Source organism: Enterococcus sp. BWB1-3 (assembly GCF_016745275.1).
Taxonomy (GTDB): domain Bacteria; phylum Bacillota; class Bacilli; order Lactobacillales; family Enterococcaceae; genus Enterococcus_L.
The window spans coordinates 1-57,671 of record NZ_JADOEP010000016.1; the positions used below are offsets into that span (position 1 = coordinate 1).

At 37.5% G+C, this 57,671-nt stretch carries 50 protein-coding genes and 1 pseudogene (1 of these 51 running past the window's edge); 15 read left to right on the forward strand and 36 right to left on the reverse strand.

The genetic code is table 11. The features are described 5' to 3' along the window. Nucleotides 1-268: 268 nt before the first annotated feature. From IW492_RS11460 to IW492_RS11475, 4 genes are all read left to right on the forward strand, one after another. Nucleotides 269-544 carry a lactococcin 972 family bacteriocin gene (locus tag IW492_RS11460; RefSeq protein WP_202067770.1) on the forward strand — a complete coding sequence of 92 codons (276 nt, stop codon included), beginning with the start codon at nucleotides 269-271 and terminating at the stop codon, nucleotides 542-544. Nucleotides 545-642: 98 nt separating this feature from the next. Further along, nucleotides 643-2,814 (forward strand): hypothetical protein, encoded by a 2,172-nt coding sequence (locus IW492_RS11465; protein WP_202067771.1) that lies wholly within the window; start codon nucleotides 643-645, stop codon nucleotides 2,812-2,814. A gap of 2 nt (nucleotides 2,815-2,816) precedes the next feature. Further along, the gene (locus tag IW492_RS11470; protein WP_202067850.1) at nucleotides 2,817-3,452 is read left to right on the forward strand and encodes an ABC transporter ATP-binding protein; all 636 of its coding nucleotides are present in this window, start codon (nucleotides 2,817-2,819) and stop codon (nucleotides 3,450-3,452) included. A gap of 17 nt (nucleotides 3,453-3,469) precedes the next feature. Next, the gene (locus tag IW492_RS11475) at nucleotides 3,470-3,892 is read left to right on the forward strand and encodes a hypothetical protein (protein ID WP_202067772.1); all 423 of its coding nucleotides are present in this window, start codon (nucleotides 3,470-3,472) and stop codon (nucleotides 3,890-3,892) included. A gap of 1,194 nt (nucleotides 3,893-5,086) precedes the next feature. On the opposite strand, the gene IW492_RS11480 is transcribed toward IW492_RS11475, so the two are convergent. The 3 genes and pseudogenes from IW492_RS11480 to IW492_RS11490 all read right to left on the reverse strand — a co-directional run. Then, nucleotides 5,087-5,605: a hypothetical protein gene (locus tag IW492_RS11480; protein WP_202067773.1), complete on the reverse strand. Its 519-nt coding sequence runs from the start codon at nucleotides 5,603-5,605 to the stop codon at nucleotides 5,087-5,089. Nucleotides 5,606-5,813: 208 nt separating this feature from the next. Further along, nucleotides 5,814-6,404, reverse strand: coding sequence for a TetR/AcrR family transcriptional regulator (locus IW492_RS11485; RefSeq protein WP_202067774.1), 591 nt, complete (start codon nucleotides 6,402-6,404; stop codon nucleotides 5,814-5,816). A gap of 191 nt (nucleotides 6,405-6,595) precedes the next feature. After that, nucleotides 6,596-6,970 (reverse strand): annotated as a pseudogene (locus IW492_RS11490) (IS30 family transposase); the annotation flags it as partial. Between the two features lie 202 nt (nucleotides 6,971-7,172). Here IW492_RS11490 and IW492_RS11495 point away from each other — a divergent pair. Both IW492_RS11495 and IW492_RS11500 read left to right on the forward strand, forming a co-directional pair. Further along, nucleotides 7,173-7,328: a hypothetical protein gene (locus tag IW492_RS11495; protein ID WP_202067775.1), complete on the forward strand. Its 156-nt coding sequence runs from the start codon at nucleotides 7,173-7,175 to the stop codon at nucleotides 7,326-7,328. Nucleotides 7,329-8,289: 961 nt separating this feature from the next. Next, complete coding sequence (locus IW492_RS11500; protein ID WP_202067776.1) at nucleotides 8,290-9,738, forward strand: helix-turn-helix domain-containing protein; 1,449 nt, start codon at nucleotides 8,290-8,292, stop codon at nucleotides 9,736-9,738. A gap of 312 nt (nucleotides 9,739-10,050) precedes the next feature. On the opposite strand, the gene IW492_RS11505 is transcribed toward IW492_RS11500, so the two are convergent. After that, nucleotides 10,051-11,892 carry a beta-glucoside-specific PTS transporter subunit IIABC gene (locus IW492_RS11505; protein WP_202067777.1) on the reverse strand — a complete coding sequence of 614 codons (1,842 nt, stop codon included), beginning with the start codon at nucleotides 11,890-11,892 and terminating at the stop codon, nucleotides 10,051-10,053. An 11-nt stretch (nucleotides 11,893-11,903) separates the two neighbouring features. After that, complete coding sequence (locus IW492_RS11510; RefSeq protein WP_202067778.1) at nucleotides 11,904-12,989, reverse strand: DUF871 domain-containing protein; 1,086 nt, start codon at nucleotides 12,987-12,989, stop codon at nucleotides 11,904-11,906. Between the two features lie 1,419 nt (nucleotides 12,990-14,408). Between IW492_RS11510 and IW492_RS11515 the strand changes: the two genes are divergently transcribed. Then, entirely contained in the window at nucleotides 14,409-14,648 is a 240-nt protein-coding gene (locus IW492_RS11515; RefSeq protein WP_202067779.1) for a hypothetical protein, read from the forward strand. Between the two features lie 114 nt (nucleotides 14,649-14,762). Here IW492_RS11515 and lacD read toward each other — a convergent pair whose 3' ends face one another. Genes lacD through pfkB form a run of 4 tightly spaced genes read right to left on the reverse strand, consistent with a single transcriptional unit; the run spans nucleotide 14,763 to nucleotide 18,551 of the window. Further along, on the reverse strand, nucleotides 14,763-15,749 hold the full coding sequence (gene lacD, locus IW492_RS11520) for a tagatose-bisphosphate aldolase (protein ID WP_202067780.1): 987 nt from the start codon (nucleotides 15,747-15,749) through the stop codon (nucleotides 14,763-14,765). Between the two features lie 3 nt (nucleotides 15,750-15,752). Beyond that, nucleotides 15,753-16,202 (reverse strand): fructose PTS transporter subunit IIA, encoded by a 450-nt coding sequence (locus IW492_RS11525; RefSeq protein ID WP_202067781.1) that lies wholly within the window; start codon nucleotides 16,200-16,202, stop codon nucleotides 15,753-15,755. 15 nt (nucleotides 16,203-16,217) lie between these two features. Next, nucleotides 16,218-17,612 (reverse strand): PTS fructose transporter subunit IIC, encoded by a 1,395-nt coding sequence (locus IW492_RS11530; RefSeq protein ID WP_202067782.1) that lies wholly within the window; start codon nucleotides 17,610-17,612, stop codon nucleotides 16,218-16,220. A gap of 12 nt (nucleotides 17,613-17,624) precedes the next feature. Next, nucleotides 17,625-18,551: a 1-phosphofructokinase gene (pfkB, locus tag IW492_RS11535; RefSeq protein WP_202067783.1), complete on the reverse strand. Its 927-nt coding sequence runs from the start codon at nucleotides 18,549-18,551 to the stop codon at nucleotides 17,625-17,627. A gap of 259 nt (nucleotides 18,552-18,810) precedes the next feature. On the opposite strand from pfkB, the gene IW492_RS11540 reads away from it, so the two are divergent. Beyond that, nucleotides 18,811-19,578: a MurR/RpiR family transcriptional regulator gene (locus tag IW492_RS11540; protein WP_269160935.1), complete on the forward strand. Its 768-nt coding sequence runs from the start codon at nucleotides 18,811-18,813 to the stop codon at nucleotides 19,576-19,578. Nucleotides 19,579-20,316: 738 nt separating this feature from the next. Here IW492_RS11540 and IW492_RS11545 read toward each other — a convergent pair. Beyond that, nucleotides 20,317-20,748 (reverse strand): GNAT family N-acetyltransferase, encoded by a 432-nt coding sequence (locus IW492_RS11545; protein WP_202067785.1) that lies wholly within the window; start codon nucleotides 20,746-20,748, stop codon nucleotides 20,317-20,319. 408 nt (nucleotides 20,749-21,156) lie between these two features. Beyond that, nucleotides 21,157-21,510 carry a PTS glucitol/sorbitol transporter subunit IIA gene (locus IW492_RS11550; RefSeq protein ID WP_202067786.1) on the reverse strand — a complete coding sequence of 118 codons (354 nt, stop codon included), beginning with the start codon at nucleotides 21,508-21,510 and terminating at the stop codon, nucleotides 21,157-21,159. 313 nt (nucleotides 21,511-21,823) lie between these two features. Between IW492_RS11550 and IW492_RS11555 the strand changes: the two genes are divergently transcribed. Continuing rightward, nucleotides 21,824-23,248 (forward strand): MATE family efflux transporter, encoded by a 1,425-nt coding sequence (locus IW492_RS11555; RefSeq protein WP_202067787.1) that lies wholly within the window; start codon nucleotides 21,824-21,826, stop codon nucleotides 23,246-23,248. Between the two features lie 102 nt (nucleotides 23,249-23,350). Here the strand turns inward: IW492_RS11555 and IW492_RS11560 are convergent, their stop codons facing one another. After that, on the reverse strand, nucleotides 23,351-25,699 hold the full coding sequence (locus IW492_RS11560; RefSeq protein WP_202067851.1) for an ABC transporter ATP-binding protein/permease: 2,349 nt from the start codon (nucleotides 25,697-25,699) through the stop codon (nucleotides 23,351-23,353). A gap of 458 nt (nucleotides 25,700-26,157) precedes the next feature. On the opposite strand from IW492_RS11560, the gene IW492_RS11565 reads away from it, so the two are divergent. Both IW492_RS11565 and IW492_RS11570 read left to right on the forward strand, forming a co-directional pair. Next, nucleotides 26,158-26,838, forward strand: coding sequence for a response regulator transcription factor (locus IW492_RS11565; protein ID WP_202067788.1), 681 nt, complete (start codon nucleotides 26,158-26,160; stop codon nucleotides 26,836-26,838). Further along, entirely contained in the window at nucleotides 26,825-27,859 is a 1,035-nt protein-coding gene (locus IW492_RS11570) for a HAMP domain-containing sensor histidine kinase (protein WP_202067789.1), read from the forward strand. Before IW492_RS11565 ends, IW492_RS11570 begins: the two co-directional genes overlap by 14 nt. Before the next feature lie 368 nt (nucleotides 27,860-28,227). Here IW492_RS11570 and IW492_RS11575 read toward each other — a convergent pair whose 3' ends face one another. The 4 genes from IW492_RS11575 to IW492_RS11590 all read right to left on the reverse strand — a co-directional run bounded on the left by IW492_RS11575 (nucleotide 28,228) and on the right by IW492_RS11590 (nucleotide 31,235). Beyond that, entirely contained in the window at nucleotides 28,228-28,848 is a 621-nt protein-coding gene (locus IW492_RS11575; RefSeq protein WP_202067790.1) for a GyrI-like domain-containing protein, read from the reverse strand. Between the two features lie 419 nt (nucleotides 28,849-29,267). Next, complete coding sequence (locus tag IW492_RS11580) at nucleotides 29,268-29,831, reverse strand: DNA-3-methyladenine glycosylase I (RefSeq protein WP_202067791.1); 564 nt, start codon at nucleotides 29,829-29,831, stop codon at nucleotides 29,268-29,270. Nucleotides 29,832-29,911: 80 nt separating this feature from the next. After that, nucleotides 29,912-30,103 (reverse strand): hypothetical protein, encoded by a 192-nt coding sequence (locus IW492_RS11585; protein ID WP_202067792.1) that lies wholly within the window; start codon nucleotides 30,101-30,103, stop codon nucleotides 29,912-29,914. Between the two features lie 361 nt (nucleotides 30,104-30,464). Next, nucleotides 30,465-31,235: a peptidase C39 family protein gene (locus IW492_RS11590; protein ID WP_202067793.1), complete on the reverse strand. Its 771-nt coding sequence runs from the start codon at nucleotides 31,233-31,235 to the stop codon at nucleotides 30,465-30,467. 219 nt (nucleotides 31,236-31,454) lie between these two features. Here IW492_RS11590 and IW492_RS11595 point away from each other — a divergent pair, with 219 nt between their 5' ends. Then, nucleotides 31,455-31,820, forward strand: coding sequence for a hypothetical protein (locus IW492_RS11595; protein ID WP_236671894.1), 366 nt, complete (start codon nucleotides 31,455-31,457; stop codon nucleotides 31,818-31,820). A gap of 64 nt (nucleotides 31,821-31,884) precedes the next feature. Here IW492_RS11595 and thiT read toward each other — a convergent pair whose 3' ends face one another. Then, nucleotides 31,885-32,493, reverse strand: coding sequence for an energy-coupled thiamine transporter ThiT (thiT, locus tag IW492_RS11600; protein WP_202067794.1), 609 nt, complete (start codon nucleotides 32,491-32,493; stop codon nucleotides 31,885-31,887). A 350-nt stretch (nucleotides 32,494-32,843) separates the two neighbouring features. Between thiT and IW492_RS11605 the strand changes: the two genes are divergently transcribed. Both IW492_RS11605 and IW492_RS11610 read left to right on the forward strand, forming a co-directional pair. Further along, nucleotides 32,844-33,227, forward strand: coding sequence for an ACT domain-containing protein (locus IW492_RS11605; protein WP_202067795.1), 384 nt, complete (start codon nucleotides 32,844-32,846; stop codon nucleotides 33,225-33,227). 112 nt (nucleotides 33,228-33,339) lie between these two features. Next, nucleotides 33,340-33,732: a DUF1622 domain-containing protein gene (locus IW492_RS11610; RefSeq protein WP_229441447.1), complete on the forward strand. Its 393-nt coding sequence runs from the start codon at nucleotides 33,340-33,342 to the stop codon at nucleotides 33,730-33,732. Nucleotides 33,733-33,754: 22 nt separating this feature from the next. Here the strand turns inward: IW492_RS11610 and IW492_RS11615 are convergent, their stop codons facing one another. Next, nucleotides 33,755-34,537, reverse strand: coding sequence for a hypothetical protein (locus IW492_RS11615; protein ID WP_202067796.1), 783 nt, complete (start codon nucleotides 34,535-34,537; stop codon nucleotides 33,755-33,757). A 423-nt stretch (nucleotides 34,538-34,960) separates the two neighbouring features. Here IW492_RS11615 and IW492_RS11620 point away from each other — a divergent pair, with 423 nt between their 5' ends. Then, entirely contained in the window at nucleotides 34,961-35,710 is a 750-nt protein-coding gene (locus tag IW492_RS11620; RefSeq protein WP_202067797.1) for a class A sortase, read from the forward strand. Nucleotides 35,711-35,792: 82 nt separating this feature from the next. On the opposite strand, the gene IW492_RS11625 is transcribed toward IW492_RS11620, so the two are convergent. The 18 genes from IW492_RS11625 to IW492_RS11710 all read right to left on the reverse strand — a co-directional run. Next, entirely contained in the window at nucleotides 35,793-36,017 is a 225-nt protein-coding gene (locus IW492_RS11625) for a hypothetical protein (RefSeq protein ID WP_202067798.1), read from the reverse strand. A gap of 135 nt (nucleotides 36,018-36,152) precedes the next feature. After that, nucleotides 36,153-36,623, reverse strand: coding sequence for a low molecular weight protein-tyrosine-phosphatase (locus IW492_RS11630; protein WP_202067799.1), 471 nt, complete (start codon nucleotides 36,621-36,623; stop codon nucleotides 36,153-36,155). A gap of 393 nt (nucleotides 36,624-37,016) precedes the next feature. Then, nucleotides 37,017-37,595: a TetR/AcrR family transcriptional regulator gene (locus IW492_RS11635; protein WP_202067800.1), complete on the reverse strand. Its 579-nt coding sequence runs from the start codon at nucleotides 37,593-37,595 to the stop codon at nucleotides 37,017-37,019. A gap of 725 nt (nucleotides 37,596-38,320) precedes the next feature. Beyond that, nucleotides 38,321-38,527: a hypothetical protein gene (locus IW492_RS11640; protein ID WP_202067801.1), complete on the reverse strand. Its 207-nt coding sequence runs from the start codon at nucleotides 38,525-38,527 to the stop codon at nucleotides 38,321-38,323. Nucleotides 38,528-38,735: 208 nt separating this feature from the next. Beyond that, nucleotides 38,736-39,653 (reverse strand): helix-turn-helix domain-containing protein, encoded by a 918-nt coding sequence (locus IW492_RS11645; RefSeq protein WP_202067802.1) that lies wholly within the window; start codon nucleotides 39,651-39,653, stop codon nucleotides 38,736-38,738. Between the two features lie 210 nt (nucleotides 39,654-39,863). Beyond that, nucleotides 39,864-40,874, reverse strand: a complete 1,011-nt coding sequence (gene ruvB / locus IW492_RS11650) for a Holliday junction branch migration DNA helicase RuvB (protein ID WP_202067803.1) — start codon at nucleotides 40,872-40,874, stop codon at nucleotides 39,864-39,866. A 14-nt stretch (nucleotides 40,875-40,888) separates the two neighbouring features. Continuing rightward, nucleotides 40,889-41,497, reverse strand: coding sequence for a Holliday junction branch migration protein RuvA (gene ruvA, locus IW492_RS11655; protein WP_202067804.1), 609 nt, complete (start codon nucleotides 41,495-41,497; stop codon nucleotides 40,889-40,891). A gap of 439 nt (nucleotides 41,498-41,936) precedes the next feature. Then, complete coding sequence (locus IW492_RS11660; RefSeq protein ID WP_202067805.1) at nucleotides 41,937-43,613, reverse strand: peptide ABC transporter substrate-binding protein; 1,677 nt, start codon at nucleotides 43,611-43,613, stop codon at nucleotides 41,937-41,939. Nucleotides 43,614-43,820: 207 nt separating this feature from the next. After that, on the reverse strand, nucleotides 43,821-44,255 hold the full coding sequence (msrB, locus tag IW492_RS11665; protein WP_202067806.1) for a peptide-methionine (R)-S-oxide reductase MsrB: 435 nt from the start codon (nucleotides 44,253-44,255) through the stop codon (nucleotides 43,821-43,823). 304 nt (nucleotides 44,256-44,559) lie between these two features. After that, nucleotides 44,560-45,129 carry a Maf family protein gene (locus IW492_RS11670; protein WP_202067807.1) on the reverse strand — a complete coding sequence of 190 codons (570 nt, stop codon included), beginning with the start codon at nucleotides 45,127-45,129 and terminating at the stop codon, nucleotides 44,560-44,562. Between the two features lie 19 nt (nucleotides 45,130-45,148). Further along, nucleotides 45,149-47,251, reverse strand: a complete 2,103-nt coding sequence (mutL, locus tag IW492_RS11675) for a DNA mismatch repair endonuclease MutL (RefSeq protein ID WP_202067808.1) — start codon at nucleotides 47,249-47,251, stop codon at nucleotides 45,149-45,151. A gap of 29 nt (nucleotides 47,252-47,280) precedes the next feature. Then, nucleotides 47,281-49,848, reverse strand: coding sequence for a DNA mismatch repair protein MutS (gene mutS, locus IW492_RS11680; protein ID WP_202067809.1), 2,568 nt, complete (start codon nucleotides 49,846-49,848; stop codon nucleotides 47,281-47,283). Between the two features lie 5 nt (nucleotides 49,849-49,853). Then, complete coding sequence (locus IW492_RS11685) at nucleotides 49,854-50,222, reverse strand: YlbF family regulator (RefSeq protein ID WP_202067810.1); 369 nt, start codon at nucleotides 50,220-50,222, stop codon at nucleotides 49,854-49,856. A gap of 306 nt (nucleotides 50,223-50,528) precedes the next feature. Continuing rightward, the gene (locus tag IW492_RS11690) at nucleotides 50,529-51,326 is read right to left on the reverse strand and encodes a TIGR00282 family metallophosphoesterase (RefSeq protein WP_202067811.1); all 798 of its coding nucleotides are present in this window, start codon (nucleotides 51,324-51,326) and stop codon (nucleotides 50,529-50,531) included. A 445-nt stretch (nucleotides 51,327-51,771) separates the two neighbouring features. Then, complete coding sequence (locus IW492_RS11695; RefSeq protein WP_202067812.1) at nucleotides 51,772-53,451, reverse strand: peptide ABC transporter substrate-binding protein; 1,680 nt, start codon at nucleotides 53,449-53,451, stop codon at nucleotides 51,772-51,774. A 334-nt stretch (nucleotides 53,452-53,785) separates the two neighbouring features. Continuing rightward, nucleotides 53,786-55,342, reverse strand: coding sequence for a ribonuclease Y (rny, locus tag IW492_RS11700; protein ID WP_202067813.1), 1,557 nt, complete (start codon nucleotides 55,340-55,342; stop codon nucleotides 53,786-53,788). Between the two features lie 668 nt (nucleotides 55,343-56,010). After that, the gene (gene recA / locus IW492_RS11705; RefSeq protein ID WP_202067814.1) at nucleotides 56,011-57,060 is read right to left on the reverse strand and encodes a recombinase RecA; all 1,050 of its coding nucleotides are present in this window, start codon (nucleotides 57,058-57,060) and stop codon (nucleotides 56,011-56,013) included. A 104-nt stretch (nucleotides 57,061-57,164) separates the two neighbouring features. Further along, nucleotides 57,165-57,671, reverse strand: partial view of a competence/damage-inducible protein A gene (locus IW492_RS11710; RefSeq protein WP_202067815.1) — the 3' portion only. Its footprint extends 741 nt past the window's final position; 507 of the gene's 1,248 nt are visible here — the last part of the coding sequence; its start codon lies beyond the right edge, outside the window; the stop codon is at nucleotides 57,165-57,167.

Below are 57,671 nucleotides of genomic sequence, written 5' to 3' on the forward strand. Positions count from 1 at the left end.
AACCCCCAGACAACAATTTGAACAAGAAGCTTTTATAGTTGTGAGTTGATTTGACAGTGAGCCTCTTGGAATGTGGCTTAAGTCTGGGAAGTCTGGCGGATACCAGACTGTCCTGATCAGACTGCCACACACCAACTCACAATCAAATCAACAACGGAACGTAGAGATAACAGACATTTTTCACTTATTTCGAAAAGTGGCTAACTTGTTCTTGAAATTTGGGTTAAATATATTTCAAACAACATTAAATGTGTGGAGGAGGATATTTATGAAAAAAATAGTTATTTATACATTATCTTTAATTGTTTTGGCTACTGGTGGTATCGCTGTCTCAGCAGCAACGGAATACCCTGATGGTGGTACATGGAATTATGGTGTCGGTGTCACAGGTTCATATTCTGATTATTTCCATGGTACTAAACGCCACAGCGCTACTGTAAAAAAAGGTTCAGAGGAATCTTATCAAGCTCAAGGGGCTGGCGTGTGGGCTAAGGCTCGTCTTGGCGCATATTCAGGATGTAATTTCTATTATAATTATTGGTAGAATGGCTTTGAGAGAGTAGACATATTCTCTCAACTATAATAGGAACGGGGCGTATGTATTTTACGTTCCGTTTTTCTTTAAAATTAGGGGGAACTACTTTGAAAAAAGCAATGATCTTATTCCTATCTATAATAACCATTTTAATAAGTATTGCATTTGCACTAAATAAAAAATCAGAAGAAGGTAAATATTATGATAATATTGAGTTAACTAGTAATTCCACTCATTTTTTCATAAAAGATTCGGATATATCAATTGACGATCAGTTATCAGAGTTTTCTTCTTTATCAAAAAAATACAACGCTACATTTATTCGTTCTGATATTTTAACAGAAAATGGAAAAACATATATTTATAAATCAGGTATATATTCCACTCATTATTTTGATCAATTGGGTATCAAACTAGCAAGTGGAAAAATCCCTGCTTCTAATAATGAGTTTCTTGCAAATTATAATACTGAAGATAACAATCAAAGTGGCCGTATTTCGAATATGTTTTCCGATAAGAAGTTAATTTTTGGAACATTGCAGGATTTTTATGATAAAAATAAAATGAGTGTAAATGGTAGCTATACACTTATATCAGAATCAAAAGATTCAGATGATATTTTAAATCAGATTTCTACAGTCTTTAAAATTCCTAAAGATGAACTGTTAAAAGCTACTTATGAGCAAGCATATGGTCAAGGAACGATATACTTGTTAGTGTTAGTGCTATCAATCATTATCATGGCAATATTCTGCCTGATGAGTGCATTTTATCCAATTGCTAAATTAAAAGAAATCGGTGTGATGAAGTTGCTTGGCTTTAAAGATATAGATATTTGGCTAAAGCTTAATAAAGTTATATTATTAGTCCCTGCTCTTTTCTATATATGTACACTTCCTATTCAATCCTTTATTATTTCAGATAGCAATCTATCTTATTTCTTGGAATTAACGTTAGTTGAATTAGTTGTTTTTGTATTAGCTTGGATATTTTCTTTAGTAATGTTAATCATTATTAGACGCTATAATCTCTCGGATATTTTAAAAAATTTCTTTAATTTAAAATTTTCACTTTATTTCAGTTATCTATTGAAGTTCTTCGTTTTCGTTGCCGTTGTTGCCGTTATTCCTTTGTTAGTAACAGAATTAAATACTCTACAAAAGGACTTAAAAGCAAAAGATTTATATGAACAGCAGAAACATTATCTTACACTATCAAAGTTTAACTACGTTGATGATGAATTCCAAGAGTCTCTCCAAGGGAAAGGAAAATTAGATTCTAAATTAATTAATCTGTATAAAGAGTTAGATACTTCAGCTGACATTCAATATGTTTCTGTAAGTAATATAAATGGTACCGTATTTAACGGAGCTAAAATAAATACAAGTAAATTTAAAGATATAAAATTTGATAATTCGGATGATTATCTAATTATGAGTGCTAATGAGAACTATCTGAAAAGAATTCAATTCAACTTACCAACACCTTTATCAAAAATATATTCTGAAACAGAAATGACTTATCTAGTTCCTGAATATTTGAAAAAAGATTTTGAAAAAACAGAATTTTTTATAAGAATTCAACTCGCATCTCTTCTATCGGATAACTCGTTTGAAAATATTGAAGATATCCCAATTAGGTTTATCTTTTATCCAAACAATGAAAACGAAATATTTTCTGAAAATATAGAAATGATAGGAAATAATAAGACATTTATAAAAAATCCAATTATTTTTTGCATAAATAACAACACAATAAACACAAGTAGCATGTTCCTAAAAAATAGTCCATTAAGTAATCCACTTAGAATTGAGAATACTAAAGAAAATAAACTTGCTATAAGTGAAGCAATAATAAATAACAACCTTGATAATAATTCTATACAATTTGAAAATATTCTTTCCACAGGCTTTGCACAAGAATTGCTTATTTCACAATCTAGTGTAGGGATTTGGATTACTATCCTATGTCTAACGATTTCAGTTAGCGTATTAGCTTCTTATTACATTATATTGATTATTTTGGCTTCCAAGAGAAAAGAAATGATTATATCAAGACTTTTAGGCTATACTTTCTATGATAGGTATCGCAATGAAATTTTTTATTTCTTTTCCATCTATATTTTTGGACTGATAGAAATAGTCATTTTGAATAAGCAACTACTATCAATGTTAGCTTACTTGTTACTAGTATCAATAGATATTTTTATTATTTTCTTAATGGTTACTCGATATGAAAAAGGAACACTTAGTGCAGGTTTGAAGGGGGACGTAAGATGAGTATTATTAATATCAAAAACTTCAATAAAAGTTTCGGGGATAAAGTCGTTTTTAAAGATTTTAATTTAGAAATCAACGATGGCGATATGGTTGCAATAACCGGCCCTAGTGGGTGCGGAAAAACAACTTTGCTTAATACCATTGGCTTGATTGAGCCCATTGAACAAGGTGAATATCATATTTTTCAGAAAGCAGCACCAAAAATAAATTCGAAGCAATCCAATAAAATGATTAGAGAAAACATTTCATATTTGTTCCAAAATTTCGCATTAGTCGACAATTTTACTATAAAAGAAAATTTACTGATGGCGTTAAGATATGTGAAACAAACAAAAAAAGAAAAAGAAGAGTTAATAGATAATGCACTACGAATGGTTGGATTAGAAAATTATCAAAAATTAAAAGTATTTGAAATTTCAGGTGGAGAACAACAGCGAGTTGCTATTGCTCGTTGCCTATTAAAACCAAGTAAATTAATTCTCGCGGATGAACCAACTGGATCACTGGATACTAAAAATAGAGATGAAATTTTAGCAATCTTGAACCAGTTAAACAAAAATGGGCAAACTATTATCATAGTAACACATGATAACAAAGTAGCAGAGAGTTGTCATCATACTATTAGGCTCGGTATATAAAAAGGAAGGAGCTACAAATGAAATTACAAAATAGAACACTTAAGAAACTATTGATTTTGATTCTTTTGGTAGTTGGTGTTATTTCTTCCTTTTTTTATGTAACATCACGATTTGATTCGCTAAATAGATTTAATCCTCTAGTAAAAATGCAAATTGGATACGCAATTGTACCTGAAAAGGTGACATACAATGGTGGAAAAGAATACGCTGATGATGGAAAGCGTCAAATACCAGATGATTATAAGAATATTGAAGTAATAAATTTAACTACTATGAAAATTGAAAAATTAACATTTAAAGGTGGGCAAGCTCCAGAAGATCATAATTATGTTAAGGTTCATTATAAAGGAAGCTATGTATACAAAATAACATTTATAATAGATGATTCAGTTCCTAGTGCTGTGATGAAAGTAATGAGAAAAAATAAAACTGCTGAATAATAAAACGGCTCTATACTTTATGATGTTGGTGAGAAATCACTGGCATCTTTTTTAGTAAAAATATATGGAAAAGGCACCCTACAATCCTTTAAAATAAAGTCGTCAAAAACCACTTTAAAGGAAAATGCACGATGTCCTATTCAGATTCTATCAAAGATATGCTCGATACTCTAGACTTAACTCTTCATTTCGAAGAAAATTGTTTTTCTAAAGAACTAATCAAGGAACAGGTGTGTATGTTTTTTTCTGGTGTCCTCGATGACGCCCCTCGCAATTATCCGCATTGCTTATGTTCTATGGCTTCTGTGATTATCCGCTGGAGATTTACATCAAAACCTGCACTCATTCTAATGAATAAAGTATCCGAGTTTCAAACGTACGTGAACAATTCGAACAGAAGAAACGGCAATGACAGAGATTGCGCGACAGAAAAATGTCTCGGTTTCTTCAGTTTATCGCGTAATGAAACAATTCTATGAACTGAAAAAGATGAGGCAGCTCACCTTGTCCTAATTTTATGCTAATATCAGTTAGACTATCGAACAAGAAGTTTAACTAGTGGTGAATTTATTAGATAGTGAGTCTCCTATAACGTGACTTCACGTCCGGGAAGCCTGGCAAATGCCAAGGTAACTTTTTGAAAACATACTATTAATATTGCCTGTAACTCTTGAGATGTCAACATTTCAAGGAGGGTCATAATTAGTTGATAAACGGCAAGAATTTAATTGACTATAGAATGTATAGCTCCTACTTTATAATTCCTGATACATTTTTATACACCGGAATCCCATTTTGCCCATTATCTAGTATCAGCATTATATATTGTGTGATTAGGCAAGCTCTTGGATATCTTACCATTTAGTACTCTGGATCAAAAAAAGTTCTATTTTTTACCTCGCCCTTATGATAGTTCAAACCCCAAAATCGATCCAGAGCCATGGTTTGATGAACAGGAGTATATAATCAGGATTTACAATTACTAAAGTACCGCTTCTGATTTTAAAGTAACATTGTCTAGAATGGTCATCACTAATACGGCAAAAGAGAAAGAACTTGCAGGCAAGCACCTCTATATTTGAAGTACGAGATTACTCAAAAAGGCAACTGCCCTCATGCTTATAAACGTGGTTACGCAAAGAACCAAATTTGTGTAAATGTATTCTTCCGAAATAATTCAATGGTGCAGAACCCTTATAAATCAATCGTATTCATCAAATCAATTAATTTATTTTGTGAAGCATCTAATTTATCTGCTAAATTCGTATTCACTTGATTATAGGCCTCTTTATCTGCAGCCTCTGCTAACTTGTTAAAATAATCTGCTTGAATTTCATTATATTCTTTCAACGCAGCCTGTAGTTCAGTAAGCTCTTTTACTTTTTCTTCATCTGCGTCCAATTGAAGCTCATCCATTTTTTTAGCTTCCGCTTCCCAAGCTTTGTACTCGTCAGAATTAATAACATCCTTGGCATGCTGACTTACCACTTCAAAATCATCCGATTGCCCTTCTGACTGCTTCATCATCAATGCCTGTTGCTTCTCGAAATATACCTCAGTAAGTGCAACAAAATCTTCTACTGATGCTTCTTTTGTTTCACCACTACCTGCCGTGCTGCTTTCATCTTTACTCACATCATTACTTGCTCCGCAACCTACCATTCCGATAGTCAACAGTGTTAACAAAAATCCTACAAATAATTTTTTCTTCACTTTAATTTCCCCTTTTTCATCAGATTAATTCATTATCTATTATGAAGATGCTATTCACAGGCCAGATTAACCTTGATAAATAACAACTATTTTATAGATTAATGATACTTTATTAGCAGGTGAAATTCATTTACACTTAACACTCATTTGTCTATTGTTATCAAGAAACACTATGATTAATTCTCTCAAATTAGTGAGTATCCTAAATCTATTTTGAATTTTTGTACAAGCTATTTAAAGAATCACTCAACATTTTTAGGATGCTCTCCGAAATGAATGTTACAGATTGTTGGAATCCTTCTTGAAACCACTTCTCTATAATTATGGCTACTCCTTTTGTCATATATGAAGCGTAGTAATCCAAATCTCGCTTAGAAAATTTTACATAAAAAATAGTCGGTAACACTCGGATAAAATGATCAAAATACACAGCATACAGTTCATCCATTAACTCCACATCGCTATTTTTATTCATCAACATTTCTATTGCCTCTTTCCGTTCATAAAAATAACCAGTGATTTCTAATACATTAGGCAATAAGCGCTCAGTTATTTCTGACTTTGATTCCATATCTATCGTCAGTAAAAAAGTAGCATTCTTCTTTTGAATTTGTTTAAATCCTTCGATAATTTCTTCTAATAACGATTCAATCACTTCATATTTGTTTGCGTAATAATTATAGAATGTAATCCGACTAATAAAAGCTCGCTTAGCAATCTCTGTCGTACTGATCTTATCAATCTGCTTTTCTTTTACCAGTTCTATGACCGCATTTTGTATAACCCGTTTCATTTGCATGTTAGCATTCCTTTTCTACCATCTTTGAGATTTTAGTATACCGATAAATAATTCATGGGACAAGGTAAAATTAATACCTCCTCTCATCACATAATCTTGCCTCTAACGCATCTAGAGGTTGACATAAGTTTTGTATTTCTAGCTTATTTCCAGTCATAATTCTAAACGGCTTTGAATTTTTATTTAATTTGTTAAATTAAGCTGGATAATTGTTTCTCATTTACGTAACTCAAAAATACTTCTAATGGTGTTCGGTAATTTAAGGATTTTCTTGGTATGTGATTTCATTTGGAAACAACAGCCGCAACAAAAGCTTGGTCAACTTGATTGAAATCCATCGTTTTAGGTAACCCATCTTTACATAGCAGTCCATTAGAATGCTCGTTTAGCCTACGTTGTGACAGTGTCCCAGAGTCTGCAAAATAAATAGAAATATCGTTGGAATTACTTATGCTTTTCCAGTTTGAGAATTCCTTTCCACAGTCAAAGGTAATGGATTTAAACAAGTTTCGAGGACTATTTTGTAGCCATTCAGTTGTCGTTTTTTCAATATTTGTCAACTTTTTTTCTAAAAACCATAAGAACAAGAAGAATTGACTTTCGCTTGCAGTTTACATCGTATATGCATTTCAGATATTGAACGGGAAAAAGAAACATTTCAATCGACAACATAAAAAAAATTGCTTACACTTTAGATATAGAAACATATGAATTATTGATAAAAATAATTAACTACAAAAAATGAAAATAATGACAGGAGAGATTTTTATGTCAGAACAAGATTTTTTTAATTATTTAACACTTGCTTTAAAAAACTTAGGAAGTGCTAAAGCTTTAGCTTTTAATATTGAAAATGAAATAAAGCGATTACTGAAGATCTATTCTACTGATGAAGTAATTAACAAATTACAAAATAAAAAATAATCACATCAAAAAATTGTCAGTCTATTAATAGCTTTATTAACAGCTACTATTATAATTCTAATAAATTTCATATACTAAAAAGGTCATTCAATTAAGGTGACCTTTTTCAAACATTAGCTATACAAACTTCAAATATAGAAAATAGTAATAATGTATAGACAACTAATAATTGGAAGTAAAGCATAAATTTTTTATTTAAACTGTTTATGCGTATTCTCACAATACTTACAAGAAAGGTAGCTATTAATCCAGCCGGTCAAATTAACAATAATATAAAACAAAACCGTTAACAATATATTACTTTGGCCTTTAAAAACAGTGAGTACAAACAAAAAACTAACACTTAAGTTGATAAGAAAATAATTATTGTTCTTAAGTAATCCCAAACTATTCATTCTTCTAGGACAATAGTGATGCTAAGTAGTGTGCTATAAAAACTAATAATGAAACAACAAAAGCAGCAGTGCCCGTGACTCCCGATAGCCACGCAACTACAGAATACGAACCTGAATGTATTACCCCAACAGCTATCATAACAGTTCTGCATGAAAGTCTAGCTCTCGGATTCGGAGTTGGTAATTGCTGTAAAACATCTTCTTTTATTTGACTAATAACTTCGTTATCTCCAACTAAATATTATTACAAGGTGAACTTGCAAAATACATGAATTTTATCACTGAGGTTGAATCCTTTGCTCATTCGGTTATTTCAAAAAAACATACTCTGAAAAAATCATTGAACTCAAAAATTCCAATAAGAGTATTTTTGAATTACGTATATAAAGATGTTTGCTCAACTTAATTTGACAAATAAAATGTTATGCAGCTGGTAAGGGCACAAAAAGTTTACCTTCAATTAACAATATTTTTTTGTTATCAGATAGTGTGATATAATCTCTCTATCTATTTGAATTTACTCAATTAGAGTACTAACAATAAAGTAAAAAAAAGAAGTGATGACCTTGAGACAGCTACTGTCTAACCATGATTTAAAATTATTAACCTTATTAGAAAAATTGAATAAAAATCGCGGTAAGAATTCGTTGAAGAAACTCAGCAGCTCTCTAACAATTCCTATCCGCACTATCTCAACATATATTCAAGAATTTAATGGGTATAATCTCCCCATATACATTTCTTCTGATAACCGAGGAGTACGCCTAATAATTCCAAAAGAACATTCTTTTCGATATATCTACAGCGTAATTTTTAAAAATAGTTTAGAATTATCTGTACTTCAACAAATATTTTTAGCTGAAAACATGTCTCTGGATGAATTAGCTGAAAAGAATTTTGTCAGCACTTCGACAGTTAAACGAGCTATTTCAAGAATCAAACCTGTTTTAAAGAAGGAAGGTATTATCATTTCCGGATCTAATCTCTCAATTACAGGAGACGAAGAGAAGATTAGACAATTTTTAAATTATTTTTATGATGAAAAATATTTTAATCTGGAATTTTTGACTAAGGAACAAGAACACTACTTACATATATTAGTTCATGACTTATTTCATCAAAGAGGGATAAAAATTTATAAAAATCAAGTGAACAAATATATTCGCTGGATATATCTCAATTCCATACGTATTAAATACAATCATCGAATTTCTCTTAAAAATTATCGCTTCAGCTCAAGTAAACTATTGTCGGATGAAGTATTTGTAAACAGCTTCCACTCTCTATTTGGTATTCCGCTAACCTTAGAAATAATCAATGACATGTTTTATCAACTAAATAATTATTACTATTACCATTCCTATAATCAGATAGAAAAAATGTTAGCGCAATCAAGCGAATTAAAACACCAAGTACAAACGATTAAAACAAATTTACATAATATATCAATTGATTTAAGAATTGATTTACCAGACTCTACCAAACAAATGTTAACACTGGATTTCATGAATATCTTGCAATTTAGAAACTCACGAACCTTCATTCTCTATAATCGCAGAGAGATTTTTCTAGAGCATTTATCAACTAAGTACCCTCATATAAAAGATTATCTTTCTTCTTATGTCGTCAATCTTATGGCTCCTGATGCATCACAATCTGAAGTCAATGAATTAATCTACATCCTAATTACCCATTGGTATGAGCTCTACAATCGTCTCCATAAAATTGAACACTGTATCGATATTTACATTTTTGTTGATACTGACTTAGAACATGCATTGTTCATAAAAAAAGAATTAGAAAATCATTGTCGCTACAATATTAAATGCCATTTAATGATGGATGATGAGCCAATTACCATCCCTGATACAGCAATTTTAGTTACCTCTGTAGCTGCTACACCAAAAACTATAAAAAATGTTATTTGTTTTTCTGATTATTTTAGTGATCGCAATTGGTACGACTTAAACAATCAGATAAGAAAAATCACTATGGAAAAAGAGACTGGGGCATAAGCGCTCAGTTTCAAACACCAAATAGATATCATGCATCATCTACTCTGACAATAAGAAGGAATTCACGAAAATAACAAGTAGTGACTTAATCTTAATAGAGAGTGATAGGTTATTTCATAATAAAATGAGAATGGGACTGAGAAATTATTTCTAATTTCATCAGTCCCATTTATCATAGAGCACTTACGTACCAATAACAGCAGGAAACAAAAGAGCTTTTTGCTTCTGTTCCACCATTTATTCGGATTTTCCAAATAGTATTGGTCTGGAAATTATTTATACCCCAAACCCTTTTCAGGATTAACTACTTTCTTAGTTCTCCAGTAATTTTTGACCAGCTAGAACCTCTCCGTTAACAACAATTTCAATATTGTGATAGTCTGTAGAATTAGTTATCACTATTGGTGTAACTGTACTTTTTTTATGTGCTTTGATAAACTGTTCATCAAATAAAAGTAATTCTTGTCCAAGCACTACCTTGTCGCCCTGTTTAACCAAGGGTGTAAACCCTTCACCATTTAATTCAACCGTATCCATTCCAATATGAATTAAAATTTCGGCTCCTTCTTCTGAGACAATACCAATAGCATGATTTGTAGGAAATAGAAGAGTTACTGTACCGCTTACCGGTGCTATTACTCTTCCTTCACTCGGCAAAATGGCTACCCCTCGTCCCATAGAACCAGAAGAAAATACAGGGTCATCTACCTTTTCTAAAGAGAGCAGTTTACCACTCATTGGAGAAAAAACAGTAATTTTTTCGCTAACCACTGACGGCTTTTCTTCATTGGCAGCTATCTCTTTCTTAATACGTTTATCCTCTTGACCTTCATCGAAGCCTAAAATAAATGCTAATATAGCAGCTATTACGAAGGCAGCTGATAAACCAATGATACCCATCATAGCACTTGATTCAATACCGTCTCGTCCAATCATATTTGGTATAGCAAGAATACTAGCATTGAATGCAAATGATTTAACTCCAAAAAATGCAATGACTCCCCCTCCAATTGCTCCACCAATTGAAGCAGCAATGAACGGTTTTTTCAACGGTAATGTGACACCATATACCGCAGGCTCCGTAATCCCAAACAAAGCAGTTAATGAGCTTGATGCAGCAAGACTTCTCATGTTTTTATCTTTTGATTTTAAGAAGACACCGAACGCTGCACCTGATTGGGCAATTACTCCGGCAATTGACATTGGCAATAAACTATCATAGCCTAATGTTGAAAAATTAAGCAGCGTTAATGGAACAAAGCCCCAATGCATACCGAATACAACTAATATTTGCCAGAAGCCTCCCAATATTCCCCCAGTAATTAACGGACTAAATTCATAAAGACCATTTACCCCCTTACTTAAAATAGAACCAATTACTGTGCCTAAAGGACCAATTAATATATACGTAAGCGGAACCATAATTATTAGCGTCAATAACGTAACACCAAAAATTAAAAATTTCGGTACTATTTTTTTAAAGAGCCCTTCTACATAACGCTGAACAAGAACTGCTAAAATAATTGGAAAAACCGTTGACGTATAGCCTGCGCCATAAATAACCGGTAAGCTTATAAAAGTAAGATCGGCAGTATTTTCAATTGGGTAAACCATAGCCATAGCTAACGCCATTGCTATATACTGATTTGTTTTAAACTTTTTAGCGGCTGTAAAAGCAATTGCAATAGGTAGGAAACGAAAGAAAGCATCCCCAGTAGCGTTTAATAATGTATAAGTTCCTGTTTCAGCAAATTCAGGTGATAAAAACACCGCCAGACTTAATAATCCTTTTAATACCCCAGTACCAGCTAATACTGTTAAAAAGGGAGTAAAAATAGAAGAAACAATATCAATAAATTTGGCAACCAGCCCTTGTTTCTCACCGGTTGTCTCATCGCCTGCAACATTCCCGCCCATCACATCTAATAAACTTTCATAAACAGTACTTACCTCATTCCCGATTACAACCTGATATTGTCCGCCGCTTCGAACAATTTGAATTATTTCAGACATTTTTTTTAATTCTGAAGTAGAGGCCACATCTTCATTTTTCAAACGAAAGCGTAGTCTTGTCGCACAATGAAAGACGTCATTAATATTCTCTTTTCCTCCAACTCCTTCTAAAATTTTTTGAGCTAATTCTTTATTATTCATGACTGTTCTCCTTACTGTACTAATTTAAATTTTGACCAGGCTTTTAATTTGGGCAGCAAGTCTAACGATTCCTCTGTCAAATGACCAACTAGGTTACATCTTTGCTTATTATTAGGAATATCTTGTAAAACAATATGCAGTTCCGCTTTGTATTGTCCAAAATTATTATTTCCAATCACAATATCACCTCTTTTTAACGGCGGACAATTTGTTGCGGCAATTGATTCTTCCCTATATTTAAAACGCGGCAAACTTGAACGCAATAAAAATGCTGAACGATCCCCACGATAACTATGTTTTTCCTCCAACACTATTTTCTTTTCAATTGGCTGAATATTATTTTCCAGTACTACTTGCAATTGAGGATGTGTGGCAAAATATACTTCCGAAACCTCTGCAAGCTCTTGTTCACTCGCATACGCATCGCCAATGATGATTGTATCAATCGCTTCATCTAATACATAATATTGAGCTTGATTTCTGATCGTCTGATTTCGGTGTTGTTCCAATGTACATAACCCGTCTTGTAAAGGCCATGGTCCTAGTATTGCATTCTTACTTGTGATAAAAGCAGCTGTTTCAAGACTATAGTTTTTAAATTGTTGACAACAGGCTTTATAGAATCCTTCATCCAACCCTGAATATTCCATTGGATAAAAATTGTGCGAACCAACTAAATTCTTCTTATTTGGTGAAAATGACATAATATTGTCAATATATTTTGTGCCAATACTCATATTTACTTCAATTTTTAAATTATATGCATTGCGCGTCATTTCTGCTTCTTCTCTTCCTGTAAACCCCATATCTAAACGAATACCATACGCCCCTAGCTCTGAGAAGAAGGACAAATCTTCATAGCTTACTCCAATTTGGCTAAAAATTTTAGGATTAATATCAACCATAACCTCCATACCTAAATTGCTAGCATATTGAACTGTTTCCTTAAAGTTATTAATTACTTGCTCTTCATCTCCTGCTAATTCCAACAAGCTAGTAAAAATCCTGCGATAACCTAACTGGTACGCCAAATCAATATATGCCTGATCCTTTTCTTGGGTTGTTTTTTCTGGATAAATTGAAATACCTAATGTCAATAGACTCCCTACTTTCTAATTATTATTATCTTACATAACAATAATCTATGAAAAAAAAACATTCTTCAAGCTCAAAAAGTGCATTGCACCATGTTATTTATGATCGTCTCGTTTTATAAATTAGATATACAATCTACTTGTAAATAATCAGAAATAAAAAATATCAACGATTCCACCGTCGCAGAAATTAGAATACTCACTGAATTCATCCTAGTCGTTATCAACATAAAGACATTCACAAGCTTACTACTGAACTATTTACCTTTGGATTTCTTCATTGCATTTCCTCCTAAAATTTGTTGTTTCACCATAAAAAAATCACCCATGAATAGATTCCCATGAGTGATTTTAGTTCCCGTTTATTTTAACGTATCATTACTTCCCAGCACTCTGACCAAATTATAATTTATATTAAAAGATAGCCTGTAAATGATAGTCAATGATAGAGAATTTTAACTTGTATGCTTCAATGATAAGAACGAGCAGCTTCGTATCTGCCAGTCCTATTTGTGTAAGAATCTCTAATGAGACGGTATGTGTCCGACGATCAGATTAGTTAACAACTCATTCCTGTATAAAGATCTTGCTCCTACGCTTCTTCGAATACTCGTCGCATGGTCGGCCCCTGTCTTATGCTTATGTAAGATCTTGCTCCTATCTACTTCGAAGGATCGTTGCCTATCCAGTTTTATCCACTCTGTAAAATGGTATTCTTATTTTTATTGAAGTAAAAATATTTATCACAAATTCCATTTTAGAGGATACATCTATCAGTTTTATCGCACTTGAAAATGACAGGGTTATCGACCTCTGTTTTGGAATAAAAAAGTCTTGGATCAAAAGATTTGAATACTACATTTATGAGTAGTGTATTTCTACAGAATGATAGGGAGCTGGTTTAGGAAGTACCTTTTTGAATGCTGGTGAAAAGCTTCTTGGAATATGTAGTCTGATATTGAATACAAAAAAAGTCCCTGCCAAGCCTTCTATCTTAAAAATGATTTCAAGAAGCTCTCAAGTTTAACGGATATGATTCATTCCCCAGAAGCTAATATTTTAATAAATCACTTGAGGAAATAGGAGTTTATTATCAATATTCAACGAATAACTGATAGAAGCTTCCCACATTTAACAAAATAATAACGATGATTTTGAAATTCATCGTTGATTTGTTTCCTTTTTTACTTTTAGGGGAGGAATCACTGTATTGGGAAATAGTCTAGTAATGAACCTTGCTCGAATGTTTATCCATGACGCTCATTTTTCCAGTTACTTTATAAACAACTCATTCTATTATTTAAATCAAGCTTAAAATAAAATCACATTCTAACATCTTCGACCTTTCTCCGCCAATTTTCTGATACTTTTGAGCTGACGTGGTAAAATGAAGACACAAGATATGTATAGGAGGAATTTATCATGGAAGAAACAATCTTTTTTAATTTGGGAAACGCTATCGCTTCAAGCAAAGATGAAAAGGAACTAATTAGAACGGCACAGATTGAACATGATAATCGAAAAATGAAAGGTCGTCTTGTTATTGTTGAAGATCCTGAGAACGGTGAACAGCTGCTCTTTGATTTTTCTGATGCAGAAAATAATCCGGATAGTGGAAAAAAATTTATTATTAAACAATCACTGGAAAACGAAAAGCAATAACAGACTTATCCCCATAACCAGGTACATAAAAGAAAAGGCGGTCCTGCTATGAATGTGGAGTATCTGAAAAAAGCTTGCTCTCACTTTCCTGTCTGTCCTTCTCAAGCACTCTTCTTATTCACACGCCAATTTATCAAACCACGAAGAGGCTGTTTCTGCCAAGACTTCATTCAGCTCTTCAATATTTTGCCGACCTTCCTTTTTCAACCATGCAATTGTCTCTGCTTCATCGGCTGTTGCAAACTGCTCCACACCTTTTGCCCAGGTTGCCCGACCGCAAAGAACTCCATTAAACATTGAACCAGCTTCTTTTGCAAAGCGCAGAGTTTCCTGGAATAGCTGTGAGCTGACCCCGGCACTTAGAAAAATAAACGGCAGGTCTGTTGCTTTGCTTTGTTCTTTAAAGTATCCCATTGCTTCTTCTTTTGTGTAACAGCTTTCTGTTCCATAACCTTCCACAAAATTCATATTCACAGGGACCTCCACTTTCAAAACATCCACATTATAGCGTGGATCAGAAAATTCTTTCATCATTTGAATAACCTTCTTAGGCTTAACCTTTGCGTATGTCAAACTGCTGCTGTCTGAAATTGTCGAATCATACGAAACTAACTCCAGGAAAAACGGTAGCCCTTCCGCAACACATTCTGAGCCAATCCGCTCCATGTACGCATGCTTTTGTTTATTAATTTCTTCTGGTTCATCAATGTCATAATACAGTAAGAACTTGCAGGCATCCGCTCCGGCTTCCTTCATTCGTTTCACAGACCAGACATTCAGACTGTCAGGTAAACGTCCCGGAACAGTCGTATCATAGCCGGTTTTCTCATAGGCCAGCAGCAAGCCGCTGTTTTCAGCACGAGCCTGTGCTGCCGGCAAGCCGTATTCAGGATCTAAAAGTATAGATGTTGCAAATGGTGTCAGTTCTTTTGAGACTAATTCTTTAAACACTTCAATATCCTGCCGGCCTGCTTCTTTTCCCAGTGCCTGAAACATTTTCTTCAATGCACCGCGCTGATCAATTGCCAACGCGCCAATAACACCCTGACCATTTCCTGTGTTCTTTAATTTTTCATATTTTTCCTGACTAATTGTTCTCATGCTCTACTCTCCATCCAAATAATTCGTTAATAGTTCGTTTAAGTCTTCCGGCGTTTTTGCAGCTTTAAAGGCTTCTTTAAACTCCTGCTTCATCAGCATCCGTGCAATTTTTGATAATAACTGCAAGTGAGTGGTGCCCGCTTCTCCATCAGGAATAAACAGTGCAATCGCATAAAATATCAGCTCTCCATCCAAACTATCCCAATAGATTCCTTCTGTAAAGGTTGTAATTATGACACTCGGCTTTGTAATTGCTGCACTTTTTGCATGAGGAATAGCAAAACCGTCCATCATTCCGGTTGTTCCCTCTGACTCCCTTATCTTTAATGCTTCCAGAACAGCGGCTGAAGAATCGGTAATCGCCAATTCTTCTGTTTTATCCGCTAAAAATTGAAAGACTTCTTCTTGATCTGCAAACGTTCTTTCCAAGAATATATGATCTTTACTAATCATTGCTTATTTCGCCCCCTAGGCTGCTGCTTTTTCAACTCTGCGTTTTTGAATCATTCCTAAAATGACTCCGCCGACAATCGAACCAATCAAGATAGCCACTACCCATAGCAGTCCATGAGTAACTACCGGCAGAACAAGAAATCCGCCATGCGGTGCAGGAACCTGTACTTTGAACATATAGGTCAGCACCGCTGCAATCGAAGAACCCAGCATCATTGTAGGTAAAACACGCAGAGGATCTTTTGCAGCAAAAGGAATCGCTCCTTCTGTGATATGTGTGCTTCCCAGAATAATATTTACCAGTCCGGCATTGCGGTCACTGCTGTCAAAGTACTTTCTAAACAGAATCACAGCAACACCCGTAATCAGCGGTGGTGCAATACACGCAGCTGATACCCCTGCCATAAATGTGGTATTTCCTTCTGCCAGCAGGGCTGTTCCTGTCACATAAGCTGCTTTATTTACTGGACCACCCATATCAAAGGCACTCATACAGCCGACAATAATACCTAGAATCAGCGGGTTTGAATCTTGGAAGCCTGACAGAAAATCCATCATTGCCTGGTTGACTGCCGACATCGGTTCAGAAACCAGCGTCATAATTATCCCGGTGATAAATACGCCCAAAACCGGATATAAGAAAATTGCTTTTAGTCCATCCAGTGATTTTGGCAATGAGCTGAATAATTTCATCAGTCCTAATACAATATATCCTGCTAGAAATCCAGAGATGATTCCACCCAGAAATCCGGTTCCGCCATTTGATGCAACTAAACCGCCGACAAAACCAACAACCAGTCCGGGTCTCTTAGCAATCCCTTCAGCAATAAAGGCAGACAAAATCGGAACCATCATCCCCATTGCCAGGCCACCGACATTCATCAGCTGAGCAGCAAATTCATTGTACTGGTCACTACTTGGATCAGCTGAGTAAATCCCAAACAAGAAAGAAATGGCTACAAGCACACCGCCGCTGACAACAAACGGCAGCATATGTGAAACTCCGTTCATCAGATTTTTGTAAATATTGTGCCCAATCCCGCTGGATGTTTTCTCATTACCTGTTGCCGCCTCAACATTCTCACCTTTTCGAATAGAGCCTTCTCCTGCCAAAGCATCTTTAATGAGCTGATCTGCATCTTTAATTCCTTTACTTACAGAGACTTCGATGACACGTTTTCCTGCAAAGCGCTCTGCCTGTACATCTTTATCTGCTGCAATAATTACTGCATCTGCATCGGCAATTTCCTTATTTGTCAGTGTATTTTCAATTCCCACCTGTCCATGTGTTTCCACTTTAATTGAAACACCGTGATTTTTTGCCGCCTGTTCCAAAGCCTCCTGTGCCATATACGTGTGCGCAATTCCCGTCGGACATCCTGTTGCAGCAATAATTTGGTACTTCGTCATGTTGTTTCCTCCTTATAATCGTTGAATATCTATTTGCCGACTTAGTTCTTCTACATCTGAAAAATCTGTTAGTCCTTTGCGAAAAGCAGTAGAGCTTGCCGCAGCCAAACTGTACTTCAAATTATCTTCCGATTGTTTCCCCTGCAATTGATTGCCAACAAAACTGCCCAGCAAAGTATCCCCGGCACAAGCTGTATTTACAACCTCTCCTTTTGGAGCATTTCCATATAGTACACTATCAGCTGTAATGTACAAGCCGCCTTCTCCTCCCAGCGAAACCAGCACATGCTCAGCACCCTGTCTGACTAACTCCTGTCCGTACACAATACATTCCTGAACAGAAAGTGCCTCTTTACCAAACCATTCTGCCAGCTCATCCTCATTCGGCTTCAACAAAAATGGTTTGTATTTCAAACAATCCAGCACTTCCTTGTAGCTTGTGTCAAGAATCAAATGAACTTGATTCCGTTCAGCAATTTCACTGATTTGTTCAAAAATCTGCGGTGTCACTCCTTGAGGCAAGCTGCCGGAAATACATAAATAACTGCCCTCGGGGATATCGCTGATTTGTTGCAGTAATTGGCTGATTTGGTCCTGAGAAATAACCGGACCTTTATTCACCAGTTTATACTCGCTTTTCGGGTGATTTACTTGAGTAAATACGTTGATACGTGTCATTCCATTTACATGAATAAAGTCTGTCTGAATCTTTTTATCCACTAAAAATTCGTCAATATAACTGCCGGTAAAGCCTCCGCTAAATCCAAGTGCTGTACTCGTTACTCCTAACTGTTTCAAAATCAAAGAAACATTTACGCCCTTACCATTTGCCTGTATGTCATCATCAATACTGCGATTTACAGTATTCGGCTTTAATTCATCTGTTTCAATAAAAAGATCAATTGCAAGATTCATCGTGCAGGTGTAAATTGCTGCCATTCCATCACCTACCTCCTATTCTTTTTCTGTCTTTATTATGCAACAGAAATTCCTGTAAATGTTTTCTAAAGAAAGACCTGACGGTGAAAACTTTTACAAAATAAAAAAAGAAGGTACAATACCTGTGTAAAGAAACCAGCTGCTCCTTGATTTACGATGCATAAAGATCTGAATAGCGAACAAAAGAAAATAAATACTCACCGCAGATATAAAATGACCTGCAGCAAAGTTGTCCTAAATTTATTTTTATTTAAAGGAGCTGAATCCCATGAGCAGTCAGTTAAGTGAAGCAGAGAAATATCTCTGGCAGTTTATTCAGGAAAATATTGAAGAAATCCCGCACTATTCCATTGTTAAATTGAGCGAAGAAGCGAATGTTTCAACTGCAACAATTGTCAGAACCATGAAGAAAAAAGGCTATGAAGGGTTTACCTCTTTCAAACATTCTCTAAAGGATCAAACCAATACAACCATCAACTTTTCCGTAGTTGAAAAGGTTGACAATGAAATCAAAAAAGCAATTTTGAAAAATGAACAAGAGGTGATTCGCTCCATTAATATGATTGACAGCGGTGTTATCGAGGATGCTGTACAGAAGATATATTCAGCCAAACGCATTGTGATTTTTGCCAGAGGCTTTTCTGAATTGATTGCAGAAGAGATGATGGTGAAGTTTCAATTGGCTGGAAAATACTCACAAATGCACACAGATCCAAACATCATAAAAAGCATCAGCAAAACTCTGACTCACGATGATTTTGCCATTTTTGTTTCACTAAACGGCGAAACCGCTGAGCTGGTGGTTGCTGCTCAAAACTGCTATGACAAAGAAATCAGTACTCTGACCATTTCCGCCAACCGTACCAGCACACTGGTTGATCTTTCGGAGCTCGCATTCATCGGCTTTAAATCAGAGGGTTCTTACTTTCCTGATTATGAAGTTCGTTCCCGGCTGCCTTTGTCTGTCATTGCCCGAATTTTACTGGATGCCTATGCCATTCGCAGTCATAATCGGTCAATGGATTAAATAGAAAAGCAAATTAGACTACGCAGCAGCACCTCCTGGCTTAGAGGTGTTCTGCCTAGTCCTTTTTTATGCTTCCTAACTGCATCTTTTCTTTCGATCAAATGAGTAGAGAGAATTCCATGAATACGCAGACACGCTCACTTATACTGTTCCCAATTTATTCTTTGTCCTAACAACCAGCTAATAATTTCCAATGAGCTTCCAGCAGCTAAATCAGCCAGTAACAGCCTCTTATTCTCATCTTCTTCGATCTTTTATATGATAAAGAAAATGGAGAATGAGGTAATCCATTGAAAATATGGATGAGACCGGACAGATTGATGAAGGTCACATTGAGATGGAGATCAGATTTTCCCTTGATCGGCTGATTCCTGAACACAGATAAATTTCTTCCTATATTCTTCCTTCCTATAAAGCTCTATCTACACTTTACGAAGGAACCTACGATGGACTGACAACACCCTTTTTGAAAATATTTGAAGAAAATAGACAGTTTGGCAGGAAATTCTTGAGCTGTAGTTATGAATATATCTCAGTGATGAAGAAATTAACTTATCAAGACAGGAAACCATCATTGAAATACCTTACTGATAGCAAAAAGAGCCGATGAGTGAACATCTGTGTAACTTGATTCACTCATCAACTCTTTCCTATTTATATTTTCGATTTATAGAAGAGCTCGTAGTTCTTCTCTTCCCAACAGGCTTGATTGTCTCACTCATTATTCGAATTTTCTGTCTATTTTTGCCATTTCATATGATATTCCCATTCACCTGTAGCTTTATCCACTTCCTCAGAAGCTACAAAGAAATTTTCACGTTTATAAAATGCAACAGCCTTTGTATTTTTGGAATAGACTGCTAATTCCAGTTGCTGGTACTCGCGCTTGATTTCTTCCAGCAGCGATTTGCCGATTCCCTGCCCTCGATAGTCGGGGCATACAAAAATACCAGCAATATAGTCACCCTGCAGCCCTGCAAATGCAACAATCTGATCTTGTATTCTATAAACATAGATTCCTGCTTCTTCCAGTTGCGACTTTACCATTTCCAAATTAGACTGCCAGTAAGCTTCTGGAATAAAAGGATGCGCTTCCAAGTTTACTGATAACCATATAGCTGACAGCTCTTTCAATTCCTCTTTCGAAGGCTTGACCAATTCCTCAATCATATGTGTACTCCTTATTCATTTTTTATTCGTATCCCGCCGATTGTCTCAGGCTTGAACATAACAAACCTGCTGCTTCACACCATCTCTTATTGCCTTATTTCACCTATTTTAACAAAGTTTATGGAATAACAACAGTTTCACTTTGTTTTGTGCTGATTTAATCATGCTGTACGAATTTAAAGAGGTAGTAATAAAAGAAAATTGAAAAAACAGGCAAAGCCTATATAAAATTACTTACATAGCGCTGTCCCTACGATTCTAACGATTCTCAAGACAAAATATTACACCATATCCGTTTTTCTGCATCTACAGTTCCTGCACAGCTCCAATCCTCGAAATACACATTTATTCGGTTTTTAGGGGATATGACATAATTTGGTCTCCCTCTTTTGCTGCTCAGCGATTCTCTCATTTTATTTCTATCGTATCACCGATTGCAAGCTTCGGAAAATTCCCCGGGCTGACAATAATGGCCCCCGGTAATACTTCATTAACGCCTTCTCTAAAGTAGATAGACACATGTCCCAATTCATTAAAATTGTCATTAGCTGCCGATCCTACCTCAATGATTTCGTATTGCTGTGTGCCAAAGCGCACTTTCTTACCTATTTCAAGAACATTTTTTTCTTCTTCAGAAGCTTCATGGATGATACAAATAGAGCGTAATTCTGAAGTGGCTTGTGGTCCAAACAAGATCACCAGTTGTTCTTCTTCAAACGCGGAAACCAGCTCCCCTATTTCAGTTATTGTTGTCTTATACATAATTTTCCCTCCCGATTCTCAACATTTCAGTTTAGTCTGCACTAAGCATTTAATCTATTATAACAAAAATAAACGCCATTAAGAATTCGCTTACAAAAACTTCAAGAAACTTTTTATCTGTTCAACAACTCTAACTATAGCATTCTAAAAAAGTGATGAATCACACATTTCGTCTGATTCTGTTGTCAGAAAACTAGACTACATTAAAAAAAGGAAAAAAACTAATTTATTTTCAAAAAAAGGATAGACTTTTTCAGAAAAATGAGTATCATAGTCTAAAGTAAAAACTATTGATCTGAAAAGAAGGAGAACCATGAGAGAATTAACAGAAGACAAACCACTAAAACTGATTTTTCTATTTACTATCCCATTACTGATAGGAAATATTTTCCAGCAGTTTTATAGTATGGCAGATATGATTATTGTTGGTCAGACACTTGGAAAAAATGCATTAGCCGCAGTTGGTGCTACAGGCAGTATTATCTTTTTAATTATCGGTTTCGCTCAAGGACTCACTTCCGGTCTATCCATTATTACTGCTCAGCGTTTCGGAGCCAGAGATTATCGGGGAGTTAAAAAAAGCTTTGCTGCAAGTATTTTCATCAGTTTTGTTGTAACCGTTATTTTAACCATTATAAGTTTGCTCTTTATTCGACCTTTATTGTTGGTAATGCAGACGCCAGCAGAAATTATGGCTGATGCTCAAACTTTTATTTCAATTATTTTAATTGGGATTTTTTCTGCAATGGCATTTAATTTATTATCCAATGTCATTCGAGCATTAGGTGACAGCCGTACACCTCTAATCTTTCTTGTTGTTGCCAGTGTTGTCAATGTTGTTCTTGATCTGGTTCTCATCATCAATTTTAACATGGGTGTTGCGGGAGCCGGGGTGGCAACAGTAATCGCACAGATGGTTGCCAGCCTTCTCTGCCTGATTTATATCCAAAAAAGAATACCTAATCTTCAAGTACGCAAAAAAGATTTTTCTTTCGAAAAAAAAGAGATTCGCGAGCATTTAAATGCAGCGTTGCCCATGGCCTTTCAAACATCCATTATTGCGATCGGCGCGATTGTTCTGCAGGGTGCCATAAATAGTCTGGGAACAGATGTCGTGGCTGCTCAGGCAGCAGCCGGAAAAATTGATCAGTTTGCTATTCAGCCGATGATGTCATTTGGTATTACAATGGCTACCTTCACTGCTCAAAATTATGGAGCAAAAAAATATGGACGTATTTTAGAGGGCGCTAAAAGTGCGTTGCTGCTCAGTTTGGGGTTCAGTCTTGCCGCAGGAGCAATCGTTATTCTGTTTGGCAGACAGCTGGTGACTCTATTCGTAAGCGCCGGCGAGACAGAGGTGATCCGCCTGTCTCAAATTTACTTTAACATTAACGGAAGTCTTTACTGGGTACTGGCTATCCTGTTGATTGTACGTTATACATTACAGGGCCTCGGGAAATCAGTAATTCCAACAATTGCCGGGATTATGGAACTGGTCATGCGCTCATTCGCCGCAATTGTATTAACTGCTTCCTTCGGCTTCATAGGTGCTGTTTCAGCTGCGCCGCTGGCTTGGATCGGTTCAACTGTAGTTTTGATCTATTCCTTTACCGGCGCAGTCAAAAAGCTAAAACATTTGGAAACACACGAAGAACAGAGGACTCTTTCTCTTGAAAACAGATACATTGAGGTGGGGACAAACACTCATGAAGGCTGTCATCCTCACCAAACAGAATGAAAATAAAAGAGTATCAGCCGCAATTGCATAACGGCCGATACTTTTTTACGTAAAAACCCCGCTCTTCTTTTCCTGTTTGTAAGAAGAGCGGGGTTCACTTTATTATTCAGTTCTTAATGCTTCTACCGGATCTTTCTTTGCCGCCCATTTCGCAGGCAGTGCGCCGCCCAATAGCGTCAGTACAACACTGATCGTAATCAGAGCCAATGCGTGAATCGGATTCAACTGTGCTACATTGCTTAAGCCGGTCATATCTTTCAAAATGATATTTGTTGGAAGCGTCAACAGGTAGGCAATCCCAATTCCCAGAAGTCCTGAACACATACCAATAATCAGCGTTTCAGCATTAAACACGCGAGTGATATCCTTCTTACGGGCACCCAATGCACGCAAAACACCAATTTCTTTTGTTCTTTCCAACACAGAAATATATGTGATAATTCCTACCATAATTAGAGAAACCACTAGTGAAATTGATGCAAAAGCAACCAGAACAATGGTAATACCGTCCATAATCCCACCTGTCATATCTGTCATAGTTTGAGCTAGATCAGTATAAACAATTTTATCAGCTGTTTCTTTTCCATCGTTGTATTCATCTAAATACGTAACAATCTTCTCCTTCGATTCAAAGCTTGTCGGATAGATAAAAATCATTTGAGGCATACTGTCTCCGCCAATATAAGAAAGAACAGATTGTTTTGTAGTATCATCCAGTTTTTCCATCGTCATCACATTCACATCAGAATCTTTTTGTGCTTTGACAATGTCAGAACCCTGTTCCAGATCAATAATTTCCTCTACCAGCTTGTCACTGTATGCAATCCCGCTGCTTAGAGTAGCCACTTGAGTGTCTTCCTTTTGACGAATAATTCCGCTGATTTTCAATGTTCTCGCTGCTTTGCCGATCATTTCATCGTAGTCATTATTAGGAACAAAATTCCCAAATTCTGTTTCTGAATAGTAATCATCATTGCCAATTATTTTTAATTCTGTTCCGACAATTTCATCAAAGTCTATACCATCTTTGTCAGCAATATCAAAACCAAGATTTTTCAAAATGCTTTGATCGACACGATTCTTATTATCGATTACCAGTACAAGTTCGTCTGTACTTTCAGGATAACTTCCAGATAAAACATCATAATTCTTTTTCAAGTATTCATTGATTGACCCGCTTGTTGAAACAGGATAAGAAGACAGCCCGGCATTGCTCATACTTGAGAGCCCTCCTGCCATCGCTCCGCTGCTGCTGGAAGAATCTGCATTAAAGTTAACCAGCTGGACTTTGCCGTCAACATCTCTTAACAGGTTCATTCCGACAACTCTGGTATAGCCGATACCGCTTGCCAGATCTTTATCAATTTTATTCAAATAATCAATATAGTCCTGAGTAATATTATTCGTATGGCGAATATTTGATTCCTCTGGATTATAGAGCACTACTTCATCCGTGTCAGCATATTCTTTGCTGCGGGTCGGAGAATTGCTCCGCATCTCCTTTAACGCTTCTTCATCCATATTCATCGCTTGTTTGGATACAATGATAGGATATTCCGACAATGCATCGTTCTGGAATAAGTCAATTTGCTTTTGGAATCCATTCGACAGACTCAAAATTAAAGCAATCCCAATAATCCCGATACTTGCAGCAAATGCTGTCAGTCCTGTCCGCCATTTTTTTGTTGCGATATTCTTGCCGGAAAGCTTCAGTGCAGTCCAGTAGCTCATACTGGTCTTTTTCAGCTGATAATTGTGATCTTCTTCATACTCCTCATAGGGATTAGAATCATTGACCACATGCCCGTCACGGAAATTAATAATCCGATCTGCATATTCCTCAGCCAATTCCGGATTATGAGTCACCATAATAACCAGCTTATCATCCGCAATTTCTTTCACCAAATCCATAATTTGAGTACTTGTCTCTGTATCCAGAGCCCCTGTTGGTTCATCCGCCAAAATAATATCAGGATCATTGGCTAATGCTCTGGCAATTGCCACACGCTGCATCTGACCTCCGGATAACTGATTCGGTTTTTTATGCGTATGCTCTTTCAAGCCTACCTTTTCCAGAACTTCCAAGGCACGCTTTTTCTTTTCAGAAGCAGAAACCCCACTCAACGTCATCCCCATTTCCACATTATCCAAAATACTTAAATGTGTAATCAGATTATAGCTTTGAAAAATGAAACCGACACTGTTATTACGGTAGGCATCCCACTCCCCCTGCTTAAAGTTTTTGGTAGATTTCCCATTAATGATTAAATCTCCGCTGTCATATTGATCCAGCCCGCCAATAATATTCAGTAAAGTTGTTTTACCTGATCCGCTCTGACCAAGGATGGCAACAAATTCATTTTCACGGAAATTAATATTGACACCATTCAGCGCTACTTGGGTGAACTCACCTGTTGTATAACTCTTTTTTATATCTTTTACCTGAAGCATCTTTTTCTCCCCTTCTTCATTTAACCAAACAGTATCATTAAAAATAAAATCAATTTGGTTCATTTAATTATTCATTGTCAGATTATCACTCGAATATGTACTGAATATGAACGAAATGATAACAAAATACAGAAAACGATTTCAGTTATTTTTCTTATACATTTCTTAAGAATTAATCGGGATTTTTGGCAGTTATAACGTTTCTACTACACTAAACGGTTCATTAACAGGCTAGTTATCAAGAATTGTTTGTGGTCGCAATAACAGGCTGCTTCTTGATACAAACAGATAAATGAAAAGACAGCTATCAATGCTTTCAACCGATCAACAGTTTCTGCCGGAGAGTCGCTGCGATTTAGTAAAGAGAACCTGTTTTTATAATTTTGACAACTCCATTCACATTCTCTTCAACAGGTTTTTAGTTTATAATATAGTGAATAAAAGAATGGAGGAAAGACATGATTACGGTTCTTGTTGCAGAAGATGATAAAAATATTCGAGCATTAATGGCTGCAGTATTAAAACAGGATGGCTATCAGGTGTTGGAAGCAGGAAATGGAAAAGAAGCTCTGATTCTATTGGAAGAACAGCTGATCGATCTGCTTGTTGTTGATATTATGATGCCTGAGCTGGATGGCTATCAGGTCGTTTCAGCCATTCGAAAAGAAAATACTCGGCTGCCGATCATCATGGTTACTGCAAAAGAAGCTGCAGAGGATAAAAAATATGGTTTTCTCACCGGTGTTGACGACTATCTGGTTAAGCCCATTGATTTTGATGAATTCCTGCTTAGAATTAAAGCACTTCTTCGCAGAGCCCAGATTAATTTGGAAGGCCGCCTGACAGTCGGACATACATTGCTGGATCTCAACAGTTTCTGTGTTTATCAGGGAGCAGAGTGTACAGAGCTTCCCAAAAAAGAATTTTTACTTTTGTATAAGCTGCTTTCTTTTCAAAATAAAATTTTTACACGTGATCAGCTTTTGGATGACATTTGGGGTATCGATTCACTCACAGATGAACGGACTGTAGATGTACATATTAAACGTCTAAGAGAAAAATTTTCCGGCTCTAAAGATTTTTCCATTACGACGATTCGAGGTCTCGGATATAAAGGAGTTGCCAATGAGACAAGATAGACGGTCCATCTATGTTCATTTTTCACTAATTATCGCTTGTATTTTACTGGTTTCATCGATCATATCAGGAATCCTTTTATTTTTTCTTTTAAAACTGGGACTGATCAGTACCTTATTCGGTTATCCGCTGATTCGACTGATTATTACACTGCTTTCCTGCACAGTCGTTGGAACGATTATCGCAGCAGGTTTCAGTAAACGAATTTTACGCCCTTTAAATCAGGTGGTTGAAGGGACACGGGAAATCGCGGGCGGCAACTTTGATGTACAAATTGAGTCAACTAAAATGAATAACGATCTGGAAGATCTGATACAAAACTTCAATTTGATGGCCCGTGAACTAAAAAATGTAGAGCTGGTCCATAAAGATTTTATTAATGACTTTTCCCATGAAATGAAAACACCGCTGGTTTCAATCAACGGGTTTGCCAAACAGCTGCAGAATCCGGATATATCAGAAGTTGACAGAGTCCGATATTTAAAGATCATTACAGAGGAAACTGAGAGACTCAGTTCCCTTTCTTCAAATATTCTTTTACTTTCAAAGGTGGAGAATCAGGAAAGCATCACGTTAAAAAGGACACCCTACTCCTTAGACGAACAGCTTCGTCAGGCTCTGATCTTACTGCAAAAGGACTGGGAAACAAAAGACCTTGCAATTAATCTGACCCTGCAGCCGGTTACTGTTACTGCTGATTCAGATTTGCTTATGCAGGTCTGGCTGAATATTTTGGGAAATGCGATAAATTTTACAGATATTGGAGATACCATAGAAATAAACTGTTATACGTTGGGCAAAGAAGTCAAAGTGACTATTAAAGATACCGGTGCTGGTATGTCAGACAAGGTACGTCGACATATTTTCAATAAATTTTACCAGGGAGACAGTTCTCATCAATCCCAGGGAAACGGACTGGGACTGCCCATCGCAAAAAGAATCGTGACTTTACATAATGGAAAAATTATTGTTAAATCCAAAATAAGCGAAGGCTCTACGTTTATAATTATCCTGCCGCAATAGCTGAGCAGTCAATTGCAGCAGTCATAGAGATCAAACAGTTTATTACTATGAATATAAAAACGATTTATTTTTATACGCAGGTTCTATGACCTAATGATTTCGCAGAAGCAAATGTCTTCATGCGACGAGTAACCGCAGAAGCAGAGGTCTTCATGCGACGAGTAACCGCAGGAGCAGATAAGCAGAACGATCTAGTTTGTCCCTCAAGATCAACTTAGAGAAGAACCTCAATAAGCGATCGATCTACAAGCTCTTCTGTCCTCTTTAGTATGACAGGGAAATAGCGTGTGGGTCGATCGTTTTTTCTTTTCATTCTGTTTGGTGTGGGCGATAGCCCTCATGAGTGTTTGTCCCGACCTCTTCTCTTTTTACTTCAAAAAATACCTCAATACTGTCTTCATCTTTTCCGGATCACTTTTTCTTGGATCTGATAAGTAAATTTCCTTATGCGCCATTGTTCGTCGAACTAATCCATTTTCTTCACAGTATTTCTTCATCACATCAAATGTCATATGCTCATCATCGTACGGTCCTATATGGAGCATTTGGAGACTCCTGCCGTCAGTCAGCTCTTCAAACAATATTTTACTGTTACTGCTGTTGGGTTTCTTTTGACTTACTTTGTCAATATTTGCTAAAGCAATTTCTTTTGTAACAAATTCAGGCTGTCGGATCATCAGTTTATAGATCAAATCAGCTTTTTCAAAACTGCCGTCCGGTCGAATATCCTCTACCTCCAAAGTCCAGATTCCTTCCAAAGGATAGACAGTATATTCAAAAAATCCATCAGGAACAGGTCCGTTTTTATGCATCATCCGAATCCCATAGGACATTCCATAAAGTACTGCTGTATCTTCTGCAAACTGCTCCTTGTTCGGATCTCCTTTGCCTGAAATTGTATAGAACTTTTGCGCTGGTATATTCAGTTCCATTGGTTGCTTCTTGGGCAAATACTGTTCCTTTTCCTTTTTTCGCCATTCATATTTCATTACCAATTCCCCCGTCCCTGTTTCTTTAATTACTCAATCAATTCCTTGCATAAGCTCAGTATAAACCATGACGTTGAGGAGAGAGTCAACAGATTTATCACTAAAAATTCGATAACTTAAAAGTTTCCGGACAAAACAGTTATTGCTAAAAATCCTTCCAGCCATTACTCTTTATCTGGATCGCGCCTTCTCAAGAAACCGTTTAATACCGGAAGCAACCAAAATAATAACAATACTTCAATAACAATACTATATCCATAGATTAAAGATACCCGTAGTGTCTTCTTTGATTAAAATCGTCTGATCCAAAGCTGCATCACTACCGTACTGTTCCGCTCTGATCAACAGAACATGTTTGCTTTCAGTCCAAACATCACTTTCTTAATATATAACCAGATTTACTGCGAAAGAAATAAAAACTATTTTTCTATTCTTCTAAAACAATGAACCAAATGGTCATCTACCAGCCCCATAGCCTGCATAAATGCATAGATAGTTGTTGTGCCTAAAAACTTAAACCCTCTTCTTTTTAGATCCTTGCTGATTTGATCTGACAGTTCTGTGGAAGCCGGCACCTCTTTCACAGACGACCAGTGATTTACAAGCGGCTTATAGTCAACAAACGCCCAAATATACTGATCAAAGCTCCCAAATTCTTTTTGAATCTCCATAAATTGTACAGCATTGGTAACAGCTGCTGCAACTTTCAGTTTATTCCGGATAATACCTGGATTCTGCAAAAGCTTCTCTTTTTTATCCTCTGTATACTCAGCAATTTTTTTATAGTCAAACTGATCATAAGCTTCAGTTAATGTTTCTCTTTTCTTTAGAATTGTTGACCAGCTGAGACCTGCCTGCATACTTTCCAAAAGCAAATATTCAAATAACTTCTGATCGTCATGAACAGGCTGTCCCCACTCTTCATCATGGTAAACCTTATCCAGTTCATTGCTGTTAGCCCAGTCACATCTTACTCGTTCCATCTTTTTACCCCTCATAATATATTTTAATCAGCATACCACAAGAACGAATGTTCGTAAACTGCATATTAGACCTAAATCCATTACTGCTGAAGCCTCTTATCTTTAGAGTCAAACATGAAAAATTGAGCGCTTTGTCGCAAGTTAGTCGCATTCCAAGGCAGATGTTCAGTAATACTGAGTCCGACAATCTCTTTCTCATCAGAAATACCTCCAAAGATTTGACCAATGCTCTTAAAAGAAAACTCCCCTATGCCAGAATCAAAGCTTTTCAAAAGCGGTTCTCCGGGATAAATAGACCGAAAGCTTTCTGGCAATAATACATCTAAATCAAAATAGATTGCTTCGTACCTACAGAAACTGTTCCAAATTGCAGCAGCAATAGGCTAAGTATTTTTCTCCTATCAACTGCTCCTTTTCTTTTACTTGATATTTTTAACTTAAATCATCTGTCTGTTTCATCGAATTCTTCTGGAAGCCCATCTTTTCATTGTATAAATAAATGATAGTCCTGACAATAAACTAATCCGCCTTATTTCCTGAAATCCTTTAACTAAATCTGCATCTAAAAAAACAGAGTCAAGTGAAGCTCTGCTTCAGCAAAGAGCCCTCGAATCTGTCAGTCCGTTAATTCTTCTATTTATAGATCGCCCAGTAATTCATGGCATCTGTTTCCAGCTGTTCAGGAGTATAGGCCATTCTCGAATGCCCTTTTTCTTCGTTGTCGTTCGGATCATTCAGCCAGAATTTACCATCTGAATAACCAGTTAAAACCATGATATGACCCGTTTGAGTAAATGCCCCTGGCTTTACAGAAATAATAACCGGATGGCCTTGTATCAGCTGCTCTTCCACTGCACTCAGACTCGGCAAGTTCTCATAGGCATATCCTTTTACTGCAGCAAACTCTGCAAAAATTCCCCAGCTTGTTCCCTGTCCTTCAATAAAATAATCATTTTTAGACCAGTCAAGAATTTCCTGAGGCAGAACTTCCGCATTGTCCAGATAGGACGCAACCATTGCCAGTGAAACAATCGCACAGCCATTTTTTTCCAGCGTATTATTTTCTCCCGTACCGTAAGGAATTGTCTTCCAGTAATCCTCTGTCTGCAATAACAGTGGAACATTTATCCGTCCATTAAATTTATCCTGCTGAATCTCCTGAGTTACCTGCTCTGCATAACTCAATTGTACTTCTTCTGTTTCAGAAGTTACAATTTTCCCAACATTCTCTGACGTTTTATTTGTAGAATCTTCTCCTAATACAGCCTCTTTTTCCTTTTTAAATAAATTGGAAAAACCAGCTTCCATAGGTGCTATTTTCCCTAATAGTGCTCCTCCTAAAGCAGCGGCTGCCAACAATCCAATAATCCATTTCTTCAGTTTCAGTCTCTGCTTTTGTGCCAATACTATCACTCTTTCTTTTCTTCAATACCAGTTCCATTTACAACAATACTAATTAATTATATACTCTAATCTTACTCAAACAAATAAAAAAAGCAACCTCATTTTGATTAAAAATGGGAACATATCTTCTTGAATTTTGACTAAAAATTAGGTAGAATGATAATAACTACGATAAATAATGATTATTCGGATTGTCTTAATATTGAAGGGGGTAGAAAATTGGATAACGATCATAAATCAACGATGAAAAGTATTTCCAGACTGATCACACAATCTTCCCATAGTTTCTTCTCTGCCTTTTTAGATGACAGTAAGGTTAAAAATGAAAAATCAAAAGCGCGGGAAGAAATTTTAAAAGAATTGCAGTTAGCCGCAGCACAGAAGAGTCTTGTTGTCTTGCAAATCAAAGAAAGCCCGACAGATCAAAAATTTGAAGCTGCCTCCGGTTGGATTGTTTCTAAAAATATTACTGACTCCATTATGCTTCGTTCTCAGGAGGACACTCAGCAAATTCGCATGATTCCTGTTGACCATATTAAACGAATCAGCAGATTGGGAATATCCGATAAACGCCAAATAAAATAAATTATTATAACTATCAAAGCCGAATATCTCGCTGTTTTACAGCAGGATATTCGGCTTTTTTGATTTATTTATTTTTGGCTGAATTGTTGATATAATGAGCCATTTTTGGAATAAACAGCTTCGGTGCCACTTTGACTATAATAACTAAAACTACACTGACCAGTACTGTATTTGCAATGGCACTGCCTCCATTAAACAGCAATGAATACCAGTATGGGCTCATCCCTTCCGGAGCATAGACTCCCCAAACAAAGACCCCCGCCCAGTAGTGCCAAAACCAGCGGGAGACGACTGCAGTTAAGCTCCCAATTAAAATATAACTGACCGCCTTATTCGACTGACTGTCAGATATTGCTTTTTGAATTTTGGAAGAAAACAAGCCGCCCATTCCCCCAAAAGCAAACGCAAATGGGTACTCAAAAATAATCTGCGGAACCGAAATGAAGTTTTTCATGGCAGAGCCCAGAACAATACTGAGCAGCCCCCAGATGAACCCAGCTGTAATCCCCGGCAAAGCCCCTCTACGATACGAATAAAGCACCAGAGGAATCATCCCCAGAGATAAATCAAATGCTGCATTGGCTGATTCCAGCGGAATAAAAGATAAAGCCATTGCCATAGCAGCAATCACAGTCCCTTCAATCCAAACTCGTAAATCCATTTTTTTTGACATAAAAAATCCTCCTTGTTTTAGAACAAACCAATCAACAAAGGAGGAGTAATTATCTATCTACTCCATCACAACTTCCTACGCACGTACTAACGCAACAGGTTCAAGGGTTTAGAGTAATCTCATTCTCAGCTACGAAGCTCCCCTATGTGATGGTGTTCTATTAAATTTTGATGTCCTTACAAGACAGGCTTAGTTTAGCACAAAGAAAATAGGTTGTAAATAACTCTGTTTTCTGTTCTCCCGATTTCATCTGTGATAGACTAAACTATAGAAAGAAAAGAGCGAACCCTTCCAATAAACAGCACAGTCGCAATGATTGAATGGTTCACTATAAATAAGGAGTAGAATCAATGGATTTAAAACTTCATGATACGGTAGATTACTCCGTCATAAAATTTCCGGCTGACCACCTGATACCAAAAGAATTCAGTCAGCTGACCGGCTTCAAAAGCATCACCTATACTGCCGATGAGTGCTCAGTCATTGTTCCAACCAATTCAATAGATACCAGACGAGCCATTGCTGCTGACTCAAACTGGTTTATCATTCAGATTGTCGGTGAACTTGACTTTACTTTGATCGGCATCCTGACGCAGCTGGCAAATCCTCTGGCTGAAAATGGCATCTCTATCTTTACCTTGTCTACATACAATACAGATTATCTGTTAATTAAAAATGCAGACAAAGAGAACACGTTGACTGTATTAAAACAAGCCGGGCATTTTTTTATCTAAATTCATTTTACACATTACCTTGCCAATTCAGCAAAAATATTACCCTATGAAATTTTTGCCATAATCAAAAAAATGTAAGCTTGGTGAGTGAACGGCTGAAAAGGAGTAAACTATGACACATTTAGCTGAAAACATGATGGATGGACTGATTCCTTTTTTTGAAGTCTTTGTGCTTTGCCTGAATATTCTGTCCATTATTGTATTGATCTGGGGCGTGGCACTAGCAGCAGCAGATTTTTTCAAGAGTGAGTTTCAAAAGCAGGATCGTCTGATGATTACAACAAACAACAATTTAATCAAGAATTTTTTAGGCAGCTATATTCTGCTAAGTCTGGAAATTTTAATTGCTGCAGATATTATTGAGTCTATTATCAAGCCTACATTCCAGGATCTTTTCAAACTGGCTTCCCTTGTTGTCATCCGTACGGTCATTTCCTATTTCCTGCATAAAGAAATAGAAGATGCCATAAAAGATGATCAAATAAAAAAAGATGAGACAGGCTGATAATATGCCTCTTCTCATCTTTTTATGCATGCTTCGGCAGCTGTATATTGAAGCTTTCTTCATTATTCTCAAAATGCCATGTACGCTTCCCTGAATTATAGATCAGTGAGGCAATCAGCGGATCTTCCTTATATACCAAATTTTTGGTCTTCCACAATGAATCTTCTATCATATAAATCGGAATTCGATAGTCTTTCCCTTTTTGCTCAATATCTTCAAAACAAAAAACAATTCCTTCTTGAAGGATAGACTTCATCTCTTTTAACAGATCGCTGCTCATTTTGTCTATGGAAACTCCTCTGCGGAAAAAGCTTTTCTTATCATTCACCTTTTCCAACACAGCAGCACTGATTTTATTAGCCAGAATCCGATAAAATTCATCAATATAGCGATAATACACTCGAGTCATTTGATCTGCATATTCAAAAAAAACAAAATTATTCTGCAATTTATAAAAGAATGGAGAATGTAAACTCGTTTTTGTATGACCAAAATACAGTAATTCTGAAATCTCCAAAGGTGTCAGTTCTTTCAACATAGCGACATCTGTGAAATCCATCCATTTGACTTCACCATTATTTCTTCTGCGGTTGGCACTGGAAAAAAACTGTTCCACACCCGCTTCTTCTCTGATAATTTTCAATCCGCTATGCCGTTCATACTCGCCGTCTTCTTCATAAGGGTTCAGCAAAAGGAGATTCTTCGGCTTATGTACGACTGAACTGACAAAATCATGATGTGTAATCCCTTTTGACAAAACAGCATTACTTGTAACATCCACATGTACATAAATTAAATCCAGCATTTACCAATCTCACCCCTTCACAGATTTCTACTTATTTCATTTTACATGATTTGGCATGAAAATGCTTATTTCTTTTTGTTTAAAATTCAATGACAAAATTAATATAATCAGACATATTTGCCTTCATTTGCGATTATACCAATTTCTGCTGATTTTCATTTTAAGCACCTTTTTTATTAAAGTTTTGATTAAAAATCTATAGTTTCCAAATAAAGCATGCTATACTAAGACATGTCTGAAGAGTTTGTCCTTAAATAGTTTCATTATTATTACATAAACAAATACATTATTTCCCATTTCCAATCCAAATTATACTTAACAATGCTGCATCTGTCATTCAGCTAGTTTACTTGTATTGGCGGAACCGACAGATAGCCCTGCATAACTTTCAGATATTCACCAGAAAAAACAGGAGAGTGACTTATGAGTTCAAAAAAAGGGCGGGGTTCAAGACCCCAAAAACGAAAAAAGAAGAAAACAAACTGGCTAATCAATATTTTATTGTTCCTGCTTCTTGTAGTGGGGCTGGCCTTAATTTTTAATACACAAATCAGAAACTTCATCATTCAGTTAAATGGAAAAGCCTACAATGTCGAAAGCTTTACTAAAGATGATGTAGCCTCAAACATGCAGGCCAATACTTCTTTTGACTTTGATGCTGTTGAATCCATCAGTACAGAAGCAGTAATTAAAGCACAGTTTGAAAATAAAAACCTGCCAGTTATCGGCGGGATTGCTATTCCCAGCGTGGAGATTAACTTGCCTATTTTTAAAGGATTGGGTAATGTGGAGCTTTTAACCGGCGCAGGAACAATGAAGCCGGATCAGGTAATGGGCGGAAAAAACAATTATGCTCTAGCCAGTCACAGAACTTTGGATGGTGTATCGCTTTTTTCTCCACTGGAGTTTGTGGAAATCGGCCAACTAATCTATACAACGGATTTGACAAATATTTACACTTATAAAATTAATTTCAAAGAAAAAGTCGCTCCAAATCGGATCGAACTAATTGATGATGTAGACGACAGAAAAATGATTACACTGATCACATGCGGTGATATTCAGGCAATCACTCGGATCGCTGTGCAGGGAGATCTCGAATCAATAACGCCGATTGATGAAGCATCAGATGAAATGCTGAATGCTTTCCAAATGGAACAGCGCACCGCTTAAAGCCTGAAATAAACTGAATAAAAAAGGGGAGAACTCATTAGTCCGATATAGACAGTTGATTCTCCCCTTTTTAATATATTTCTTAATGACTGTTTTTCTGCCTGCTTCGAATTCGCTGAAGGCTGTATCGAAGACCTGAAAGTAGGAATACAATCGGATACAACATGATACTCACACCCAGCCATTCTGCTGAAAAAATCCCTGTAAACGGCAAGTGATAGGTTACAGCATACACTAACGGCAGACTGATAACTGCGATCAAATAGTAAAGTGTCAGTTCAAATACAATTGATTGATATGACTGCATATTCTATCCCTCCATTTCTTACGATTTTATCTTCTAAAACTGTTTCTCCTGCGAACCTACTCTTCTATTATACAGGCTCCTCTTTCGAAATCCATCCTTCTTAGGTCTGAATTATCTAAGGGAAAAGTCTGAAATTCACTTATTGCGGTTGTTTTTAATCAGATTCAGCCAAGCATCGGTTCCACTATCAATCATTTTGTAGGTCATCTGGAAATCTCCAGTATAGTAAGGGTCTGGTACTTCTTCTGTTTCCTGCCCTTCAACAACAGACATAAATAAATGCAGTTCTCCATCCCAGTTAGTCGGTGCCATTCTTCGTAAATCTTCCAGATTATTCTCATCCATTCCGATAATATAGCCATAATTGTAAAAATCTTCTGGCTGTATCTTAGTTGAACGAATGCCGTCAAACGTGATGCCATTCTGTTTTAGCAGTTTTTGTGTGCCTATATGAGGTCGATTCCCTGCTTCCCAGCTGCTCGTTGCAGCCGATGCTGTCAGCAGTTCTTTTTCAAGTCCGATTTCTTGTATTTTATTTCTCATTACTGCCTCCGCCATTGGAGATCGGCAGATGTTGCCCAGACAGACAAAAAGTATTTTTTCCATAAGTAGTCTCCTGTTTTTCATTTAAGTATGCCAGATTATTTATCTGTTTGCATGCATTATGCAACTTTTTTTCTGAGTGTTGATAATCAAATAGCAGACTGCAGCTGTCAGCATACCTATCTCTCCAGCAATCAGATACACTTGATGCTTCCCATAATAACTGCTGCTCAGCTCTTCTTCAGTCTTAATTACTCAGCCTGCTTCTTTTCCTCTGTCAAATTTCCTGCCAAATAGAATCCGCCGAACGTACTGGCTGATAGTATTCCGATATTCTTCTTTTTCACAAAAATCACTCTGATTCATTTTACTGAATTTTACATACACTGATTGTGCAAAAAAGTCTCATACCAGCTGCTCAGAATTGTCGTCTTTTTAGACAGTCCTGCCCATTTGTCAGGAAAAATCATTCACTTCTTTCTGATACAGACGGTAAGAGAAAAATTCAATATCTTTGGCCAGACGAAACAATTGTGTAGCAATAGTTAAAGGGGGTTCTTTATAACCTTCCAGAATCCAGTTTGACAATACTCCGCTGCAGCCATAGGATAAAAAGCGCGCATAGAACTGCTTGTCTTCTTTTGAAAGCTCTCCCTCTGTATCCATTTGTTCAAACAGACTAATAAACAGTTTTTTTGTGATTTCTGAAAAATCCGTCATCATCACCTCTGAATATGAACTGACTGTATTATAATAGAAATCCTTATTCGACTGAATAGCTTTGAGCATTTTCAATAACTGCTCTTCCCAGTTATCTATATTGACATCTTTTGTATCCAGGTAAATAAAGGCTTCTTCCTGATAAATCCAACGCAGCAAATCATATTTATCTGTGAAATGATAGTAAAAAGTTTGTCGATTCAGCCCTGCCTGCTTCGTAATATCCTGAACACTTATTTTACTGAATAATTTTGTTTCGCACAGCTCAATTAAGCTACAAGCAATTGCCTTTTTTGTGACCAGTGATTCGCTCATCTGTTTTTCCTCCCGATTCTGCCATTCTCCATGTATTTTTATTCTAGCAAACACCGTTCAAATAGCAAGTCGCTCACTATCACATAACTTATTAATTAATAACTTAACTCTTCTTTTTTGGACAGAAAAAAAATCACTTTAGCTAGAAGTGACCTCTTTTCTCTATTATTTAACCAAATCCATTAAGAAAAATTCATTCATTACTCTAAACCTTTTCTTATTGATGATCAACCCATTACTTCCAGTCATCGATAAGAAAAGTAGTGTCACACACCACAATCAATCATTTCAAGGTCCAAAGCACATAAGCATTCAGTTTTATCCAACCTGCTCAATACCTCAGAATTTTTTGTTTCTTAATATAGGATAAAGTATAGTAAATCATTTCATTTTCCAACAGGACACAAATGTCCTAATGCATAAATTTTCTCCTTCTGCTGAAAAATTATTTCTTAATTAAAAAAGATACGTTAATAGAAAAATGATTATTGGAAAACACTGCTGAACTGATTTCCGATGGTCCTACTCAAATTGACTGCAGAAAAAAAGACACTTTAGCTAGAAGTGACTTCCTTTCTCTATTATTTAACCAGACCCAATTAAGAACAATGTTTACACTGCCCTAAACCCTTTTCTTATCGGTGATTAGTTCAGAACGGCTATCCACCGATAAGAAAAGAGGTGTCTGAAACACCCTTGTAATCTATCATCTCCAAAGTACCACATCACACAATTTCTGAAATCTCCACTTTATCGATCATGTTGCTATTTAAAGAAATTTTTTTCTTTTCCCATTGTTTTAAAACAACAATTTTGAATAACTCATCGTTTAAAGTGACTTTCAAGAGCTTTTCATTTTCTTCCTCATTAAAGATGATAAGATTTTGAACAGTAACTTGCTCAGTTTCTATAGAATATCCCACTTTGCTCAAATCTTATCCCCCTAATCTTTAGTCTACCCACCAATTACTTAATAACATAAAAAATCTCAACACAGTTCAGTTCCTCCTTATCTAATTTTCTTTGTCGTTTCTTATGCGTTTAGTATAGGTAATTGTCGGCTTTCCCAACAGGACACACATGTCCTGTTGAACAAAAAAAAGACTAAAAATAAATTCAGCCTTAGGTATCTTTATACATTCAATTTTTATTAATATTCACAATTGCCAAATCATCTTCCAACTCCTGAAGGATTTTCTCTCCCAGCATTGGATCATCAAACAGTCTGGCACATTGAGCCCCATCTTTGTATTTCTGTTCAGCTAGTTCACGATCTCCTAAAAAATATAAATAGTACTTACCTTCTACCATATCAATAATAGGTTTTTTCTGAAAATCTTGACTAGTCTGCATGATAATTTTAGAAACTTTTACTACATCAATTAATTTAGAATATTTTTCATACTTGATTATTATAGATGCTGCCGTTACCAAGATTCTGTTTAGTAACGACAATTCAACATCTACTGAATAGTCTACTTGTTCCATTACCCTGTCTAATAAAAAGAAAAATGTCTTTTCATCATAGTGCTTGTAATAAATACATTGAAAATACAACTTAATAATTAGTAAGTCATTGATTGAGTATTCTTTCTTTTGGAGAATCTGAGAAAAGTAATCACTGAGAAGTCCTTCACCAAAATCTGCATTCTCAGTTAAATGAACATCCATAGAAGCTTGCTGTACATCAATTGCCAGCTGCTCTTCTTCCGGAAGATTTTCATAATATTCTTCATAGATTTCTTCAAAGTAATTTTCCTTTTTAGCAACTCGATCATCTTCTCTGTAAGTAGGAAGCTTATATAATCCAAATTTCAATTGTAAATATCTTTTAGGTAGTTCAATATGTTCTTCATCAATCAAATGATGAATCGGGATTAATAGACGTTGAGCGATAAATGTTATTTTGGGTAAGGTTGGAAGTGATTGGCCAGCCTCAATTCTAGTCAACTGACGAACAGTCAGTTCCAATTCATCATCACAGAATGCTTCTCTGGTAAGCCCATTCTTTTCTCTAAGTAATCGAATCTTCTTACCCAGTTCAATTTTTACGTCCACGGTAATCCCTCCTTACCTCACTTATATTGTATATCGAATCAAAAATAATAATCAATACTAAATCGCAAACCCGTCATTATTGATTGCTTTTTTGACACATAAAACAAACAGAATGGTAATAAAAAAGATCAAATTACGATAGTTATTTTTGATGGTTTTTCTTTGCTGATTTGACTTCTAAAACTTATTATTTACTGCAGTACTGCTTTTTTACTCCTGAGTATAATCCGGATAATTGAAATGTTCATACGCCCGCGCAGTAGCAATTCTTCCTCGGGGAGTTCGCTTAATAAATCCCTTTTGAATAAGATAAGGTTCATACATATCCGCCACCGTCTCAGTCTCCTCGCCGATGTTGACAGATAATGTGCTTAAACCAACAGGACCACCGCCATACAGCTCGATTAGCGTACGCAACAGCTTCTGATCCACATAGTCCAATCCCTGAGTATCTACTTGAAGCAGCGTCAAGGCTTGATCTGCGATTGACTGGTTAATGATTCCATCTGACTGAACCTGAGCAAAGTCGCGCACCCGTTTTAGCAGACGGTTGGCAATTCTCGGCGTACCTCGTGAACGTCGTGCAATTTCAAAAGCTCCTTCTTCCACAATTTCAGTCAGAAAAATATCTGCCGAACGAATAATAATTTCCTTTAAATCATTTTCTTCATAATATTCCATATGAGAAACAATACCAAAGCGATCTCTCAAAGGTGCAGAAAGCAGTCCAGCCCTTGTTGTCGCTCCAATGAGTGTGAAAGGAGGTAGGGGAAAATGAACAGGGTGTGCGGTAGTACCCTGTCCAACCATAATATCCACAAAAAAATCTTCCATTGCAGAATACAGCATTTCTTCCACAACACGAGGCAGCCGATGAATCTCATCAATAAACAAAACGTCCCCTGGTTCCAGCTCATTCAAAATAGCTACCAGATCACCCGGGCGTTCGATCGCCGGTCCGCTTGTCGTCCGAATATTCACAGACATTTCGTTAGCAATAACCATTGCCATCGTCGTTTTACCAAGTCCAGGAGGCCCATATAAAAGAGTATGATCCAAAGACTCTTCTCTTTTTTTAGCTGCATTGATATATATTTGCAGCTCCTGTTTTACTTTATGCTGACCAATAAATTGCTGGAGCAATCTGGGACGCAGAGAAACTTCCAGATTATTCTCTTCTTCACTGCTTTCCGCTGAAAGAAGTCGTTCCTCTTCATTCATTCGCCTGTCCTCCTCTATCGCTTCATCATCAATTTCAACGCATTTCTCAGATATTCATCTGTCTGACCCTGTTCCAGTTCCTCCAGTTTAGGAGTGATACGTTTGATCTCTTTTTCACTGTAGCCAAGCGCACCAAGAGCCTCCAATGCTTCTTCCAACGGCTGATTACCGCTTCCGGCAAAGGCTGATGTTGCCATCGCTTCTACTGCCGCCTCCGACCGTTCAAGGTCCCCCAGCTTACCTTTCAAATCCAGTATCATTTGTTGAGCAGTCTTCTTCCCAACCCCCGGAAATTTTGTCAGGTACGCTGCATCATCACTTTCGATCGCGTTAATTAATCCGCCATGATCTTCCGATGCCATAATCGCAAGCCCGCTTTTTGGTCCGATCCCCGAAACACTAATCAGCTTCAAAAACAGCTGCTTTTCCTCTAAATCTGCAAAGCCATAAAGGGTATGTGCATCCTCTCGAATAACTTGATGAAGATAAATTTTTACTGGTTCTTCCTTGCCAGAATACCGATAAGGATTTCCCACAGAAATCTGATAGCCGATCCCGTTTGTTTCCACAACAATGTAGTAGGGACTGACATATGTAACAGTTCCGCTAATATATTCGTACATGTTTTCACCTTTTCTAATTGATTGGAATTGCCTTTAGTTTATCATAAAGTGAGCAAAATCAGTAGTTTTCTTATGCTAAAGGCAGGGAAACACTTATATTGACTCTTCTTTTGATGTATCTCACTCTTTTATTTAATAATAATCATATCATAATAAAAATCTTTAAATAATTAAGGGAACAAAGCTGGTCAGTTGCTTAAACTGAACGTACTTTGACTATACCATATCTCAAAAAAATAAGGTTTCTTCTTAAAAAATACTTTCCTGTTGACCATTGCATTTTAATCATTCATTACGCAAACTGTAAAACAGATCATCCGACCTGCTTAAAAAGCGAACCCTGCTGATCAAAACATACATTGTTTTAAATAAAAAAAGCCGTTGGGATTTGGTATTAAACCCCAGCGGCTTTTGAGAATGTTCGTTCTTTGGTTATTTCTTATTCTTCGATATATGTCCACTTGTAGTCATATTGTGCACCGGCTGCGTGAGCGACCACACCTTTGACTTTCGCACTGCGCATATGTGCTTCTGCCTTTTGATAAAGTGGAATCACACCCATGTGATCCATCAGAACTTTTTCAGCATCAACCATATCATCCCAACGCGCTTCAGTATCTGCTGCATGCGTCACACTGGCAGCTTCAATCAGCTTGTCATATTCTTTATTAGAGTAATGTCCTCTGTTGTAAGAATTACCTGTTACGAACAGATCCAAGAAACTACTTGGGTCTGCATAGTCAGCACCCCAGCCGCCCATGATTGCTTCAAATTCGCCATTGTTCCCTCTGTCCAAACGAACAGAGAAGGGGACAGGCGTAACTGTTACATTCAAGCCGTCCAATGTATCATTTAAAGCACCTTGAATGTATTCAGTTAATTTCTTCGTAGAGTCAGTATCGTCATGCACAATATCCATATCAAGTGTTTCAATACCTAATTCTTTTTTCGCTTTTTCCCAGTACTCTTTGGCTTTATCTGCATCATGAGTAAGAACATTTTCATTTTCCTCTGCAAAGTCTTTATTGTCAGATGGTGAGAATGACAATTCTGCCGGTACCAGACCTTTAGAAATTACTGAGCCATCACCTAGAATTTTATTCACTAAAGCATCTCTGTCAATAGCATAAGAAATTGCTTTACGCAGATTTTCATTATGATAAGGAGAGTCTGCATCACGCTGATTCAGCTCCATATAAGTTGTGCGTCCGTCCTTTTGACTGACAAACTCTGGGTCATTGGACATTTGCTGTGCAAGCTCGCCATTCAAAATAACGTCATCTGCCTGACCGTCCTGAAACAGATTCAATGAAGTCGGTGCTTCTTTTACAACATCCACATTGATTTTATCCAATTGAACAGTATCTTTATCCCAATATTCTTCATTTTTTGTATAAGACCAATTTGTATCTGTTCCCGGTCCGTCAAAATCAGTCAAGGTAAACGGTCCGTTGTAAACTGCTTTATCACTGTCTGATGCATATTCTTTACCAAACTCTTCAACCACAGATTGCCTTTGCGGGAAAAATGATGGGAAGGCCAGCAGATAATCAAAATAAGCTGTTGGTTTTTCCAATGTAATTTCCAATTCATAATCGCTGGTTGCCTTAATTCCTAACTCATCCAGCTCTTTTTCTCCGGCACTGATCGCCGCTCCATTTTTTACTACTTCAAACAGATATGCGTATTCTGAAGCTGTTTCAGGATTTACTGTTCTTTGCCAAGCAAAAACATAATCTGCTGCAACAACTGGCTCACCGTCTGACCATTTTGCATCTTCACGCAAATTTAACGTATAAGTTAAATTATCATCACTAATTTCTGCAAATTCCACTGCTCCTGCCGGCTGTGGTTTGCTGTTTTCATCTAAGCGATATAGCCCTTCATAAACATTGTTCAATGCAGAAAAACTAATCGTATCCGTTGCTGCAGATAAATCTGCGCTTGGCATTTCCTGCTGTACAACGACTCTAAACAGCTGTTCTCCGGAAGCAGATCCTGAACTGGAACTTCCTCCGCTTGTATCTGTTCCCCCGCTATTTGAACCACAGGCCGCTAAAACCAGTGTAGATAAAAGAAGAATGCTTGTTATTTTCTTTGCGCTGCTTTTTTTCATCGTTTTCTCCCCAATGCACCATATTTTTATTACCAATTTATAATTTTTAGAATATTCATATAATACTAAAAAAGGGAAGCCAAAGCAATCTTTTTAGCCCAATTTATGGATGAAAACTGAGAAAAGACACGTGATCATCCTAAAATGAACAAACGTGTCTTTTCTATTTGGAATATATATGATATACATACTTTTCTAAATGAATTGTCAAACGAACAAATCCTTATATTCCCCATATCCTTCTTTTTCCAGATCTTCTACAGGGATAAATTTCATAGCTGCTGAATTAATACAGTAGCGCAAACCGCCTTTGTCCAATGGTCCATCAGTAAATACATGACCTAAATGAGAATCAGCCTCTGTACTCCTCACTTCCACCCGATGCATTTCATGTGAAAAATCGGCATTCTCTTTTACGCCTCTCTTTTTTATCGGTTGAGTAAACGCAGGCCACCCGCACCCGGCATCGTATTTATCTTTGGAGCTGAATAGAGGTTCACCGCTGACTACATCCACATAAATTCCTTCTTTGTAGAAATCATCATATTCACCGCTGAACGGACGTTCAGTCGCATTTTCCTGTGTCACTGCATACTGCATATCAGTCAGTTTCTCTCTAAGTTCGTCTTTAGATGGTTTCATACAGATTGCTCCTCTCTTTGTTTTTATAGTATCACTCCTGCCTTGATTGAAAAAATAAGAAGGCTTATAAAATGAATTTCCTAATGTCATATATAAACACAGGAAGTGCAACTTCTTTTTCACTTAACTGTTTTGACCTACTCACTTCCAAACTTTATTGAAAGCTGCTGCAAGATAAACCATTCTTTCTCAGAGACCTGTTCAATTTTTACTGAATAAATAATGGTAAGAAGTTATTACATCCTAAGGAACCTTCTGTAAAAGCTCAATCATGGATAGATATCAGCTTGGACAATTCCAGCTTTCATTCTTTACGATAATTAAACTCTGTTTCCAGCAGTCTAGCCAGACCCGCAATCGGCAGTCCCATGATTGAATAGTAATCTCCTTTTATTTCTTTGACAAACAATGCTCCCTGCTCCTGAATTCCGTACGCTCCTGCTTTATCCTTATATTCATCTACATCCAGGTAACGATTAATTTCTTCATCTGATAAATCATAAAACACCACTTCCGCAGGTACAAGAAGTGAAGAAACATGGTTGTCTGCCATGATAAAGACAGAAGTGTAAACAAGATGCTTTCTGCCGCTCAGCTTTCTCAATACTTGGAACCCATGCTCCCGAGAGACTGGTTTTCCAATAATTTCATCATCAATGGTCACAATTGTATCGCAGCCGATAACCAGCGTTTCCGGATTCTCTTGAGTAATATACCGAGCTTTTTTTTCTGCCATTGTTTCCACATATTGAACGGGTGTCATCCCTTTTGGTACTTCTTCATTGATATCAGCAGCCAGCACAGTGAACTCATCTACAATTCGCTTAAGCAGTTCCTGTCTGCGCGGAGACTGGGAAGCTAAAATAATCTTCATGTATTTCCTTCTTTCCAGATCAGTGCGGATCTTGAATTCGTTTAAACATTTTTTCCATATCTGAATTAGTAAAGTGGATTAACACCGGACGTCCGTGAGGGCAGTTGAAGGGATTGGCACACTCCGCCAAATCCTCCAATAAAATCCGAGCCTGCTGATCGTTTAGATAATGATTAGCTTTAATTGAACGTTTGCAGCTCATCATAATAGCAGTAGCCTCACGGAATTTTTTTACACTGACCTGACCGGTAATCAGAAGCATATCGATCATTTCACGAATAATCACTTCCTCTTCTCCACCTGGGTACCAGGTAGGATGCGCTCTGACAATAAAACTGTTTTGTCCAAATTCTTCCAGAAAAATCCCGACACTCTCCAGTTTTTCCTTTTGCTCACTAATCTTAATTGCATCACTGTTGGGATAATCCAACACAATAGGCACCAAAAGTTCCTGAAGATCATCAGATACTTCCCCGATTTTTTCCCGAAAGTATTCGTATTTAATTCGTTCCTGAGCAGCGTGCTGATCAACGATATACAGCCCTTCTTTGCTCTGCGCAAAGAGGTAGGTTCCATGCATCTGTCCAAAATACTCCAGCTCGGGAAAACGCTCCGTCTTCTTCTCCTGCTCAAGCCGTTCAACAGTTCGATTCAGCTCTTTTAGATTCTCTTTGCTGGACATCTCAAAATCAGGGTGATTTCGAGCCTCCTCTTCAAGAGCAGAAAAATCTATTACAGGCTCTTGTGACAGCTCATTTGAAGATTCGGCTGGCAGTGCTGTTTCATGCTGCTCACGTTCAAGAAATTCTCCTCCTGCAGGTTGATTAGTTGAATAATCAGCTTGTTTTTCTTCAATGATTGATTCTGGCTGTTCACAGCGCATAGGCTTTTGCTCTTGATAGGAATTATTTGAATCTGACGGTGCTGCCTGACTCGTCTCTTCGCTTTTGCCCTCTACAAAAAAACGACCTTCTACAGAATCATATTGCAGGCTTCCAGGTTTGCGAACAGCTTCAGGTGTTGTCTTCACATCAGCTGTTTCTTCCACCAAAGGGATTTCCATTTGTTCGACTCGCTCCTGCTGCTCTGCTTTTTTCTTAAAATTAAGATTTGCAGCAGCATTTGGAATCAGCTGTTCCTGACTCAGTGCTTCTCCTATTGCTTCACTAATCAATGCCATTAATTCTTTCTCTTTACTCAATCGAACTTCCTGCTTTGTCGGATGAACATTTACATCTACCAGAAGCGGGTCCATGGTTACTTCCAAAACAGCGATCGGAAAGCGGCCGACCATCAGCTTTGAGCCATAGCCATTAATAATTGCCTTATTCAGCATAAAATTTTTGATATAGCGGCCATTAATAATCGTTGAAAGGTAATTCCTGCCGGCTCTTGTAACTTCCGGCAGTGAAATATAGCCATTTACTTCAAAGTCCAAGTCTTTCCCCTGAATTTTCAGCATTTTTTTAGCTGTACCGATTCCGTAAATTCCGGCAATCGTTTGTTTTAGATCTCCTGTTCCAGCAGTACTCATCATTTTGTTGCCGTCATGAACCACGCGAAATGCGATATCAGGATGGCTTAATGCCAGACGATTGACAATGTCACCGACCGTAGCTAATTCTGTCTGGATAGTTTTTACATATTTCAATCGGGCAGGTGTATTGAAAAAGAGGTTTTCCACTGTAATCTTTGTCCCTTTGCGTAAGGCTCCCGGACGATGCTCTTCCAGTTTACCACCAACAAATTTGGCGAAGCTTCCCTCTTCTTCCTCACTGACTGCTGTTTCAATTGTCAGCTCGGAAACAGAGGCAATACTCGGCAGGGCTTCCCCTCGAAACCCAAGGCTTCGAATCCTAAACAGATCATCTCTTGTGTGAATCTTACTTGTTGCATGGCGTTTAAACGCATTTATCACGTCATCTTTTGCAATACCATCACCGTTATCAATCACCTGGATAGTCTTCAGTCCAGCTTCTTCAATAAAAATATCAATCTGTGTGCTGCCGGCATCTATAGCATTTTCAACCAGCTCTTTCACAACCGAAGCAGGACGTTCCACCACTTCACCAGCAGCAATTTGATTGGCCAGTTGTTCCGATAGCTCTTTGATTTTTCCCATTTGTTGTGTTGCCTCCTTTTTGTGGAGATTTAAATTCTTTTCTGTAAATCATAGAGAATGTTTAATGCATCCATTGGTGTCATTTCCAACAAATTCATTCTCTTCAAGGTATCAATAACACTCAATTCATCCGTGGACACTTCCTTAAACAAGGAGAGCTGTTCTGTTTCTTCATCTACTGCAGAAATCTTGGCTTCCGTAGGACTACCGGCTTCCTGAGATTCAAGTGCAGAAAGAATTGTTGCAGCTCTTTCCAAGAGGTCAATTGGCAATCCGGCAATTTTTGCCACGTGAATTCCATAGCTTTTGTCTGCCGGCCCCTCCATCATTTTATGGAGAAAAACGACTTCTCCATTTTTTTCCACTGCTCCTACATGAATATTTTTTAAACTGTCCAGAGAATCATCCAGCGCAGTTAACTCATGGTAATGAGTCGAAAAAAGTGTCTTAGCTTTTACTTTTTTATGAATATACTCAATAATCGCCTGTGCCAGGGCCATTCCATCATAGGTTGCTGTTCCTCGTCCCAATTCATCAAATAGAATCAGGCTGTCTGGTGTTGCATGGCGTAACGCTTGATTTGCTTCCATCATTTCTACCATAAACGTACTTTGTCCGGCAATCAAATCATCCGATGCACCGATACGAGTGAAAATCTGATCAAAGATCGGCAGCTCCGCAGATTCAGCAGGAATAAAGCAGCCGATTTGTGCCATAACCACAGTTAACGCAAGCTGACGCATATACGTGCTTTTACCGGACATATTCGGACCAGTAATCAGCAGAATCAGGTCTTCAGAATTCATCTGAATGCTGTTTGGAATGTATTCCTGATGTCCCAACACCTTTTCAACAACGGGATGGCGGCCGTCTTTAATATTCAGTTTTCCATTTCCTGATTTCAATATCGGACGGATATACTGATAACGCTCGCTGACTGCAGCAAAAGCTTGAAGAACATCTACTGTACTGAGAGATTTTGCCAAACGCTGCAGCCGATCAATACTGCCTTTTACCTTCTCCCGCACTTCCAGAAACAGCTGATACTCTAAATCAACTGACTTCTCTTCTGCTTCCAAAATCAGTTTTTCCATTTCCTTTAATTCCGGAGTGATAAAGCGTTCTGCATTTGCCAATGTCTGTTTCCGCTCATATTTTCCCTCTTCCAGATTGCCTAGATTGGCTCTGGTTACTTCAATGTAATATCCAAATACTCGGTTAAAGCCGACTTTCAGCGTTTTAATTCCAGTCTCTTTGCGCTCTTTGGCTTCCAGTTCAGCCAGCCATTGTTTACCGTGCTTCATTGCATCACGATATTCATCTAGTTTTTCATTGTAACCGTCTTTGATCACATTTCCTTCGGTAATCTGCAACGGTGCTTCTTCCATGATTGATGTATCAATCAGTTCAACAAGATCCTCCACCGGATTCAGCTCCACTAAAAGATCGTTCCACTCGCCCTGATTAATGCCGACAATCAGCTCTCGAATCATCGGTACCTGTTCCAATGATGTTTTCAGCTGAATCAGATCCCGTCCGTTGATACTCCCAAACGCCACTCGTCCGGCTAAACGCTCAAGATCATAGACTTTTGTCAATGCAGCCTGAAGATCTATCCGTTCAAAATAAGCAGTCAGTAAGGCCTGAACCATTTCCTGACGTTTAACAATCTGCTTTTCCTGAATCAGCGGACGATCCAGCCATTGCTTCAGCAAACGACCGCCCATCGCTGTTTTCGTCTCATCCAGCAGCCATAAAAGAGTACCCTGTTTTTTCCCTGACCGAATCGAGCGGGTCAGCTCTAAATTGAATTTTGAGTAATAATCCATTTTCAAGAAATGATTTGGCTGATACTCAACCGCCTGCTGAATATGCGACAGACTGCGTTTCTGAGTAATAGCCAGATAAGTCAGCAGCTTTAATGTAACATTAATTTCCAACGGTTCAGACAACGTACTGGTCAAAAAGCTGAACTCTGCATTCTCCTGACTTTCCAACTGTTCGGAAAAAATGATTGTTAAACGCTCCCTCAAAGCATGCGCAAGTGAATCAGGAATTTCACTTCCCAGCACAATCTCTTTTGTCTGCAAGGCCGCTGCTTCATTAATCACCTGTTCTTCATCGGTTAGCGTTGCACTTTTTAATTCGCCTGTTGACAGGTCCACATAAGCCAGACCATATTTCCCGCCTTCAGAAACAATTGCAGTCAAGTAGTTGTTATCTTTTGCTTCCAGCCCTTTACTTTCCATTACAGTTCCCGGTGTAACCAGCTGTACGACTTCTCGCTTCACCATTCCCTTGGTTGTTTTAGGATCTTCTACCTGTTCACAGATTGCTACTTTATAACCCATTTCCACCAGTGTATCAATATAGCCTTGCGCCGCATGATGAGGGACCCCGCACATTGGTATTGGATCATCTGCATTCCGGTTTCTGCTTGTCAGAGTCAGTTCCAGCAGTTGAGTAGCTTTTTCTGCATCTTCATAAAACATCTCATAGAAATCTCCAAGACGGTAAAAAAGAAAGGCATCCGGATATTGCCCTTTAATCGTCAGATATTGGTCCATCATTGGTGTATTTTTTGTTTTTTGCGGCAATGTATTTATCCTTCTTTCTCTAATTGATCATTTATCCCACGCTGAATCATTGCTGTGATGTGCTGTAGAAGATCATTCGCTTCTTTCAGCTGTTCTCTGTAGGCAACTACCAGCGGATGTTCATCGAACTGAGCAGTTAGTTCATCCGCACGCTTCAATGCTTCCTGCTCTGCAACGGGCTTGCCATAATGGGCAAACTGAACTGCATCTTTCTGTGCTCGTTTAATTTCTTCCACCAGCTGAGCCAGTTTTTCATTGTTTTTCACTCTCTGTTCAATCCGTTTATATTGTTGAATTGTTTCATTCTGTTCAAGCAGCTCCAGTAATTTTTCCAGTTCTGCATCTATGTTTTCGTCTCCAATGGAGTAGTCCATATTATCCACCTTTATCAATTTGACTTTATCAAAATATGTATGTTTATTTTAACACATTCTGTTCTTTTGCCAAAATCTGTTTTCTATATAAAAGGACAGCTTATCTATTTTTCTCTAGTTTCATTATAATGACTCATCCAGTTTTTTTGTGCAAAAAAACTTCAGTACTCTAATTATTGATCTCAAATCAAATGGTTTGCTTATAAAAAGTTTTGCTATTGACGTTCGCTCTATTCTAAAGCAGTTTTGAAAGAAAAAGATTTGAAAGAAAAAGAGCGGGAATATATCTTCCCCCGCCCTTGTTTTCTACTCTCTGAATGGACGATCTTCGCTGACCTGAATCAGCTGTATGTCCTTAGCCAAACCTGTCTGATCATCCAGCTCAATAAAGCAGGCGGATAAAATACTCCGACCTTTATCAATTACCTCAAACCGTTGAGGCAATGCCGTCAAAAATTTTTCAAGTATATTGTCCCGCTTCATTCCTAAAATTCCATCATATGGGCCTGTCATGCCGACATCACTCAAATAAGCTGTTCCTTTTGGTAAAATGCGCGCATCATTTGTCTGGACATGAGTATGCGTTCCGATTACAGCACTGACTCTTCCGTCTAAAAACCAGCCCATTGCCTGCTTTTCACTGGTTGTTTCACCATGGAAATCCACAAAAATCAGAGGCGTTCGTTTTTGAGCTTCCTCAATCAGCTGTTCTGCTTTTCTAAATGGATCATCCAAATCAACCATAAACGAACGGGCTTGTAAATTAATAACAGCAAGTTCAATCTGGTTTACTTTCACATAGACAATCCCCTGACCAGGGGTTCCTTCTGGAAAATTTGCAGGGCGAATCATTTTCTTGGCATCATTGATAAATTCAAAGATGTCACGATTATCCCAGCTGTGATTGCCTAACGTAACAACATCCACGCCATCCTGTAAAAATTTTTTATATATTTTGCCGGTGATTCCTCTGCCTGCAGCAGCATTTTCTCCATTAGCGATCGTTACTTGAGGCTGATATTTCTTTTTTAATTTAGGAAGAACTTCTGTAAGCGTCTCTCTCCCAAGAGAACCTACAACATCTCCTATAAATAATATACGCAAACCCTTTACCTCTTCTCTTTTATTCTTACTGTCTTATTATAGAGGTTTTTTTTCAGAATGGAAAGTTTCTCTCTTTGAAACCTTTATATGCAGACTGGGAAAAGCTGTTGCTTCTAAACAAATTTGATATTTTCTATAAGTCAGCATTTAGAAACTGCTTCTACAAACCTTGCTGCAAACCAAACAGACCGGGATTTTGGTTTCCCGGTCTCACAGTTGCTTCTATATTCGATGAACTTATGACAGCTTTTGCTTGTCTCAAGTTGTCAGTCATACTTTTATCAGACTTTTCAGCGGAATGATGTACGTCCGATAATCAAATAAATTAGCGACAATCCATTTTAGAAAGAGAAGTGATTAATCGCAGAGAGACATTCCGCTCTGGGAAATACCTGAAACACTGTTTACTCGGCAGAGAGATGGAACATACTAATGTCACAGTCCTCTATTCTTCCATGTATGCCCATTTAAAGTCGTATTTTGCCCCAGTAGAGTGGTAATACAAATCTTTAATTTTAGGTGTACGTAAAAATACTTCTGCTTTTTGATAAATAGGGATAACACCCATATCATCCATAATTATTTTTTCTGCATTCAGATAATCTTGCCAGCGTGCTTCAGCAGTACTCAAATCTGTTGTTGCTGCTTTGTCAACCAGCTCATCATATTTTTTATTTGAATATTGTCCGCGGTTGTAAGAATTGTCTGTTACAAACAGATCCAGGAAGCTGCTTGGATCTGCATAATCTGCTCCCCAGCCGCTGACCGCAACGTCAAAATCACTTTTGCTCATACGATCCAGCCGAACAGAAAATGGTACTGGACTAACTGTGATGTTAATTCCCTCCAGCACCTCACCAAGAGAACCTTGCAGATATTCAGCCATTTTCTTACCACCATCTGAATCGTCTACCAGCAGGTCGATATCCAAAGAATCAATCTTCAATTCTTTTTTAGCTTTTGTCCAGTAGTCCTTTGCTTTCTTCTCATCATAAACGACACTGTTTCCAGCTTCTTTGGAAAAATCTTTGTTTGTATCTGGATTTGTTGTCAGACCTTTAGGTACAAGTCCTTCAGCAGCTGTTGAGCCATTGGCCAAAATTTGTGTAACGAGTGCATCACGATTAATTGCGTAAGATAATGCTTTACGCAAGTTTGCATTTTTATATGGTGAATCTGTATCGATTTGATTCAGCTCCAGATAAAAAGTAGATGCTCCTTCAAGTACTAGATAATCAGGATCTTCTTTCATCTGCATTGCCAGCTCTCCAGACAGCGGAACAGAATCAGCCTGTCCATCTTGATATAGATTCAAAGATGTTGGTGCTTCTTTTATTACATCTACAACGATTTTATCTAATTTCACTGTATCTTTGTCCCAATACATGTCATTTTTAGTATAAGACCAGTTTGTATCTGTTCCCGGTCCATCAAAATCAGTTAGTGTAAACGGCCCGTTATAAACAGCACTTTCACTATTTGTTGTGTAGTCTTTCCCATATTTTTCAACAATATCCTGACGTTGAGGCAGGAATGAAGGGAAAGCCAAGAGATAATCAAAATAAGGTGTTGCTTTTTCCAAAGTGATTTCCAGCTCATAATCGCTGACTGCCTTGATTCCCAGTTCTTTCTTATCCATTTCACCTGCACTAATTTTTTCTGCATTTTTCACAGGTGCAAACATATGCGCATATTCTGATCCTGTATCCGGATCAACAGTTCTTTGCCATCCATAAACATAATTTTCTGCTGTTACAGGTTCGCCGTCTGTCCAGACTGCATCTTCACGCAGTTTAATTCTATAAATCAATCCATCTTCACTGACTTCTGCTTCTTCTGTTGCGCCGGCAGGTTGAGGATGATTGTCTTTATCCAAACGATAAATACCCTCATAAACATTATTCAAAGCTACAAAACTAACTTCGTCCGTTGCAAGTGACGGATCTGCGCTTGGTATTTCCTGTCTTTCAACATAAGTGTAAACCTGTTCTCCAGTCGAAGCATTGTTGCCGCTTCCGGCAGCATCGCTGTCACTTGTATTATTTCCAGTAGTTGTACATGCTGCAAATGCAAACACTAAAGCTGCTGCAGCAAAACCCAAAACAGCTTTTTTCTTGAATCCCATAAAATACCTCCTCATTATTCAAAGCTACTCAGAATATATCAAATATACGCTGTCCTAGCAATGAAATACCCCTGTGTTTCCGTAAGCAATCAGTAAATTTTTAAATAGAAAGAAATGAGGAAAAATTCATTTTTATAGAACAAAACATACGAAAAAAATTCCTCGAAAAATAACTAGCCTGTAAAATAGAGACCCTGCGCTCTTTTCCTCCTCTCATTTTCTTCAGAATAGTTTTTTTATTTTTAAAAATATTCATTTTTAATTGCTGTGTACATAAATAAAAAAACAGACAGGCGGTTTAACCGGCACTGTCTGTTCTCCATAAATTTTAAAATTATTTTGCATAATCTACTGCCCGTGTCTCACGGACAACTGTTACTTTGATGTGACCCGGATAATCCAGATCATCTTCAATTTTCTTGCGAATGTCTCGAACTAATCGAACGGCTTCCAAATCAGAAATTTCTTCCGGTTTAACCATTACACGAACTTCCCGTCCAGCCTGTACAGCAAAACTTGAGTCCACTCCGGCAAATCCGTTGGAGATATTTTCCAGATTTTCCAGTCGGCGAATATAGTTTTCCAGTGACTCGCTGCGGGCACCCGGTCTTGCTGCTGATAAAGCATCTGCGGCTGCCACCAAGACAGAAATAACGGATGTTGCTTCGATATCTCCATGGTGAGAGGCGATTGCATTGATTACCACTGAATTTTCTTTATACTTCGCTGCCAGTTCTGCTCCGATTTCCACGTGCGAACCTTCAATTTCATGATCCAGTGCTTTACCGATATCATGAAGCAGTCCTGCCCGTTTTGCCAGTTGAACATCTTCACCAAGCTCAGCTGCCAGTACACCTGTCAACTTCGCCACTTCGATAGAGTGATTCAATACATTCTGACCATAGCTGGTACGGAAACGCAGACGACCTAAAATCTTAATCAAATCGGGATGCAAGGTATGAGCCCCAACTTCAAAAGCAGCTTGTTCCCCATACTCACGAATACGTTCATCCATCTCTTTACGGGATTTCTCAACCGTTTCTTCGATTCTTGCCGGGTGAATTCGTCCATCCTGAATCAGACGTTCAAGGGTCATCCGAGCAATCTCTCTTCTGATAGGATCAAAACCTGAAAGGACCACTGCTTCCGGAGTATCATCAATGATTAAATCAATTCCGGTTAATGTTTCCAGTGTTCGAATATTTCGACCTTCACGACCGATGATTCGTCCCTTCATTTCATCGTTAGGCAGGCTCACCACTGAAACCGTTGTTTCTGAGATAGAATCTGCTGCACAACGCTGAATGGCCAGAGACAGCAGATTCTTTGCTTTACGATCTGCTTCTTCTTTCGCACGCTGTTCTGATTCTTTAACCAGCACAGCCAGTTCATGACTCAGTTCCTCTTCTGTTGATTTCATGATGATGCTCTTGGCTTCATCCTTAGACAGGGAAGCAATACGTTCTATCTCTTGATGTTGTTTTTCTATCAGTTGTTCTACTTCTTTTTCCCGCTCATCAATTAATTGCTGTCTAGCACCTAGTTTATCTTCTTTTTCTTCCAGTGAGCTTTCGCGTTTTTCAAGAGTATCATCTTTACGGTCTAATGTTTGTTCTCTTTGTAACAAACGATTTTCCTGTGTTTTTAACTCTAATTTGCTTTCTTTCAACTCACTTTCAATTTCTGATCGATACTTTTGGTTTTCTTCCTTTGCTTCCAACAAAGTTTCTTTTCTCAGAGTCTCAGCTTCTTTACGTGCCTCTTCAAGAATTCCGGCAGCAGAGCTTTTTGCTCCATCTACTGCCTTTTCATGACGAGATTTTGCAATATAAAAGCCTATTCCAAGACCGACAATCAATCCGACGATAGCGAGGGGAATTGTTAAACCCATTGTTTCCACCTCCATACTATCCTGTTATTTTTTCAAAATATCATACAACTTTATTGACATATGAATGCCATTTTTAATACTCTGTTTCACGTGCATAAATTGCTAAATGCACATAAGTTTATTCTAATGTTTGTCTCTGAGTGTGTCAACTTAAAATAACCATTCTTCTACAGCTTGCACCAATCAGAAAAACCTATTATTTCTGTAAAAAAAAGAGCACGTTGTCATATATTGATACGCTTTCTATTAAAGCAGACAAGGAAAAAACAAAAATTCCAAATCTATTTTACAGAGAGTTTTGTATGTATAAAAAATATAATTATTCTGTAGAAAAAAATACATGATTATTTCAAAAGTTATCGACATCTGTCATAGTGTAATAATTAACATCAAAAGGAACTTTTTTTCTCACAATGGTTATGATGGGTTAGATTCGGAAATACAACGATACCGGATTAGAGAAATTTAAAAAATCTACGACATGAAAATGATACAGCAGTCATCGCAGTTTCTATAACTTCAAACTAAGAATCAGCTTTTATTTCGGTACACCGTTATTTTAACCGAACAAAAAAAGTCTAGAGGGATTTTTCCCCTCTAGACCCGACATTACTTTATTGAATTCTCTTCACTAGCATCATTTGCTTTTGTTAATGAGCCGGAGTTTTCTATTCATCATCTAAAGGAAGCTTTTCCTGACCTTCCGCCTCTTCTATTACGATTGAGCCATCTCCAATTCCATATGCTGTTCGGACAATTGGGGAAAGTTCTTCGATCATTCCAGGATGTTCAATCATATAGACTTTCACGTTTTCACGTCCTTGTCCGATCCGCTCTCCCTTGTAGCTATACCAAGCACCGCTTTTTTCGACTAGCTCCTTTTCTACAGCCATATCAAGAAGTTCACCTTCCTGAGAAATTCCCTGACCATACATGATATCTACCTCTGCCACTTTGAATGGAGGAGCAACTTTATTTTTAACAACTTTGATTTTAGTACGGTTTCCGATAATGTCCGTTCCCTGTTTTAATTGTTCTGCACGACGGACTTCCAGACGGACTGTTGCATAGAACTTCAAGGCACGTCCGCCGGGAGTTGTTTCAGGATTACCAAACATGACACCGACTTTTTCACGAATCTGGTTAATGAAAATAGCGATTGTCTTTGTTTTGTTAATAGAACCGGATAATTTACGCAGCGCCTGTGACATCAAACGTGCCTGCAAACCTACGTGGCTGGCACCCATTTCGCCGTCAATTTCTGCACGAGGCACCAATGCTGCCACAGAGTCAATAACAACAATATCAATAGCACCGCTGGAAACCAAAGCATCAGCAATCTCCAAACCTTGCTCCCCCGTATCTGGTTGAGAAAGAAGCAGTTCATCAATATTAACACCCAGTTTTTGTGCGTATTGAGGATCCAGCGCATGCTCAGCATCGATAAAAGCAGCTGTTCCACCCTGTTTCTGTACCTCAGCAATTGCATGCAATGCTACTGTTGTTTTACCTGAACTTTCAGGTCCATAAACTTCAATAATTCGTCCGCGGGGATAGCCGCCGACTCCCAAAGCAACATCCAATGCAAGTGATCCGCTTGGGATTGTTGAAATCTGTTGATCAATTTTTTCTCCAAGCTTCATAATAGAACCCTTACCAAAGTTCTTTTCTATTTTCTTTAACGCAGCATCCAGTGCCACTTTGCGATCATCAGCCAATTGATAATCCTCCTTATATATAATAAATGATTTATTTTCGATAATACTATCTTAACTTCTTTTTTCTTAAAAATCAAGAAGAAAGCGAACAAACATTCGTATTTCTAATTTTTATTTAAGACTGCCCGTCGAATCAGGTCCAATCCCTTCATTGCCGCACTGCAGCGTATATATTGGCGATCCCGATTAAAATGATATACAGCGGCAGTTGTCTTACGGTCCTTCCCTGCCAGCCCAATCCAGACCGTTCCGGCCGGCTGCCCCTCCAGCTCATCCGGTCCTGCAACTCCTGTAAATGAAACTGCCAAATCGGCATCTGTCAGTTTCAGAGTACTTTCAGCCATTGCCTTCGCACATGCTTCGCTGACCACTCCATGTTCGTCAAGAAGCTCCTGAGGAATACCCAGCAGCTCTCTTTTCATTGTTGGAGAATAGGTCACAAATCCTCCTATAAGCACATTGGAAGCTCCTGAAACATTCCCTATCATGCTTTGAAAGAGTCCTGCCGTCAAACTTTCTGCCGCCGCCACTGTTTTGCCGTGAGCAGCCAGCAATTTGACTGTCGTTTCTTCCAATGTATTTTCATCTCCATAGCCATAAAAATAGTCACC

Coding starts and splice junctions, on each gene's coding strand:
- IW492_RS11545 (WP_202067785.1), bottom strand. CDS start 20,748: ATGATTGAGGAATTGGTCAAGCCTTCGAAAGAGGAATTGAAAGAGCTG.
- IW492_RS11625 (WP_202067798.1), bottom strand. CDS start 36,017: ATGCAGTCATATCAATCAATTGTATTTGAACTGACACTTTACTATTTG.
- IW492_RS11550 (WP_202067786.1), bottom strand. CDS start 21,510: ATGTATAAGACAACAATAACTGAAATAGGGGAGCTGGTTTCCGCGTTT.
- rny (WP_202067813.1), bottom strand. CDS start 55,342: ATGGGTTTAACAATTCCCCTCGCTATCGTCGGATTGATTGTCGGTCTT.
- IW492_RS11505 (WP_202067777.1), bottom strand. CDS start 11,892: ATGAATAATAAAGAATTAGCTCAAAAAATTTTAGAAGGAGTTGGAGGA.
- ruvA (WP_202067804.1), bottom strand. CDS start 41,497: ATGTACGAATATATTAGCGGAACTGTTACATATGTCAGTCCCTACTAC.
- IW492_RS11695 (WP_202067812.1), bottom strand. CDS start 53,451: ATGGGATTCAAGAAAAAAGCTGTTTTGGGTTTTGCTGCAGCAGCTTTA.
- IW492_RS11575 (WP_202067790.1), bottom strand. CDS start 28,848: ATGAAATATGAATGGCGAAAAAAGGAAAAGGAACAGTATTTGCCCAAG.
- IW492_RS11570 (WP_202067789.1), top strand. CDS start 26,825: ATGAGACAAGATAGACGGTCCATCTATGTTCATTTTTCACTAATTATC.
- mutL (WP_202067808.1), bottom strand. CDS start 47,251: ATGGGAAAAATCAAAGAGCTATCGGAACAACTGGCCAATCAAATTGCT.
- pfkB (WP_202067783.1), bottom strand. CDS start 18,551: ATGGCAGCAATTTACACCTGCACGATGAATCTTGCAATTGATCTTTTT.
- msrB (WP_202067806.1), bottom strand. CDS start 44,255: ATGAAACCATCTAAAGACGAACTTAGAGAGAAACTGACTGATATGCAG.
- lacD (WP_202067780.1), bottom strand. CDS start 15,749: ATGAGAACAATTAGTCAGGAAAAATATGAAAAATTAAAGAACACAGGA.
- IW492_RS11670 (WP_202067807.1), bottom strand. CDS start 45,129: ATGAAGATTATTTTAGCTTCCCAGTCTCCGCGCAGACAGGAACTGCTT.
- IW492_RS11515 (WP_202067779.1), top strand. CDS start 14,409: ATGGAAGAAACAATCTTTTTTAATTTGGGAAACGCTATCGCTTCAAGC.
- IW492_RS11630 (WP_202067799.1), bottom strand. CDS start 36,623: ATGGAAAAAATACTTTTTGTCTGTCTGGGCAACATCTGCCGATCTCCA.
- IW492_RS11610 (WP_229441447.1), top strand. CDS start 33,340: ATGACACATTTAGCTGAAAACATGATGGATGGACTGATTCCTTTTTTT.
- IW492_RS11525 (WP_202067781.1), bottom strand. CDS start 16,202: ATGATTAGTAAAGATCATATATTCTTGGAAAGAACGTTTGCAGATCAA.
- IW492_RS11565 (WP_202067788.1), top strand. CDS start 26,158: ATGATTACGGTTCTTGTTGCAGAAGATGATAAAAATATTCGAGCATTA.
- thiT (WP_202067794.1), bottom strand. CDS start 32,493: ATGTCAAAAAAAATGGATTTACGAGTTTGGATTGAAGGGACTGTGATT.
- IW492_RS11555 (WP_202067787.1), top strand. CDS start 21,824: ATGAGAGAATTAACAGAAGACAAACCACTAAAACTGATTTTTCTATTT.
- IW492_RS11560 (WP_202067851.1), bottom strand. CDS start 25,699: ATGCTTCAGGTAAAAGATATAAAAAAGAGTTATACAACAGGTGAGTTC.
- IW492_RS11605 (WP_202067795.1), top strand. CDS start 32,844: ATGGATTTAAAACTTCATGATACGGTAGATTACTCCGTCATAAAATTT.
- IW492_RS11635 (WP_202067800.1), bottom strand. CDS start 37,595: ATGAGCGAATCACTGGTCACAAAAAAGGCAATTGCTTGTAGCTTAATT.
- IW492_RS11615 (WP_202067796.1), bottom strand. CDS start 34,537: ATGCTGGATTTAATTTATGTACATGTGGATGTTACAAGTAATGCTGTT.
- IW492_RS11495 (WP_202067775.1), top strand. CDS start 7,173: ATGTCAGAACAAGATTTTTTTAATTATTTAACACTTGCTTTAAAAAAC.
- IW492_RS11660 (WP_202067805.1), bottom strand. CDS start 43,613: ATGAAAAAAAGCAGCGCAAAGAAAATAACAAGCATTCTTCTTTTATCT.
- IW492_RS11475 (WP_202067772.1), top strand. CDS start 3,470: ATGAAATTACAAAATAGAACACTTAAGAAACTATTGATTTTGATTCTT.
- IW492_RS11620 (WP_202067797.1), top strand. CDS start 34,961: ATGAGTTCAAAAAAAGGGCGGGGTTCAAGACCCCAAAAACGAAAAAAG.
- IW492_RS11580 (WP_202067791.1), bottom strand. CDS start 29,831: ATGGAACGAGTAAGATGTGACTGGGCTAACAGCAATGAACTGGATAAG.
- IW492_RS11460 (WP_202067770.1), top strand. CDS start 269: ATGAAAAAAATAGTTATTTATACATTATCTTTAATTGTTTTGGCTACT.
- ruvB (WP_202067803.1), bottom strand. CDS start 40,874: ATGAATGAAGAGGAACGACTTCTTTCAGCGGAAAGCAGTGAAGAAGAG.
- IW492_RS11485 (WP_202067774.1), bottom strand. CDS start 6,404: ATGCAAATGAAACGGGTTATACAAAATGCGGTCATAGAACTGGTAAAA.
- IW492_RS11530 (WP_202067782.1), bottom strand. CDS start 17,612: ATGACGAAGTACCAAATTATTGCTGCAACAGGATGTCCGACGGGAATT.
- IW492_RS11685 (WP_202067810.1), bottom strand. CDS start 50,222: ATGGACTACTCCATTGGAGACGAAAACATAGATGCAGAACTGGAAAAA.